This is a genomic window from Chryseobacterium sp. OSA05B, from assembly GCF_019970065.1.
Taxonomy (GTDB): Bacteria; Bacteroidota; Bacteroidia; order Flavobacteriales; family Weeksellaceae; genus Chryseobacterium.
The window spans coordinates 1,498,236-1,555,906 of record NZ_JAHXYH010000001.1; the positions used below are offsets into that span (position 1 = coordinate 1,498,236).

Annotated in this window: 53 protein-coding genes (2 of these 53 cut by a window edge); 38 read left to right on the forward strand and 15 right to left on the reverse strand. The window is 37.4% G+C overall.

Annotated elements, in window-relative coordinates; all coding sequences use genetic code 11:
• The 3 genes in view from LC419_RS06765 to LC419_RS06775 are tightly spaced (at most 23 nt apart) and all read left to right on the forward strand, a layout consistent with a single transcriptional unit that may run on beyond the window.
• Positions 1–17, forward strand: the 3' portion of a protein-coding gene (locus LC419_RS06765) for an acyltransferase (protein ID WP_223606629.1). The gene continues 961 nt to the left of window position 1, outside the view; only the last 17 of its 978 coding nucleotides appear in the window; its start codon lies off the left edge, out of view; it ends in the stop codon at positions 15–17.
• Positions 18–40: 23 nt separating this feature from the next.
• A complete protein-coding gene (locus LC419_RS06770) occupies positions 41–796 on the forward strand; it encodes a glycosyltransferase (protein ID WP_223606630.1) in 756 nt (251 codons plus the stop codon).
• On the forward strand, positions 796–1,422 hold the full coding sequence (locus LC419_RS06775) for a deoxyuridine 5'-triphosphate nucleotidohydrolase (RefSeq protein ID WP_223606631.1): 627 nt from the start codon (positions 796–798) through the stop codon (positions 1,420–1,422). Before LC419_RS06770 ends, LC419_RS06775 begins: the two co-directional genes overlap by 1 nt.
• A gap of 309 nt (positions 1,423–1,731) precedes the next feature.
• Here LC419_RS06775 and LC419_RS06780 read toward each other — a convergent pair whose 3' ends face one another.
• The 7 genes from LC419_RS06780 to LC419_RS06810 form a co-directional block, all read right to left on the reverse strand.
• Positions 1,732–2,961: a 3-deoxy-D-manno-octulosonic acid transferase gene (locus LC419_RS06780; RefSeq protein WP_223606632.1), complete on the reverse strand. Its 1,230-nt coding sequence runs from the start codon at positions 2,959–2,961 to the stop codon at positions 1,732–1,734.
• A 5-nt stretch (positions 2,962–2,966) separates the two neighbouring features.
• Positions 2,967–3,311, reverse strand: a complete 345-nt coding sequence (locus tag LC419_RS06785; protein ID WP_223606633.1) for a cupin domain-containing protein — start codon at positions 3,309–3,311, stop codon at positions 2,967–2,969.
• Positions 3,308–3,775 (reverse strand): DUF1648 domain-containing protein, encoded by a 468-nt coding sequence (locus LC419_RS06790; RefSeq protein WP_223606634.1) that lies wholly within the window; start codon positions 3,773–3,775, stop codon positions 3,308–3,310. The genes LC419_RS06785 and LC419_RS06790 overlap by 4 nt, the downstream gene beginning before the upstream one ends.
• Positions 3,776–3,792: 17 nt before the next feature.
• Positions 3,793–4,509, reverse strand: coding sequence for a C40 family peptidase (locus LC419_RS06795; RefSeq protein WP_034723263.1), 717 nt, complete (start codon positions 4,507–4,509; stop codon positions 3,793–3,795).
• A gap of 83 nt (positions 4,510–4,592) precedes the next feature.
• A complete protein-coding gene (locus LC419_RS06800; RefSeq protein ID WP_223606635.1) occupies positions 4,593–5,240 on the reverse strand; it encodes an O-methyltransferase in 648 nt (215 codons plus the stop codon).
• Positions 5,241–5,358: 118 nt separating this feature from the next.
• The gene (locus tag LC419_RS06805; protein ID WP_223606636.1) at positions 5,359–5,511 is read right to left on the reverse strand and encodes a hypothetical protein; all 153 of its coding nucleotides are present in this window, start codon (positions 5,509–5,511) and stop codon (positions 5,359–5,361) included.
• Between the two features lie 565 nt (positions 5,512–6,076).
• Positions 6,077–6,910, reverse strand: a complete 834-nt coding sequence (locus LC419_RS06810) for an OmpA family protein (RefSeq protein ID WP_223606637.1) — start codon at positions 6,908–6,910, stop codon at positions 6,077–6,079.
• Between the two features lie 89 nt (positions 6,911–6,999).
• Between LC419_RS06810 and tilS the strand changes: the two genes are divergently transcribed.
• The 6 genes from tilS (at position 7,000) to LC419_RS06840 (ending at position 14,589) form a co-directional block, all read left to right on the forward strand.
• Positions 7,000–8,319, forward strand: a complete 1,320-nt coding sequence (tilS, locus tag LC419_RS06815; protein ID WP_223606638.1) for a tRNA lysidine(34) synthetase TilS — start codon at positions 7,000–7,002, stop codon at positions 8,317–8,319.
• Positions 8,316–10,382 carry a protein-disulfide reductase DsbD gene (locus LC419_RS06820; protein ID WP_223606639.1) on the forward strand — a complete coding sequence of 689 codons (2,067 nt, stop codon included), beginning with the start codon at positions 8,316–8,318 and terminating at the stop codon, positions 10,380–10,382. The genes tilS and LC419_RS06820 overlap by 4 nt, the downstream gene beginning before the upstream one ends.
• A 153-nt stretch (positions 10,383–10,535) precedes the next feature.
• Entirely contained in the window at positions 10,536–12,086 is a 1,551-nt protein-coding gene (locus LC419_RS06825; protein WP_223606640.1) for a T9SS type A sorting domain-containing protein, read from the forward strand.
• A 196-nt stretch (positions 12,087–12,282) separates the two neighbouring features.
• Positions 12,283–12,807, forward strand: a complete 525-nt coding sequence (locus LC419_RS06830; RefSeq protein ID WP_223606641.1) for a biopolymer transporter ExbD — start codon at positions 12,283–12,285, stop codon at positions 12,805–12,807.
• A gap of 112 nt (positions 12,808–12,919) precedes the next feature.
• The gene (locus LC419_RS06835) at positions 12,920–13,702 is read left to right on the forward strand and encodes an alpha/beta fold hydrolase (RefSeq protein ID WP_223606642.1); all 783 of its coding nucleotides are present in this window, start codon (positions 12,920–12,922) and stop codon (positions 13,700–13,702) included.
• A gap of 74 nt (positions 13,703–13,776) precedes the next feature.
• Positions 13,777–14,589 carry a patatin-like phospholipase family protein gene (locus tag LC419_RS06840; protein WP_223606643.1) on the forward strand — a complete coding sequence of 271 codons (813 nt, stop codon included), beginning with the start codon at positions 13,777–13,779 and terminating at the stop codon, positions 14,587–14,589.
• Between the two features lie 19 nt (positions 14,590–14,608).
• Here the strand turns inward: LC419_RS06840 and LC419_RS06845 are convergent, their stop codons facing one another.
• Together LC419_RS06845 and LC419_RS06850 are read right to left on the reverse strand one after the other, a co-directional pair.
• Positions 14,609–16,198: a choice-of-anchor J domain-containing protein gene (locus tag LC419_RS06845; protein WP_223606644.1), complete on the reverse strand. Its 1,590-nt coding sequence runs from the start codon at positions 16,196–16,198 to the stop codon at positions 14,609–14,611.
• Between the two features lie 90 nt (positions 16,199–16,288).
• Positions 16,289–17,287, reverse strand: a complete 999-nt coding sequence (locus tag LC419_RS06850) for a bifunctional oligoribonuclease/PAP phosphatase NrnA (protein ID WP_223606645.1) — start codon at positions 17,285–17,287, stop codon at positions 16,289–16,291.
• 233 nt (positions 17,288–17,520) lie between these two features.
• Here LC419_RS06850 and rpmH point away from each other — a divergent pair, with 233 nt between their 5' ends.
• Both rpmH and LC419_RS06860 read left to right on the forward strand, forming a co-directional pair.
• Positions 17,521–17,679, forward strand: coding sequence for a 50S ribosomal protein L34 (gene rpmH, locus LC419_RS06855; RefSeq protein WP_034701860.1), 159 nt, complete (start codon positions 17,521–17,523; stop codon positions 17,677–17,679).
• A 154-nt stretch (positions 17,680–17,833) separates the two neighbouring features.
• On the forward strand, positions 17,834–18,544 hold the full coding sequence (locus LC419_RS06860; RefSeq protein ID WP_223606646.1) for a cell division ATP-binding protein FtsE: 711 nt from the start codon (positions 17,834–17,836) through the stop codon (positions 18,542–18,544).
• 59 nt (positions 18,545–18,603) lie between these two features.
• Here the strand turns inward: LC419_RS06860 and LC419_RS06865 are convergent, their stop codons facing one another.
• From LC419_RS06865 to LC419_RS06875, 3 genes are read right to left on the reverse strand one after another with little or no spacing between them, the layout of a single operon-like run.
• Complete coding sequence (locus LC419_RS06865) at positions 18,604–19,305, reverse strand: methyltransferase (protein WP_223606647.1); 702 nt, start codon at positions 19,303–19,305, stop codon at positions 18,604–18,606.
• Complete coding sequence (locus tag LC419_RS06870; protein WP_223606648.1) at positions 19,305–20,759, reverse strand: HAMP domain-containing sensor histidine kinase; 1,455 nt, start codon at positions 20,757–20,759, stop codon at positions 19,305–19,307. Before LC419_RS06870 ends, LC419_RS06865 begins: the two co-directional genes overlap by 1 nt.
• 1 nt (position 20,760) lies before the next feature.
• The gene (locus tag LC419_RS06875) at positions 20,761–21,345 is read right to left on the reverse strand and encodes a riboflavin synthase (RefSeq protein WP_223606649.1); all 585 of its coding nucleotides are present in this window, start codon (positions 21,343–21,345) and stop codon (positions 20,761–20,763) included.
• 48 nt (positions 21,346–21,393) lie between these two features.
• Between LC419_RS06875 and pdxA the strand changes: the two genes are divergently transcribed.
• The 8 genes from pdxA (at position 21,394) to LC419_RS06915 (ending at position 29,544) form a co-directional block, all read left to right on the forward strand.
• The gene (pdxA, locus tag LC419_RS06880; RefSeq protein ID WP_223606650.1) at positions 21,394–22,485 is read left to right on the forward strand and encodes a 4-hydroxythreonine-4-phosphate dehydrogenase PdxA; all 1,092 of its coding nucleotides are present in this window, start codon (positions 21,394–21,396) and stop codon (positions 22,483–22,485) included.
• An 84-nt stretch (positions 22,486–22,569) separates the two neighbouring features.
• Positions 22,570–23,100 (forward strand): DUF177 domain-containing protein, encoded by a 531-nt coding sequence (locus LC419_RS06885; RefSeq protein WP_223606651.1) that lies wholly within the window; start codon positions 22,570–22,572, stop codon positions 23,098–23,100.
• Between the two features lie 67 nt (positions 23,101–23,167).
• Complete coding sequence (gene rpmF / locus LC419_RS06890; RefSeq protein WP_007843326.1) at positions 23,168–23,371, forward strand: 50S ribosomal protein L32; 204 nt, start codon at positions 23,168–23,170, stop codon at positions 23,369–23,371.
• A 127-nt stretch (positions 23,372–23,498) separates the two neighbouring features.
• Positions 23,499–23,978, forward strand: a complete 480-nt coding sequence (accB, locus tag LC419_RS06895) for an acetyl-CoA carboxylase biotin carboxyl carrier protein (protein WP_223606652.1) — start codon at positions 23,499–23,501, stop codon at positions 23,976–23,978.
• 99 nt (positions 23,979–24,077) lie between these two features.
• Positions 24,078–25,433 carry an acetyl-CoA carboxylase biotin carboxylase subunit gene (gene accC, locus LC419_RS06900; RefSeq protein WP_034723232.1) on the forward strand — a complete coding sequence of 452 codons (1,356 nt, stop codon included), beginning with the start codon at positions 24,078–24,080 and terminating at the stop codon, positions 25,431–25,433.
• 331 nt (positions 25,434–25,764) lie between these two features.
• The gene (tssD, locus tag LC419_RS06905; RefSeq protein WP_090025711.1) at positions 25,765–26,172 is read left to right on the forward strand and encodes a type VI secretion system tube protein TssD; all 408 of its coding nucleotides are present in this window, start codon (positions 25,765–25,767) and stop codon (positions 26,170–26,172) included.
• A gap of 170 nt (positions 26,173–26,342) precedes the next feature.
• Positions 26,343–28,259, forward strand: a complete 1,917-nt coding sequence (locus LC419_RS06910) for a type VI secretion system Vgr family protein (RefSeq protein ID WP_223606653.1) — start codon at positions 26,343–26,345, stop codon at positions 28,257–28,259.
• Between the two features lies 1 nt (position 28,260).
• Positions 28,261–29,544, forward strand: coding sequence for a hypothetical protein (locus LC419_RS06915; protein WP_223606654.1), 1,284 nt, complete (start codon positions 28,261–28,263; stop codon positions 29,542–29,544).
• 46 nt (positions 29,545–29,590) lie between these two features.
• Here the strand turns inward: LC419_RS06915 and LC419_RS06920 are convergent, their stop codons facing one another.
• Positions 29,591–29,800, reverse strand: coding sequence for a hypothetical protein (locus LC419_RS06920; RefSeq protein ID WP_223606655.1), 210 nt, complete (start codon positions 29,798–29,800; stop codon positions 29,591–29,593).
• Positions 29,801–29,919: 119 nt separating this feature from the next.
• Here LC419_RS06920 and LC419_RS06925 point away from each other — a divergent pair, with 119 nt between their 5' ends.
• From LC419_RS06925 to LC419_RS06960, 8 genes are all read left to right on the forward strand, one after another.
• On the forward strand, positions 29,920–30,108 hold the full coding sequence (locus LC419_RS06925) for a hypothetical protein (RefSeq protein ID WP_223606656.1): 189 nt from the start codon (positions 29,920–29,922) through the stop codon (positions 30,106–30,108).
• A 67-nt stretch (positions 30,109–30,175) separates the two neighbouring features.
• Positions 30,176–30,967 (forward strand): hypothetical protein, encoded by a 792-nt coding sequence (locus LC419_RS06930; RefSeq protein ID WP_223606657.1) that lies wholly within the window; start codon positions 30,176–30,178, stop codon positions 30,965–30,967.
• Between the two features lie 17 nt (positions 30,968–30,984).
• Entirely contained in the window at positions 30,985–35,223 is a 4,239-nt protein-coding gene (locus LC419_RS06935) for a PAAR-like protein (protein ID WP_223606658.1), read from the forward strand.
• A gap of 13 nt (positions 35,224–35,236) precedes the next feature.
• A complete protein-coding gene (locus LC419_RS06940) occupies positions 35,237–36,481 on the forward strand; it encodes a hypothetical protein (RefSeq protein WP_223606659.1) in 1,245 nt (414 codons plus the stop codon).
• Positions 36,482–36,622: 141 nt separating this feature from the next.
• Positions 36,623–37,447 (forward strand): hypothetical protein, encoded by an 825-nt coding sequence (locus LC419_RS06945; protein ID WP_223606660.1) that lies wholly within the window; start codon positions 36,623–36,625, stop codon positions 37,445–37,447.
• A 223-nt stretch (positions 37,448–37,670) separates the two neighbouring features.
• Complete coding sequence (gene rocD, locus LC419_RS06950) at positions 37,671–38,918, forward strand: ornithine--oxo-acid transaminase (protein ID WP_223606661.1); 1,248 nt, start codon at positions 37,671–37,673, stop codon at positions 38,916–38,918.
• Positions 38,918–39,673, forward strand: a complete 756-nt coding sequence (locus tag LC419_RS06955; protein ID WP_223606662.1) for a glycosyltransferase family 2 protein — start codon at positions 38,918–38,920, stop codon at positions 39,671–39,673. The genes rocD and LC419_RS06955 overlap by 1 nt, the downstream gene beginning before the upstream one ends.
• A 397-nt stretch (positions 39,674–40,070) precedes the next feature.
• Positions 40,071–40,814 (forward strand): polysaccharide deacetylase family protein, encoded by a 744-nt coding sequence (locus LC419_RS06960; RefSeq protein WP_223606663.1) that lies wholly within the window; start codon positions 40,071–40,073, stop codon positions 40,812–40,814.
• On the opposite strand, the gene LC419_RS06965 is transcribed toward LC419_RS06960, so the two are convergent.
• Positions 40,811–41,890 carry a glycosyltransferase family 1 protein gene (locus tag LC419_RS06965; protein ID WP_223606664.1) on the reverse strand — a complete coding sequence of 360 codons (1,080 nt, stop codon included), beginning with the start codon at positions 41,888–41,890 and terminating at the stop codon, positions 40,811–40,813. The genes LC419_RS06960 and LC419_RS06965 overlap by 4 nt on opposite strands.
• A gap of 59 nt (positions 41,891–41,949) precedes the next feature.
• Between LC419_RS06965 and LC419_RS06970 the strand changes: the two genes are divergently transcribed.
• The 9 genes from LC419_RS06970 (at position 41,950) to LC419_RS07010 (ending at position 53,791) form a co-directional block, all read left to right on the forward strand.
• Positions 41,950–42,927: a glycosyltransferase gene (locus tag LC419_RS06970; protein WP_223606665.1), complete on the forward strand. Its 978-nt coding sequence runs from the start codon at positions 41,950–41,952 to the stop codon at positions 42,925–42,927.
• A complete protein-coding gene (locus LC419_RS06975; protein ID WP_223606666.1) occupies positions 42,924–44,111 on the forward strand; it encodes a glycosyltransferase family 4 protein in 1,188 nt (395 codons plus the stop codon). The genes LC419_RS06970 and LC419_RS06975 overlap by 4 nt, the downstream gene beginning before the upstream one ends.
• 66 nt (positions 44,112–44,177) lie before the next feature.
• Positions 44,178–45,425 (forward strand): DUF563 domain-containing protein, encoded by a 1,248-nt coding sequence (locus tag LC419_RS06980; RefSeq protein WP_223606667.1) that lies wholly within the window; start codon positions 44,178–44,180, stop codon positions 45,423–45,425.
• 263 nt (positions 45,426–45,688) lie between these two features.
• Positions 45,689–46,459 carry a choice-of-anchor J domain-containing protein gene (locus tag LC419_RS06985; RefSeq protein ID WP_223606668.1) on the forward strand — a complete coding sequence of 257 codons (771 nt, stop codon included), beginning with the start codon at positions 45,689–45,691 and terminating at the stop codon, positions 46,457–46,459.
• A 2-nt stretch (positions 46,460–46,461) separates the two neighbouring features.
• Entirely contained in the window at positions 46,462–48,402 is a 1,941-nt protein-coding gene (locus tag LC419_RS06990) for a hypothetical protein (RefSeq protein WP_223606669.1), read from the forward strand.
• Between the two features lie 257 nt (positions 48,403–48,659).
• Entirely contained in the window at positions 48,660–49,847 is a 1,188-nt protein-coding gene (locus LC419_RS06995; protein ID WP_223606670.1) for a hypothetical protein, read from the forward strand.
• 85 nt (positions 49,848–49,932) lie between these two features.
• Complete coding sequence (locus LC419_RS07000) at positions 49,933–50,841, forward strand: glycosyltransferase (RefSeq protein ID WP_223606671.1); 909 nt, start codon at positions 49,933–49,935, stop codon at positions 50,839–50,841.
• Positions 50,842–51,061: 220 nt separating this feature from the next.
• Positions 51,062–52,786 (forward strand): glutamate--tRNA ligase, encoded by a 1,725-nt coding sequence (gltX, locus tag LC419_RS07005; RefSeq protein WP_223606672.1) that lies wholly within the window; start codon positions 51,062–51,064, stop codon positions 52,784–52,786.
• A 48-nt stretch (positions 52,787–52,834) separates the two neighbouring features.
• Complete coding sequence (locus LC419_RS07010) at positions 52,835–53,791, forward strand: acetyl-CoA carboxylase carboxyltransferase subunit alpha (RefSeq protein WP_034723213.1); 957 nt, start codon at positions 52,835–52,837, stop codon at positions 53,789–53,791.
• Positions 53,792–53,858: 67 nt separating this feature from the next.
• Here the strand turns inward: LC419_RS07010 and LC419_RS07015 are convergent, their stop codons facing one another.
• Positions 53,859–54,599: a DUF6759 domain-containing protein gene (locus tag LC419_RS07015; RefSeq protein ID WP_223606673.1), complete on the reverse strand. Its 741-nt coding sequence runs from the start codon at positions 54,597–54,599 to the stop codon at positions 53,859–53,861.
• Positions 54,600–54,742: 143 nt separating this feature from the next.
• Here LC419_RS07015 and tsf point away from each other — a divergent pair, with 143 nt between their 5' ends.
• Both tsf and LC419_RS07025 read left to right on the forward strand, forming a co-directional pair.
• Positions 54,743–55,570, forward strand: coding sequence for a translation elongation factor Ts (tsf, locus tag LC419_RS07020; protein ID WP_223606674.1), 828 nt, complete (start codon positions 54,743–54,745; stop codon positions 55,568–55,570).
• Between the two features lie 192 nt (positions 55,571–55,762).
• Positions 55,763–57,671, forward strand: the 5' portion of a protein-coding gene (locus LC419_RS07025) for a T9SS type B sorting domain-containing protein (protein ID WP_223606675.1). Its footprint extends 1,442 nt past the window's final position; 1,909 of the gene's 3,351 nt are visible here — the first part of the coding sequence; the start codon lies at positions 55,763–55,765; the stop codon falls past the right edge of the window.

A 57,671-nucleotide genomic window follows, 5' to 3' on the forward strand; every position in this document is an offset into this window, starting at 1 on the left:
AGAAAAAATTTTTATAATTTTACCCTCATTAAATTCACAAATGAAAGACCTTGTTTCCATCATCACTCCCTGTTACAATTCTGCTGAATTCATCGAAGAAACGATACAGTCTGTTTTAAACCAAACCTATGAAAACTGGGAATGGCTGATTACAGATGATCTTTCCAAAGACAATACCGTAGACCTTATAAGAAAATACAATGATCCGAGGATAAAGTTGCAGGTTCTTGAGAAAAACGGTGGTGCAGGAAATGCAAGGAACAATAGCCTGGAAAGAGCCACAGGACGATATATCGCCTTTTTGGATTCCGATGATTTCTGGTATCCCGAATATCTGGAAACCATGACCGATTATATGCAGGAAAACAATGCAGAACTGGTTTACTGTAACTATTCAAGATGTAATGAGCAGCTGCAGCCTGTTTTAAAGGACTTTTTAGCAGATACAGTAGTCACTTTCTCCAATCTTCTGAAAACATGCAGACTGGCGCCGGTTTCTACAATGTACGATACCAAAAGAGTCGGGAAATTTTTATTTCCGGTAAAAAGCAAAAGGGAAGATCACGTAATGTGGCTGAACCTTTTAAAAGTAATTCCGGAAGGAATGCCCATCAATAAGACTCTGGCGAAATACAGAATGCGTGAGAACAGTGTTTCCCGAAAGAAAAAAAACATCATCAAAGATCAGTATCTGGTCTATAAAGACTTTATGGGGTTTTCTACTGTAAAATCTCTTTATTACACGGCTAATTGGGCAGTGAACGGATTTCTGAAATATTCTAAAATATTCAATTAATGGAGTACTCAAAAGAGTTTAAAGCAGCTTTGAGTGCTTTTTCAAATGTAGAAAAAGACCGTCTTATTTTCAGATTGCTGAAAAAGGATAAACTTTTGTCTAAAAAACTGTATTTCGAACTGATCGATCAGGAAACGACGGATGACAAGAGAAATGCTATGGAAGAAAATGTAGCAGAGCAGGTTCTTCTCGCATCAAAGTATGTGGGAAATGCAAAATATTTCCTGACTATCATCCGAAAACTGAGTGCAGAAATAACGGAACACATCAAAATAACAACGGATAAATTCGGGGAGGTTTCCCTGAATATTTTGCTGGTGAACAGAATTCTGGATTCTAACAGCGACTTCAGCAGACAGCGCTTTGACAATGTTTACAAGCTCTATATTTACATTATCAATAAAGTATTCAAAGCTTTGGTTTTAACGAAAAAACTGGATGAAGATTACTGGATGGAAATCGATGAACTTCTGAGAGACACTCACCAAAAAATTTCTGAGAATCATTATCTGCAGAAACTCTGTATCAATAATGGTTTAGACCTCAGCTGGCTTGAATCTGACCGTATTCCTGAGGATATAGAACAGATTATGAAGGACACGAAAAGTCAGGGGTTTTTGAGATAAAGATTTTAGATGCTAGATTTCAGATATCAGACATGAGACTTTTCTTAGATTAAAATGTCAATGGTGAGTTTTAGGTGGCAGATATTAGGCAGCAGGTTGTAGGGATTTTGCTGGAGGTTGAAATTTTGGTCTTTTGATTTTAGTCAAGAATCAAGATTTCAGATAAAGGACGATAATTCATTAGCTTAATGACTAGCAACCAGTAACTGACAACCAAAATTCATCCTCAAACTCTCCGAATCTCAAACCCGAGCTCCGCATCCCGAAACTCTAAAATACTCTGACCCTAAAACTCTCCTACTCTAAAACTTAAGATATTTTCTGAAGAATAAGTTGAGTCGCATCAGGCTTGCCATCAACGAACTTCCGGGCATTGTCTGACATTCCCTTTAGCTCTTCCTCATTATTGAAGAGAAACAAAACAAAATCTGCCGCCGCATATTCCTCGGCAAAAGATTTCCCGCCTTCTGCTGTGATCAGGTCATCTGCTTCAGGATTTTTCCTGTAATGATTTCCAAAGATCACAGGTACACCGAATGTTGCCGCTTCCAGGATATTGTGCAGCCCCGAATCATGAAAACCACCGCCTACAACAGCCACATCTGCATAGGAATATAATTTTGATAACAGACCGATGCTGTCGATGATTAAAACCGGATATTCAGAAACCGGAAGCTCAGCATTATTTATTGCGCTGTAGAGTAATGCATCAGGGAAAATATTTCTTAAATGTTCCACTCTTTTCAGATCATGAGGAGCAATGATTAATTTTAAATCTGCATTCATTTTAGAAATTGTGGCTGCAATTTTTTCCTCTGCCTGCCAGGAACTCCCGAAAACTATCGCCTGACGATCTCCCAGAAATTCTGAAATAAAATCCACATGATTCTCACGTATTCTCAGCTGTTTTACCCTGTCGAATCTCGTATCTCCCGTCACCGAAGAATTACTGAGACCTATACTTTTAGCCAATGCAAAAGAAAATTCTGTTTGGTGAAAAAACCAGTCTACATTTTTCTTGAGCTGCTTGACAAACCATTTCCCGTAGGAAGTAAAAAAAGCCTGTCTTTCATAGAACAAAGCGGAGATCACATAGATCTTAGCGCCATGCTGTTTCAGCTCAGCCAGAAGATGATACCAATAATCGTATTTAACAGTGAAAAATATTTCGGGATCAAATTGAGATATAAATTCTTTTATGGCACTTTTTTTATCGAAGGGAAGGTAGCAGATCACATCCGCGATATGTTTCTTTTTTACCACATTTTCATAGCCTGAAGGAGAAAAGAAGGACACAAGGATTTTATGGGCTGGAAATTTCTCTTTCAGTTTTTCCAAAACCGGCAGTCCCTGCTCGTATTCACCGAGACTGGCAGCATGCATCCAGATCACCTTATCTGATGGTGAAAATGCTGCTTTTACCTTATTTAAAGACTGTTTTCTTCCTTCAACTCCTTTTTTAGTTTTATCATTAAACAAAGAAAAAGCTTTCATTCCGAAAATGAGAAGACTGACAAATATGTTGTATAGGAAAGACATCTTAGTTATTTTTCAATTTCAATTCGGTCGTTATGGGTAGACGGGCTGGAAATGACAAGAAATTCCAGATCATCCTGAGATTCATTGGAAATATAGTGTTTTGATTGAGGCTGAACGGAAATACTTTCTCCCGCCTTGACAGAAAACTTTTCATCATTAATATCAAATACCGCTTCCCCTTTTAAAATATAAAAAACCTGTTCTGCCAGTTCGTGGAAATGCATTTTCTCAGATGTTCCGACGGGCATTTTTTCCTGTTTTACGGAAAGATTTAGGGAATCATTGAGAACCCAGCTGTCACAGCCGTTTCCCCAGATATAATGCGCTGAATGAGTTTTAGAATGTATCATTTGAATATCGCTACAAAAGTAAAAACCAACATCAAACTTCCGATCACTGATAAAATAGCTGTAGATAACGGAACTCTAGGTTTAACATTTTCATCAAAGGCATACCGGAACATATAATCCTGTCCATTCATAAAGATCAGCATCACCAATACAAACAGCCATCTTAGAAAAATTTCCATAATCAGGAACTGAGCATATTTATTCTTATCCGTAATATCGACTGGAAAATTGGCCGTTTCCGGATGTCTTAATGCATAGGCAAAAAAACAAAATAAAGCCGTCCCAATAACCGGAGTAAAAAAAGAATATATTTTGCTACCGAAGTTATCTGCTTTTCCGTCAAAATCGAAATGGACGGGAATTTTTTCAGGAAGAGTTTTGTAATGTTTAAGCGTAAACCACCAGAAAAAAACTACCAATCCGAAATTAAAAATATCAAAGGCTGTAAAAATAAGATTCTCCATTCCGACCGTATTTAAGGCTAGAGCATGTTTTTAATCACTCTCAGCTTATGCGTATGTTTATTCATTTCTTTGTTAAAGATCCCTGTGGAATCCAGAATATCTATCCTTACTTTTCCTGAGGCATGAATAATCCTTTGGTTATCCAGCATAATCCCTACGTGAATAATTTTCCCTTCAGGATTCTCAAAAAATGCTAAATCACCCGGCTGACTCTCTTCAACAAAAGTTAAAGGTACACCAACTTCTGCCTGCTGATAAGTGTCTCTCGGTAATTTTATATCATGAATTTTATAGACCAGCTGTGTAAAACCGGAACAGTCTACCGCAAAAAAACTTTTGCCGCCCCAAAGATAAGGTACATTAAGGAATTCCTTGGCTGCCAAAGCAATACTTTCACGGAGATCATGACTTCTTCTTGAAGCCACTACCGGAAATTCTACTTCAGACCCCATTGAAAGAAGGGTTTTCCCATCTTTCATCAGTACTGAAGAAAAATCCTCAGTCACCACGGTCACTTTTCTTTTGGCTAAATCCTCGTCTGTTACAGATCTCAGCTGCTTGGTATCCATCCATCCTTCATACCCGTCATAATGCATCTTTATTTTGGTCCAGTTTTTATTCACTTCCAAAATATCAGCACTTTCTCCAAACAATATTTCCGTAACAATTTCCGCTTTGTCAGAACCTTCTGCGCGGACCGGTGCTACTGTAACGTTACAAATTCCTTTATTCATAATTTTTTAGATGATAGATTTCAGACAACAGATTTCAGATTTACTGAAACTTGTCTGATATCTGTTGTCTTGTATCTTGTGTCTTATTTCCTTCTCAGAAAATTCACTCCATCACGCAAAGGTAAAATAAGATTTTCAAAATCGTCATCTTTTGCGATCAAATCATTCAGTTCTTTGATGATCCGGGTGGATCTCTGTTTTGGATTTTCTTCCAGTACTTTACCGTACCACAAAACATTATCAAACATCACTACAGAACCTGATTTTGTTCTGGGCTTGATCAATCTGAAATATTCTGCATAATTCTCTTTGTCGGCATCTATAAAGATAAGATCAAAAATCTGATCGGTTTCTTTTAAAAACTCTTTAGCGTCCTGAAGTTTAAAATCAATCTGTCCTGCAAATTCACTTTCTTCAAAATATTTTTTGGGAAGATAAGCCAGATCCTCATTAACGTCCAGCGTGGTTATTTTCCCGTCTTTGGCCAGCCCTGCTGTCAGACAAAGAGTAGCATATCCTGTAAAAGTTCCTATTTCCAATACATTTTTAGGCTGAATCATTTGAGAAATAATTGTTAGAAGCCTTCCCTGCTGATACCCTGATATCATATGCGGTTGCGTGGTTTTCTGGTAGGTCTCTCTTCTCAGTTTTCTCAGAATTTCAGGCTCTGAGGAAGCATGTGTTTCCAGATACCGGTCCATTTCAGGATTCTTTTCTTCAAAAAAGCTCATAAAATTTTAATTTAAACAAATTTAATCATTTTAAAATTCACTATTTCTATTCAGCATTTCATAAGAAAGGAGAGAAATTAATTTCCCTCCTTTTTTTTCAAATATACTTGCTTCTCTATTACAAGGCTATACAATACTCACCTGGTGTACCGCATACCCAACCCGGGCAACAGTCTCTGGTTACACGGCAAATGATCTGTGGATTACAATTTCTCACAGCACCCTGAACATTTTTCATTTGTCCTCTTGAAAGTTTTTTTAGATTTTTCATATTTTTTAGTTTAGTATTAATTTCCTACTCTTTAAGATTTTCGGACACCTCTATTATTTCTCTTTATGGAGATTTAAATATAAACATTCTTTTAAAATAAATAATAGAATTAATAAAAACTAGTTTTCATTTATCACATTAACAAAAGATACCAAATCCATATTATTTGAATGAAAATGCGCATTAACGGCTGTTTTTCCCATGCAAAGGAAAATACCGATTAGCTGACAAATTCATGACTCCGGGAAAACCACGGTACAAAATACCGGGAAAATACGGATATGTTTGTGTTCAACATAGTTATACATTTGCAGAGAACAAGGGGTAAAAACACTAAGAAAAAAAGGAAATGAATGCAGGGGGAAAACTAAATAACACTGAGAATCAGAAGACCGCAGGGCCACTAGGCAAGGCGGATTCTTCGTCTAAAAAAACTAAGACGCAAATATCCAATTCATTTTTTCAACGAATTATTTCACTATTGAAAAAAGAAGAATTAATTTGATTAAAAAAATAAATCCCGAATGGCTTCGGGATTTATTTTTTTGGGTATGTTGGGTTTCAATTACTTTTTAGGAGTAATATCCATTAATTTCATAAACTCATCCAGCTTAGGCATGATGATGATTTCCGTTCTTCTGTTTTCCGCTCTTCCGGAAACACTCATATTCGTTGCTTTAGGATTGTATTCAGAACGTCCACCCGCTGTGATTCTTGAAGGATCTACACCGAACTGTGTCTGAAGAACCTTCGCAATCGCTGTACCTCTCAATGCAGAAAGATCCCAGTTATCTCTCGGTAGGTTAGGAGAGCTCAAAGGTGCATTATCTGTGTTCCCTTCAATCAGGACAGAATATTTATCATAATCATTGATCACTTTAGCTACTTTGCCCAATACTTCCTGAGCTGTAGGCTGAATATTATAATCTCCAGTCTTATAAAGCATTTTATCAGAAAGTGAGATCATTACCACTCCCTTCAATACTTTCACCTGTACATCATCATCCGCTACATTATCAAGAGATCTTTTAAGCTTGTTAGACAATGCCATATTCAGACTGTCGTTTTTCGCATTGTTTGAGATCAGCTGTTTGATGTAAGAGTTGGAAGCATTGATTTCTCCCACCAGCTTATCAATATTAGCTGAGCTTTTGCCCGTATTTGAAAGACATGCATCCAAAGATGATTTTAAAGCATCATGCTGGCTCTTTAAAAGATTATTTTCCCCTGACAATGCAGAATTCTGAGACTTTAAATCCTGAATTTCTCTTTGTCTTTCGCCAATATTTTCAATACACTGCTTGTAGTTTGAACTTAAAGCATCGTATTGTTTTTGGGAGACACATGAGGTTAATCCCAACGCCATTGCAGAAACTGCTAAAATTTTAAAAATCTTCATACGTATCATTTTTAGACGAATCAAAGTTAGGAAAATTCAATTGAACTATATGCATTATCTTTGTAGGAACGAAATTCTCAACAAACGTTTTGGAAAAAATCAGTTTTAAAAATCAGCTTGAAAACCTTGTCCGGAACCCGGAAAATCACCACTATCTTCTGGCTGTGAGCGGAGGTGCCGATTCTATGGTTCTGGCCTCTCTTTTTCAGGGTTTAGGGCTTGTTTACCAAATTGCCCATGTCAATTATAAACTCCGTGGTGAGGATTCGGAGAGGGATCAGAAAACGGTTCAGGATTTTTGTGAGAAAAATCATATTCAGTTTCATCTGTATGAAGTTTCGGAAAAAGATAAAAAACCGGAAAATTCCATTCAGCTTTGGGCCCGGGATCTCCGTTATCGTTTTTTCAGGGAAATTCAGGATCAGGAAGAACTGGAGTTTCTGGTGACCGCCCATCATCTGAACGACCAGCTTGAAACTTTTATCATCAATCTTTCGAAAGCTTCAGGAATCGACGGACTGAGTGGAATTCCAGCAGACAGCAATCATACGCTCCGTCCGCTCCTTAATTTTTCAAAAAAAGAAATCTATGAATATGCCGAGGAAAACGGGATTGATTTCCGGGAAGATCTCTCCAATAAAAAAAGTGATTATTTAAGGAACAAAATCAGAAACGAGATCGTTCCCAGGCTTTTAGAAACCAATGATCATTTTCTGGAAAACTTCAAAAGAAGTTCTGATTACTTAAATCAAACCAAAAATTTTGTTCAAAAGCAGATTGAAGCGATAGAAAATAGCATTTCGACCTTTAACTTAAAAGAAAAAATTATATCAAAAGAAAAGCTTAATAGCGAAAGTGATTTTGTAAAGTTTGAGATTCTAAAAAAATACGGCTTTAAAAAGGAAGAAGAGATTAAAAAAATCTTCTCAGCTCAGAGTGGAAGCACTTTTTTTTCTAACGATTATGTATTGATTATCAACAGAAATGAATTAATTTTATCCGGAAAATCTGATCAGAAAGAGAACAAAGAAGAAATTATCCTGATGGAAAATCCGGGTATTTCCGAAAGCCGGAGCGATATCAATATTGAAAGTAAGATTGAAAACATTGAAGGAATCAATAATAGTTTTGAATGGGATTTTGATGCCGAAAAACTTCAATTCCCACTGTGTTTGAGAAAACAGCAGGACGGTGATGAGTTTTATCCTGTCGGTTTTTCAGGAAAAAAGAAAGTTTCTAAATTTTTTAGGGACGAAAAATTATCTATTTTAGCGAGGCAAAAAATCTGGATCCTGTGCGACGGCAACAATTCCGTACTCGGAATCATACCATTAAGACAGGACAGACGATATGCAATGGACGGGGAAACGAAAAGTATTCTCAAAATTTTTAATGAAAAGAAAAAATGAAATTTAGAAACTGGTTTTTAGTAGTGCTGCTCTTTTTAGCCGCAGGAATTAATGCACAGATCAAGAATCCTGTAAAATTCAAGTTCACCATCAACGATTTGGGGAACAACCAATATGAAGCTGTACTGAATGCTACGATGGAAAGCGGCTGGCATATTTATTCCAAAGACCTTCCTGAAGATACGGGAATCCCTACTGAATATAAAGTTTCGGGGAAAAATATTGAACTGATCGGAAAGTTTACGGAAGTCGGCAAAAAGCATGAGGAATTTTCAGAAGCTTTTGGCGGAAAGATTATTTTCTATTCCAATTCAGCGGGTTTCAAACAGAAATTCAAATTAAAAGATCCCACAAAACCGGGCGATGTGACTTCTGAAATTACCTATCAGACGTGTGATGACCGAGTATGTTTGGCGCCCAACACTTTAGAATTCAATCAAAAAGTAACCCCGAAAGGAGCTACTGAAGAACCTGTAGAGGAAAAAACCGAAGCCACAAAAGATTCAGCGAAAACGATAGAAACTGTGACTACAGCTCCTGCGAAAGGGGAAGTAACCGTCACCCAAACTTCACAATTGGATCCGAAGCAGCTAAAAATAGCGACCATTGATTTCCAGAAACCTTTAACGGATTGTGGAACTGCCTCTACTAAAGTTGACGAAAACTATTGGACTTATTTATTCTTAGGATTTGCAGGAGGTTTAATTGCCTTACTGACACCATGTGTTTTCCCGATGATTCCGCTTACAGTTTCTTTCTTTACAAAAGGAAGCAGCAACAAAGCCAAAGGAAAAAGAGACGCTGTGATCTATGGATTTTTCATTCTTTTGATCTTCGTCTTATTAAGTGTTCCTTTCCACCTGATCGATGGGATCGCAGGAAATATTTTCAATGAAATTTCTACAAGTGTCTGGCTGAATATCGCCTTCTTTATCATATTCATCTTCTTTGCAGGAAGCTTCTTCGGATACTATGATATCACGCTACCAAGCTCTATTGCGAACAAATCTTCAAAAGCTGAAGAGGCTGGCGGACTAATTGGTATTTTCTTTATGGCTTTAACGCTGGTTATCGTTTCTTTCTCATGTACCGGTCCTATTCTGGGTGGTTTATTAGGAAGTGCGGTAACAGGATCTTCCAATGTTCCGATGCTTCTTACCTTTGCTTTGGCAGGGTTTGGACTGGCATGGGCTATCGTTTTCGGATTGCTGGCTTTATTCCCGCAAGCTTTAAAGAGTCTTCCAAAATCGGGAGGATGGATGAATACGGTGAAGGTGGTTCTTGGATTTGTAGAACTGGCTTTAGCTTTAAAATTCTTATCTAAAGCGGATCTGGTATCTAAAACATTCCTTTTAAAAAGAGAACTTTTCATTGCTATATGGATCGTTATTGCACTTGGACTGGCTTTATATTTATTCGGAATTATAAGATTCCCGCATGATGATAAAAAACCTAAAATTTCTATCACAAGAAAGATATTGGGAGCATTGGGAATCGGTTTTGTGATTTATCTGATCCAGGGATTAATTCCTGCTGAACGTCCAAAACTTCAAATGCTAAGTGGTATTTTACCTCCGCTAAACGTAAGCTATTTCCATGATGAAAAAGACGGTATCCTGGGAATGCACCCTGAACATGATTTCTTTAAAGCCATTGAACTTGCTAAAAAGGAAAACAAACCAATCCTCATCGACTTTACCGGCTACGGCTGTGAAAACTGTAGGAAGATGGAAGAATTCGTATGGAGCGAACCGGATATCTTACCGATCCTTCAGAATGATGTGGTACTCGCCTCTTTATATGTAGACGACAAGGAAGAACTTCCAGAAGATCAGAAAACCAAAATCGATCTTGGTGACGGACAGATCAAAAAGGTAAAAACAATTGGTGACCGATGGAGCTTATTCCAGCAGGTGAATTTCAACAACAATTCCCAGCCGCATTACGTTCTGATCACACCGGACGGAAAAGTGATCAACACTCCGGTTTCCGGATATATGCCGAAAGAAGATTTTAAAAAATTCTTAGAGTGCGGAGTTAATTATTATAAAACAGCAAAGTAAGATTACTTTACCTATCATAAAGCCTTATCAATTTATTTTGGTAAGGCTTTTTTCTTACACTTATTAGAAGAATATCTACACTTACTAATTGATTTGAGACCACTTTCTTTTTTTTATTAAATTACACCCTGAGTCATTCAAGTACAATTACATATGAAATATTTTAAATTTACTTTTTTATTTTTTCTTTCCTTTTACTCTATTTTATCAGCACAAACTGCACCTGCAATACAATGGCAGAAATCATTGGGAGGAAGCAATGGAGATCAAGCAAAATCTGTCCAGCAAACTTCTGATGGAGGCTATATCGTTGCCGGGGGGTCCTATTCTACCGACGGAGATGTGACAGGAAATCATGGAAATTCTGATTACTGGATTGTAAAACTGGATGCCTCAGGAGCTATACAATGGCAGAAATCACTGGGTGGGAGTCTTTTTGATGAAGCATATTCCATTCACCAGACCTCTGACGGCGGGTACATTATTGCGGGAGAGTCTCTTTCCAACGACGGAGATGTGACAGGAAATCATGGAAATTCTGATTACTGGATCGTAAAATTAGATGCCTCAGGAACTCTGCAATGGCAAAAATCATTGGGTGGAAGTAATCAGGATGTGGCCAATAGTGTCCGGCAAACTTCTGACGGAGGATATATCGTTGCCGGGGAGTCTTATTCTAATAACGGAGATGTGACAGGAAATCATGGAATTTCCGACTACTGGATCGTAAAATTAGATGCCTCAGGAAACATACAATGGCAGAAATCACTGGGTGGAACTTCTTATGAGAGGGCCAATTCAATCCAACAGACCTCTGACGGAGGATACATTATTGCAGGAGCAGCCAGCTCTACTAATGGAGATATTAGTATAAATTACGGAAACGAAGATTTTTGGATCGTAAAGTTAGATGCCTCAGGAGCTATGCAATGGCAGAAATCATTGCTGGGTAATCTCGCCGATTCTGCACAATCTATCCAACAAACATCAGAGGGAGAATATATTGTTGCCGGCTTGTCTAATTCTGTCAACTCTGAAATTCCGACAGTTTTCGGAATATCTAATTATTGTGTGGCAAAACTAGATGTTAACGGAAATCCATTATGGCAAAGATATTTTGGGGGCAGCGGTGAAGATCATCCCTTTTCTACCCAACAAACTTCTGACGGAGGATATATCGTCGCCGGGTCAACTGGTTCATTAGACGGGCATGTTATAGGAAATCATGGAAGTTTCGATTGCTGGATCTTAAAATTAGATGCCTCAGGAAACATCCAATGGCAGAAATCATTGGGTGGAAGTGAATTTGATGAAGCCTATTCCATTAAACAGACCGCTGATGGCGGATATATAATCGCAGGTATGATTTTTTCTGCAGACGGAAACATTACGGGCTACCAAGGAAGCCGTGATGCCTGGATCGTCAAATTAAGTTCCAACCAATTAAACACTGGAGAAACTCAATTTATTAATAAGCCCATTATTTATCCTAATCCGGCAAAAGATATTATTTATCTGGATCATCTTCCCGCAGAAACGGTTGTACATATTACCGATATGTCCGGGAAAAATGTATTGAGCCAAAAATATAGTGAGAAAAAGATCAGCATTCCTGCATCTCAACTCACGAATGGTGTATATCTTATTCAGCTTCAGTATCAAGGGAAAATTATTGTATCGGATAAGTTGATCATCAATAAATAATAAACAAACCCTTAAACTATCATAAAAAATTATTGATTTAAATATCCATTAACCATTTTAATGTTAAATTATAATTGATTTTTAATTTTTTATATCATTTAATAAATTTAGGTACAGACTTTGCATCGATTCCTCCGAATCACGATGAATTCTAGACCCTTCATCAAGTACCGTTTAACATTTAAAATTATGAATTATGGCTGAAGTAATTGCACAAGAAAAGCAGGGTGGCAAACAAAAGAAAAAATTAATCCGGGTGGATATGACCCCAATGGTAGATCTGGGATTCCTCCTGATCACCTTCTTTATGTTCACTACCAATTTTACAAAACCCAATGTAATGGATCTGGGGCTACCAGCAAAGGACCCCAATCCCTCCGCTATTAATGATGAAGTAATCAAAGACAAAAACCAGGTTACCTTTATTCTTGGGAAAGACAACAGGGTATTTTACCACCAGAGTAATGCGATAGATTTAAATTCCGGAAATTTGAAAGAAACAGATTTCAGTGGAGTAAAAATCTCTAAAATCATTTCCGAAGCGTACAAAAACGCTCCAAAACCGGAAAATTTCACAGTGATCGTAAAACCAACAGATGAAGCCAACTATAAAAACTTCGTAGACATTCTCGATAATATCGCGATCTCTAAAAAAGAAAGATACGGCATCACTGATATAAAGCCCTGGGAGAAGAAAGTATATACTGAATTAACCCAATAAGACAGAAGAGCATTTTTTAAATGCTCTTTTTTTATTTACATTTGAAGATACAACTGATTTCAGACTGACATCGTTTGCTGAAATATTTTTAACTGTTATAAAATTTAAGATCATGCTGAATTTTGAAAGAAAAGGAAACGGAAAAGAAACTTTGGTGCTGCTTCACGGCTTTATGGAAAACCTTTCTATCTGGAGTGATATGGAACCTCATCTTTCCGATCAATTTTCATTGCTGAAAATAGACCTCCCCGGTCATGGCCAGTCTGATATTCTGGCAGAAGTTCACACCATGGAACTGATGGCTGATGAAGTGAAAAAAGTTTTAGATCATGAAAAGCTAAGCAAAGTACATTTGTTAGGGCATTCCATGGGCGGCTATACCTCACTTGCATTTGCAGAAAAATATCCTGAGACTCTCAAAAGCCTTACCCTATTCTTCTCAACGTATTTCGCCGATGATGATGAGAAAAAAAAGCAGCGGATCAAAAGTTACAGAATCATCAAAGACGCTTTTACCCATTATGCCAAAGCCGGCATTCCCAACCTTTTCAATTCCAATGAAAAAGATATTCTGGAAGGTAAAATTGAAATTGCTCTTGCCACAGCCCTTTCTACCAATAATATGGGTGCTCTTGCCTGTGTAAAAGGCATGGTGGAAAGAACAGACAAAAAGCATATCGTGGAAAATCTTGAAGTTAAAATTCTGGTTTTAGCCGGAAAACATGACAATGCGGTGAAAACAGATATGATGATTAAACATCTCCCGGACAGAACCAATATAAAGTCCTACGTTCTGGACTGCGGACACAACGGACACTGGGAAAAACCGGGTATCTGTGCAGAGATTATCAACACGGAACTTCTTCACAATCTTCCCAAAAAGCTGGTGCTGTAGAAAACCCTTCAAATACAGGTCTTAGCCCCTGCATATCAAATTTTCTTGTATCTTAGTAGGGATTAATTATCTCAATGGGTTTATTCTCGTTCAAAAAAAAGAAACCGCCGGTCATCGGCCTAACGCTTTCCGGAGGAGGAATGCGCGGAATCGCCCATATCGCAGTACTGAAAGCACTGGAAGAATACAATCTGAAGCCACATATTATTTCAGGAACCAGCGCCGGCTCTATTGTCGGGGCTTTTTACTCTTTTGGAAAATCACCGGATGAGATGATGGACATTGTCAGAAACACTACCTTCTTTTCCAGATCTTATCTGAAGCTCTCTAAAAATGGCATTTTCAGCTCAAATTTCATTTTAAAACTTTTTAATGATCATTTTCCCGAGAATGACTTTAAAATCTTAAAAATCCCGGTTTACGTTACAGCTACCGAGATGACCCATGGTATTGTGGACTTCTTTTCGGAAGGAGAACTTTTTGGACCTTTACTGGCTTCGTCAAGTGTTCCATTTATTTTGCCACCTGTACGAATAGGAGAAAAAATATATGTGGATGGCGGCGTTCTCGACAATCTTCCTATTGAACCGATTATTGACAAATGTGATTTTTTAATTGCTTCCCACGTCAATTCCATAAGCTATGACGAACTGAAAAATATGAGCCTGATGAAAGAATTCGACAGGATCCTCCATCTAGCCATCGCCAAATCGGTGTACTCCAAAGCTAAATCCTGTGATATTTTTTTAGACCCTCCTAAAATGACAAAGTTCAGCCTGTTCAGCAAGAAAAATCTGGACATCATGTTTCAGGAGGTTTATGAATACACCTGCAAAGAGCTGGAAGAAAAAGGATATAAAAAAGGCTCCCAAATTGAGAGCCTCTAATATCTGATTATTAAAAAAGTTATTCTTTTATTACTTTAAAGGTCTGTTCAGAATCTGCTGTTTTCACTTTTACAACATACATTCCTGAATTCAGATCATTTGTAGGAACTACAGAAACATTGTCCTTCACAGTTTTCACAAGTCTTCCTTCAGCAGAATAGAACGATACTTCCGTTACTTTTCTGTCCGCCGCTGAAATATTCAACACATCTTTCATTGGATTAGGATATACTGATAATTTAGCTTTAGCATTTGTTTCATTCACTGCTAATGATCCGGCAGGAACGATGGTGATGCTGTAATCTTCAGCCTGTCCGTAAGCCGCTGTTCCTGAAGTTGCAGCAAGCGTTGTACCGGAAGAATAACATGGGCTTAAATAAGCTGTTGATCCATAGGTCTTTTTCACTCTCATTCTTGTTTTTCCTAATGTAGCTGTTGCAGGAACTACGATATTTCCGGTTGCAGTTTTCGTATCTACACCCGTAGAATTAACAAGTGATACGATAGTTGCTGCTGTTCCGAAAAATACTTCTCCTGTATCCACGAAATCACCATCCTGATTCCAGTCTACGTAGACAATAAATCGGTTAGAATTATTTCCATCCGTATTTCCTTTGAAAGTGATAGGATACGTTCCACCCTGTTCCACTGATACATTTTTATTGATAAAGTTTTCATGGGTTGGGCTGGTTAACAGCTCTGAAGAAGTGTTCGTCATATTTCTTAACTGCACAGAAGTAATAGGCTCTACACCATCAGTAAACAATAGGTTTCCGAAGCAGTAAGGTGCAAATGAATCTCCGGTTGTGAAACTGGAAGTCTGACATCCTACCGCAACACCTGCAGCGTTCTTAGCAACCACCTTCCAATAGTAAGTAGCATTTCCTTGCAATGTTGTGAAATCAGCAAATAAATAATTGCTGGCCACCAGAGTCGTAGGATTCGGGTTCGTATCCAGATACAAGTCATAACTGTCAACTTTCGCTCCTCCGGTTGGTGCAGTCCAGGTTAATGTGACAGCATTTGGATTTACGCCTGTTGCCCCATTAGCTGGCGCAGTTAAAGCAGTAACACAATTAGGAGCTACGGTAGGTGCCGTATCGCTGCTTATATTATCAAACAATAATCTAAACATATCTGGCGAAGTAGCCTGAAAGCCTACATACACCGTTTGTCCTACATAAGCGGAAAGATCTATAGAAAAGAAGGTCCATTTATTAGGAGCCGGTGCCACAGGCGTAAGTACCGTTGTAAAGGCAGCTGCAGTAGCTGTGGTCGTAGATAATTTAACCGCGTAACTTTCCACGTAATTAGGATCCTGATTCTTCACAAAATAGGTAATCCTGTCGTTAACACCAGCTACTACGGTTATAGCAGGAGTTACTAAATAATCATCATGAGCAGTAGCACTGTAGTTAATCTGTGCTGCATTCGGTAATGAATACACACTTCGCGGAGCACCGGGACCAAAAATAAATCCATTGGCGTCTCCTCCGTTTATTACACTCCATCCCGCAGGAGTGGTAGTACCTGCATCAAAGTTTTGAGAAAATTGCGCACTGGCCAGAACTGGCAACGCAAACAAAAACGTAAGTAATTTTGTTTTCATAAAATAATTTGGTTTTTCATTAATTCACTGCCTAAAGTACAATAAACCAATAAATAAAACAAACTATTCAGTAAAAATTTATGAAATTAATTAATAGTTTTCAATAAAACGTTTAAAATCTTCAATCGTACTTTCAAGTGAGCCGGAAGATTTTCCACCTGCCGCATTGATATGTCCACCTCCATTAAAGTACTTTCTGGAGAACTGATTGACATCTACATCATCTTTACTTCTGAAAGAAATTTTGATAAAGTCATCGTAAAGATCTTCCATAAAGAAAGCAGCCATTTTCACGCCGGCAATACTCAGTCCGTAATTCACGAAACCTTCAGTATCTCCTTTCTGGAAACCATATTCCTTAAGTTCGTTTCTGGTCAGAGACAATACGGCAACCTTACCATCATTCACCACTTCTATTCTTCCCAGTACGAGAGCTAGAAGATGAAGACGGGAAACGGTATTCGTATCCCATGTATTTGAAGTGATCACAGAAGGATCAGCCCCTTTTTCAATTAAATTAGCGATAATTCTATGGGTGGTCGCACTCGTGGAACGGAAGCGGAACCCACCGGTATCAGTCATAATCCCGGTATAAAGACATTCTGCCATATCCTGATCAACCAATGTTTCATCCCCCATAGCTTCAATAAAATGATAGATCATCTGTGAAGTAGCAGGAATTACAGTATCAGAATAAACAAAATCAAACTCCTCAGGCTGCTGGTGATGATCGATAAGAATTTTTTTAGCTCTTGCCTTTGTCAGCCATTCTCCTAGAATACCGATTCTTGAAGGGGCATTGAAATCAAGACAGAAGATAACATCAGCACCGCTGATCAGTTCAAATGCATATTTTCTTTTGTATTCACCGATAATCACCTTTTTGGATTCTGGCATCCACTTCAGAAATTTTGGAAAATCATTCGGCACAATCACTTCAGCAGGAATTCCTTTTGCTCTTAAATAATGCTTCAGTCCCAAACTGGAGCCTATTGCATCTCCGTCCGGATTGTAATGAGTAAGGATAACTATCTTGCTTTCAGGCGTAAGTAATGCGTTGATATCTAAAAGTTCTGTTGGTGTAAACATCGTGTGCTTATTTTTCTTTAAATTTGAGTTTTCAAAGATAGAGCTTTTAAATAAATCATCTCAATGTAATTTCTGTACCCGGATTTCATTTCTCTCGCGGTTTATGAATGGAGGGGGCAAAAATATTTCAAATAATTTCTAAAAAAAGATGAGTAAAATTTGTAACTTTTAAAAATTTCTATATCTTTGCAACCTGAAAATTAATAGATTAATTACGATTTAAATATATAGTAATGAGTAAAAGAACATTCCAGCCATCAGAAAGAAAGAAAAGAAACAAACACGGTTTCAGAGAAAGAATGTCTACGCCAAACGGGAGAAGAGTATTGGCAGCAAGAAGAGCTAAAGGCAGAAAGAGTTTAACTGTTAGTGCTGCGCGCGCTAAGAGATAATATCTCGAATATCATATACAGATCATGCTTGAAAAGAAGTTTTTCAGGCATTTTTTGTTGTTAAAATTTCCTAAAGTTTAGGTTTTTTAAGCTTCTTTTTTCTATTTTTAAGATCTGAAAAAATATTTTAGAAATAGCACCATAAAATTGAATTATGCCGCATACAAATATCTCCGGAGATAATATTATAAGCTTACAGAACGCAAAGATTGCGCAAAAAAACTTCACTGTTCTTTCTGATGTTAATCTTAACATTAAAAAAGGCAGATTCTGCTACCTTATCGGAAAGACAGGTTCCGGAAAAAGCTCACTATTAAAGACGCTTTACGGACACATTCCTTTGGCATCCGGACATGGTGCTGTGGTTGGCTTTGAGCTTGCCAAATTAAGACCTTCGGACATTCCCAACCTGAGAAGAAAGCTAGGAATTGTATTCCAGGATTTCCAGTTGCTTTCGGATAGAACTGTTGAAAAAAACCTAAAATTCGTCCTTGAAGCTACAGGATGGAATGATAAAGTAAAAATGGAAGACCGCATCAACGAAGTTTTAGGAAGCGTTAATATGAAGAGCAAAAAGCACAAAATGCCTCATGAGCTTTCAGGTGGTGAGCAACAGCGTGTGGCCATTGCCAGAGCCTTACTCAATCATCCTGACTTAATCCTCGCCGATGAGCCTACAGGAAACCTTGACCCCGAAACATCCAATGAAATCATGACCCTTCTGAAGCAGGTAGCCCTTGAAAACGGAGCTGCTGTAGTAATGGCCACCCATGACTACCATATGATCCAAAACTTCCCTGGAGAAGCGATCAGATGTGAAGATGGAAAAGTTTCTGTACTGGATACAGCTGAGTTATTTGAGTAAGAAGAAAGAGATTTAGATAAAAACTAAGCAGTCACCATCTAACTTCTAATCTCTAATTTCTAACCTCTATTTTTAAAGACATGAAACTCCTTTGTGAGTTCAAGATATGAGTCCGAGTATTGTCTCGGACTTTTTTCTATCACAAAATCAGACTCTTCAACAGGCCTTTCTGCAAACAAAAACTCAAGAACTAATCTTTTCGTTTTGGAATTTTCTATCCCTTTGATATTGACTTTGCGTTTTAGAAACAAACGATTTTCCGAAGCCGTTTCGATAAAACCATTACCAGCTTCAGCAGGAATAATAACCGACAAAATCCCATGATCAGCCAAAATTTTTACAGAAGCCACAATAAGCTGCTGGAAATTTAATTCTACGGTCTGGCGGGCAATTTTATCTTTATCAGATTCGGATTCTTCAAAATAGGGAGGGTTTGAAATAATAAGATCAAATTTCTTTTCTGTTTCAAAAGCCTTAAGATCCTGATGAATATTTTTCAGCCTATCATGAAAGGGAGAATGTTCAAAATTCGTCCTCGTGAGTGAAACGGCCTCCTCATTAATATCCAGACCTAGAAAAGATGCCTGACTGTTCCTTTGCGCAAGCATTAAAGAAATCAGGCCGGTTCCGGTTCCTATTTCCAAAACCTCCGAAGCATTTTGCACATCAGCCAGAGCACCCAACAATACCCCATCCGTTCCTACCCGGAAGACGTTTTTTGACTGTTGAATTTCGAAATGTTTAAAGGTAAAAGGCTTCACTATAAATTCGTAGGCAGTGTAATGGTAAATGTAGATCCCTTCCCTACTTCAGACTTCACCGCGATCTCCCCTTTGTAATCCTCGATCATCTTTCTGACCATCGAGAGACCAAGTCCCATCCCGCTGTTTTTAGAAGTAAAATTAGGCTCAAATATCCTTTCATACATATTATCAGGAATTCCTACCCCGTTGTCCTGCACAGAGATCATTACCCTTCTCTGATGCTGTTCCACATCCACATTGATGATGAGCTTACGTTCATCACTCTGAGCCTGCTTGGCATTGGTTACAAGATTGGTGATGATTCTGGAAAGATAGATCCTATCCATATTGATCATGATATTCCCTTTATTGGAATGCATAAAGATACTGTCATCATTGAAAACGCGCAGAATATCTTCCACTTCCGTATTCAGATTAATGACTTCATTATTTTTTTCAGGAAGCTTGGCAAATTCTGAGAAAGCAGAAGCTACCGTAGCAATCAGATCGATCTGATCCACCATTGTTTTGCTCATCTGCTTTACCCTTTCTCTGATATTCGGATCTTCCGGATCGAATTTTCTTTCAAAGTTCTGGATAGTAAGTTTCATAGGCGTAAGAGGATTTTTCACCTCATGCGCCACCTGCTTTGCCATTTCTCTCCAGGCTTCTTCAGATGCTTTGAAACGCAATCTTTCTTTCTGGTCCTGAATCTGCAGAATCATTCTGTTATAAGCTCTTGCCAAGGCATTAAGCTCATCATTTTTATAATATCTGATAGGACGCATTTCATTTTCAAATAATGTAATACGCGTGATCATATCAGAAAATTTAGTAATATTTTTCGCTAAACTGTTTGAGGTTACCCAGCTTATCCAAATACTGAATAAAATAAGAAAGATATCTACCAATAAAATGTATTTGATATACTGGTGAAGAACATCCAGATAAGCAGATTCATTGTGATACAAAGGAATATACACAATTCCAATAGGCTCCAGTTCATTGTTTTTCAAGAGGAGATAAGACGAGGTGCGTCCTGCATCTTTTTTCTTATCATATCCTTTGATATCCACCCTTGAATCGGTGGACAGAATTTTATTGACGATATTGATAGGAATCGTTTTCTGATCAATCAGGCTTTCGTCTTTATTGGATAAAAGATAATTCCCTTTCAGATCATAGATGACAATATCGTGCTGGTTGATGTCTGCTATCTCGAAAATTTTATTCCCCAATACCATAGGCAGATCTTCCGTTTCTACAAGAGTCCGGCTTACGGCATAATCAAGGTATCTCATCACTGCATTGGTCTTCTCCTGCATATCAATATTACTTTGCTGCAGAGAATTATTCCTTAAGACAAAATAGGGAACGAGCGATGTAGCGACAACACTTAAAAAACAAACGAGGAGGAATCCGAAAAACACCCGGTTCCTTAAACTGTATCCTTTGTATTTACTTATCGGCATCCTACTTTTTAATTAACCTAGCAATATACTTACCAATGATGTCAAATTCTAAATTAACCTGATCTCCGATTTTAAGATGCTGCATATTGGTAAACTCCCAGGTGTATGGAATGATAGCCACAGAAAACTGAGTATCTTCACTTTTTGCCACTGTAAGACTGATTCCGTTTACCGTAATAGAACCTTGCGGAACCGTTACAAAACTGCTGTTATCTTCATATTTAATAGTAATAAAATAACTTCCGTCTTTATTTTCGATTCCTGCTACTTCACCGGTATTGTCAACGTGGCCCTGTACAATATGTCCGTCCAGTCTTCCATCCATCTTCATGCATCGCTCAAGATTCACGACTGTACCTACGTCCCATTTTCCAAGATTGGTCTTTTCCAATGTTTCATTGATTGCTGTTACCACATATTGATCCTCTTTAATCTCAACAACTGTCAGGCAACACCCGTTATGAGCCAGACTCTGGTCTATTTTCAATTCGCTGGTAAAAGGACATGTTAGGGTGAAATCTATGTTGCTTCCTTTTTCTTCAATCTTTTCAATAACGCCAACTGCTTCAATAATTCCTGTGAACATATTATTTTTTGCTAAATTTGTAAATTATAATCTTCAAAGATAATCAAAATGAGCCCAAAAAACCATAAAGTACGAGTAGGAATTTCAATAGGTGATTTTAACGGCATCGGTCCGGAGATCATCATGAAGTCCCTGACAGACAAAACCATTACGGATTTTTTCACTCCGGTGATTTTTGGCTCGGGAAAGTTATTTACCTTCCAGAAAAATATTTTCAAGCTGAATCTGAATTTCAACTACGTAAATGAAGCATCGCAGGCTCAGCCTGGAAAACTCAATATGGTGAACCTGACCAAGGATAATGTGAATGTAGAATTAGGTGTTCCTACTGAAGAATCCACCAAAATGGCTATCGAATCTTTAGAACTGGCGACGGAAGCTCTAATGAAAGGCGACATCGATGTCCTTGTCACAGCGCCTATCAACAAAGATGAAATGGTGAAAATGGGCTTTAAGCATGCCGGACACACAGGCTATTTTGAAGAAAAATTCAGTAAAAAAGGACTGATGTTCTTAGTTACGGAAGATCTGAAAGTAGCGGTATCCACACACCACATTCCCATTGCCAGCGTAGCAGAAAATATTTCCAAAGAAAAAATAAAAAAACAGATCAGAGCCCTGAATCAGACATTGATCGAGGATTTCTGCATCCAGAAACCAAAAATTGCAGTGTTGGGGTTAAATCCACATGCAGGAGACGGAGGCGTAATCGGAAAAGAGGAGATCGAAATTATAGAGCCGGCCATCAAAGAACTTTCTGACAACGGAATACTGGCTTTCGGACCTTATCCTGCAGACAGCTTCTTTCAGCCGAATAAGTACAGAAATTTCGATGCGGTTTTAGCCATGTACCACGATCAGGGACTGGCACCCTTCAAAACTTTAGCCTACGAAGAAGGTGTGAATTACACGGCCGGACTTCCGTTTATCAGGACCTCTCCGGACCACGGAGTGGCCTATGATATTGCAGGAAAAAACATCGCAGATGAGCAAAGTTTTACAGAAGCCATCTTCACTGCGATTAAAATATTTAAGAACAGAAGCGAATATAACGATCTGATGACCAATCGTATGCAGCCAAGAAAAATGGCGGTAGACAACGGAGTGGATGAAGATCTGCCTGATGAAAATGAAGGATAATTCGTTAAAACAAATTTTAAATTAATTTGTTATGGATTTTATTTGTTATTATAAAAAAATTGCATATTTTTGCACACTCATTTTATGGACAAGTTAAGAAACTATGACGTAAGCTTTTCCGGACTCAAAAACGGGAAGCACGTGTTCAAATTTGAGATAGATAAATCGTTCTTTCAATTATTTGACACTGAACAGGAATTTACAAATCCTAAAATCGTAGCTGATGTTTTCCTTGAAAAGCACACTACATTTTTAGAATTTGAGATCAAAGTACAAGGGACAGTAGAACTCATTTGTGATCTCACAAATGATGAATTCGACTATCCTATTGAAAACGAGATTGGAATTTTGGTACATTTTGGTGAAGAATATGACGACAGCAATGAAGATGTCATTACTATTCCAGCCTCAGATCATGCCTTTAATGTGGCTCAGTTGATCTACGAAAATGTACAGCTTTCTATACCGATGAAAAAAATTTCACCGAATGTAAGCGATGAAGATCTTGAAATCCTAAACAGGTTCAGTCCGAAAGATATTGAGGAACCCGAAGAGGAAAAACAGGAAAGCGACCCGAGATGGGACGCGCTGAGAAGATTAAAAGACAATAATTAAATAAAAATAATTTAAATATGATGAGATGATGAATCTCATCGCTCATCAATTAAAAAAGTTATTCAAAATGGCACATCCTAAGAGAAGACAGTCGTCCACAAGAAGAGATAAGAGAAGAACTCATTATAAAGCAGTAGTTCCTCAATTAGCGAAAGATGCAACAACTGGTGAACTTCACCTTTACCACAGAGCTCACTGGCATGAAGGAAAACTTTACTACAGAGGTAAAGTAGTATTGGAAAAAGAAGTAGCAACTACAGAAGAAAACTAAGAGTCGCTTTTCACTGAAAAAGCCTCATTTTAATACAAAAACCGCCCGATTTTGATAAAATTGGGCGGTTTTTTGTTGTTTTTTATGTTTTTTTGGTATCTTTGAGCCAAAATCAAATATCAAATTTATGGACATTAAAGACATACAGAATCTTATCAAGTTTGTATCTAAGGCTGAAGTTTCAGAAGTTAAGTACAAAACTAAAGATTTCGAGATCACTATTAAAACTCCATTAGCCGGTAGCGATGCGGTTTACGCACAGCCAGCAGTATACCACACAGCTCCTCAGGCAGCAGCTCCTGCTCAGGTAGCAGCTCCTGCAGCAGCACCAGCTGAAAAAGCGGAAGCGGCTTCTGACGACAGCAAATATGTGGCTATCAAGTCTCCAATGATTGGTACTTTCTACAGAAAGCCATCTCCGGATAAAGATGTATTCGTAAACGTAGGCGACGAAGTTTCTGCAGGAAAAGTAGTTTGTGTAATCGAAGCAATGAAGTTATTTAACCAGATCGATTCTGAGATCAGCGGAAAAATCGTGAAGATTTTGGTAGATGATGCTACTCCGGTAGAATACGATCAGCCTTTATTCTTAGTAGATCCATCTTAATTTCGAGGTTAGATGTTAGACATTAGATGTTAGACTTAATTCTGCATTCAAAATAACATTATCTAATTTTCAAATTATCTAATTTTCAAATTGAAGAAGATGTTCAAAAAAATATTAATAGCCAATCGTGGCGAAATTGCAATGCGTATCTTACGTACGTGCAAAGAAATGGGGATCAAAACCGTTGCGGTATACTCTACAGCAGACAAAGACAGTCTTCATGTAAGATTTGCTGATGAAGCCGTATGTATCGGTCCTCCAATGAGCAAAGACTCATACCTTAAAATCCCTAACATTATCGCAGCAGCGGAAATTACCAATGCTGACGCTATCCACCCGGGTTATGGATTCCTTTCTGAAAATGCTAATTTCTCAGGAATCTGCCAGAAAAACAACATCAAGTTCATTGGTGCTTCTCCTGAGCAGATCGAAAAAATGGGTGATAAAGCAAACGCCAAAGCGACGATGAAAGCTGCAGGAGTACCATGTGTACCTGGTTCTGACGGTTTGATCGAATCTTACGAGCATGCTGTAAAAGTAGCTGAAGAAACCGGATATCCTGTAATGATCAAAGCTACCGCAGGTGGTGGTGGAAAAGGGATGAGAGCTGTATGGAAAGCTGAAGACCTTAAAGATCACTGGGAATCTGCTATTCAGGAAGCTGTGGCTGCCTTCGGAAACGGAGGAATGTACATGGAGAAACTGATTGAAGAGCCTAGACACATTGAGATTCAGGTAGCTGGTGACCAGTATGGAAAAGCATGTCACCTTTCTGAAAGAGACTGTTCTGTACAGAGAAGAAACCAGAAACTGACTGAAGAAACACCATCTCCTTTCATGACAGACGAACTTCGTGAGCAAATGGGTGCTGCGGCTGTAAAAGCTGCTGAATTCATTGGATATGAAGGTGTAGGTACTATCGAATTCCTTGTAGACAAGCACAGAAATTTCTATTTCATGGAAATGAATACAAGAATCCAGGTAGAACACCCTATTACTGAGCAGGTAATTGATTATGACCTGATCAGAGAGCAGATCCTTCTTGCTGCGGGAACTCCTATTTCAGGAATCAATTATTACCCGAAACTACACTCTATCGAATGTAGAATCAATGCAGAAGATCCTTACGCAGACTTCAGACCATCTCCGGGGAAAATTACAGGATTAAACATTCCTGGCGGACACGGAATCAGAGTAGATACTCACGTTTATTCAGGATATACTATTCCATCCAACTATGACTCAATGATTGCTAAGCTTATCACTACGGCTCAAACCCGTGAGGAAGCTATTGCTAAAATGAGACGTGCACTGGAAGAATTCTATATTGAGGGTGTGAAGACTACCATTCCTTTCCACAGACAACTGATGGATAATGAAGATTATCTTGCAGGAAACTATACGACAAAATTCATGGAAGATTTTGTAATGGATAGAAAATATGATAATCACTAAGATTATTTTATATATAAATTTAAACTGCCTCATTTCGGGGCAGTTTTTTTATTCCCGATATTTAGAAATTTTAATTTCTTTCAGATATTCACAACCAATCATACCGAGGCTCCTTCAATCTCCCTGCTCATCGGAAGTTCATAAATCCTTAACATTAAAACCCATAAACAACTGATTCTCAAGAATCAATTTACCTAACACTTGTTAGTCGAAGAATTACGACACTTTTTAAAATTTCCTGAAAAACTTTTTTGTGATAATATAATTACTTCTATTTTTGGTGACATAACACAACAAACCACACAATATTAACAATTAAAATTTACTTATCATGGCAGAAAGAAATTCAAGAGGAATTTTAAAATTCAACGGCGGTGAAGGACAGAAGTTATTAAAACTTAACTACAGTGTATCCCGCTCTACAGACGTTTCCGGAAGAGTAGCATCAGATCCTTCCAATGCATTGATCAAAATCACAGTAGAAGCTACTGAAAAATCTGACATCCTTGAAAGCCTTCTTAACGGAAAGTACAAGCCTACAACCGGAGAAGTAACATTCAACAAATCTCACGAAGAAGGAACACTGACTACTTTGAAATGGGAGAACGGATATGTAATTCAGCACGAAGTAGACTTCGATGCAGTAGATGACAACAGTATGTACATCAGCTTTGTAATCAGCGCAGAACAAATCGACCTTGGAACTTCTTCTTACAGAGGAGAATGGCCTTCATCTTAAGAATGTAATTCCTACATCAAAAAAACAGCAGACAGAATGGTACACCCGGCGTGAGGGATGCTGTTCTGTCTTTTTTGACTGTACTTGCTACTTTGTAACTAAAAATGAAGGTACAGATGATTTAGGATTATATTTTCCAGCTTTAAGTTTATACCAAAACAATACTAATCATGGAAGAAAGCAGCAATTTTTCATTCCGTCCCGATCAATACAAGGCTCCTGGTAATGCAGATAAAATTTCTGTAAACCAAATTCCGGGAATCAACCGTGTGGTAAAACTGGATATTGTGATTGAAGGAAAATCTGTCAATCATTTTAAACATTTCCGTTTACAGCAGAGTGCAAGGCGGCATCATCACTTCGAACTTATCCTTGCTCATGATTCTTTGGGCTCCACACAGAACCACAATCTCGAAGAAGCCCGCCAGTTCCTGGGAAAAAGAATCACCGTAGTCTTTAAATACAAAGATTACGAAAATGAAAGTCCTGAAAGAACTTTTGTGGGCGTTATCACCAAGGCAGCATTCAGTCAGGAAAAAATGAGTCTCGGCAATATTGTTCTGAAAGGGCAAAGCCCTACTATCCTGATGGATTCAGCACCTCATACCCAAAGTTTCGGAGGTACACAGGCCGTTAATACGGGAATCATTGCAGACAAGGTCATCAAAGAAGCTTTAGGTTCTTCAAAATTCGATTTCCGGGTTGACACTCAGAATAAAAGTTATATCAATTACAGCTCCCAGTACAACGAAACCCATTACAATTTTCTTGCAAGAACTGCGGAAGCCTACGGTGAACAGTTTTACTATGATGGTGAAGTCCTCCATTTCGGAAAACTTCCGCCTTCCGAAAAACCTGTTCGTCTCATTTACGGCAGCAACGTAAGTGATGTTCAGGTAGAACTGAAAGCCGTGCACACCAAACCTGAATTTTTTGGATATAACAGCAGCAGCCACACCAAAATGGCCGGCTCTGAAAATAATATCAGGCACCAGGGAGAAATTCCGGCCAAAGCCTATGAATTAAATAACAACATCTTCAAAACCCGCTCCCTCTCCCCTGCTCCGGTGAATGCCAATATGTTTATGGATGTGGACGATTCACAGAAAAGTGCAGCAGGAAGTGCAGCGGTAGAAGTTTTTACGGTTTCAGGAAATACAACAGTTCCGTTTCTGTATCCCGGATGTACCGCCGATATTGAAATGCGTAAACCGGATACAAGCCAGACTTCCTATTTTACGAGATTAACCGTTACCGAAGTCTTTCATGAAGTGAATGCCAGAGGATATTACACCGGAAGTTTTGAAGCAGTGGCGGAAGGAACAGGCTTTATGCCTAAACCGGATTTTATCACCCCCAGCGCAGAACCACAGGTAGCCACTGTAATTTCTAATACAGATCCTATGAATCAGGGACGTATTCAGGTACAGTTTGACTGGCAGCGAAATCCCGACACGACTCATTTTATCAGAATGATGAGTCCTGACGCAGGAGGAACGGATGCCATCACACAAAACAGAGGTTTCGTAGCTATTCCGGAAGTTGGAGACCAGGTCATGGTAGGTTTTGAGTACCATCATCCTGATTTTCCTTTTGCAATGGGTGGAATGTTCCATGGTCAGGTCGCTTTAGGAGGCGGATTGAACAATCACATTAAATCGATTCAAACCAGAAGCGGAAATAAAATAATTTTTAATGACCAGGAAGGCAGTATTTTTATAGAGGATCCGAGTGGCAATACCTATTTAATGGATGGCAAGGGAAATATTACGGTGAATGCTCCAAAGAATATGACTTTCACCGCCGGAGAAAATGTACAAATCAATGCCGGACGCAATATCATCGCTTCCGCACAAAGAAACGTCAATATCATGGCTGGTGAAGACATCACTGAAACCGCAAACGATGATTACAATCTTACAGCAAGCAATATTATTGAAACGGCAGAGGCTGGCAGAAGTTCCAGAGCAAAAAATATCACGGAAAACATGGAAGCCGGATCCTACATCAGTACGAAAGATGCTATCAATGTAGAAAGTGCAAAAGAAGTCAATATCAACAGTGGCAAACAAGTAAAAATGCAATAGTATGGCTGGCGAAGGCGGAAATATCATACGGAATGTCTTTGGCAAATCTTACAAAGAAGCAGAACATATCATGAAAGATGCTTCCAAAGGTGCATTGGATTTTAAATCACCTCAGGAAAATACCTTTTATGGTAAAAAAGGTGGTAAGAAACTGGATGAGTATAAAGCTAAAAAAGACATTTTACCTCTCAGAGTTTTAGCTGTAAAATGTTATGAGGATTTTGAATGTAAAAAAGAAGTCACCATAATAGAAAAAGATAAAAGATATTTTTATAAAGTAACCCAGTATAACAGAACTCCCAATAAATCTGACCTGAAAAATCTAAAATGGGGCATTCAATATGATAATGGGACTATATCAAATGCCCTTCAGGTAACCGGAGAGGAAAAAATTTCTCACTTTGTATCTAAAAAGGATACCACCACTACAAAAGTAAGAGTATATGCTTTTTTTAAAGCACCAAATAAAAATGCCAGTGTTGAGGTATATCTTCAGCATTTGAGACTTGTAATTACTGATAAAACAATTGGATATTCAATTATCAGAATTTTTGACATCGCTAATAAAGGGATAGGAACTACAAATCCGGCATGCATTGTCAATGTTTACAGTGCAGAGCTAATATTGATGAAGCCGAATGAACAAAAGAAATTATATTCATTCGGGGTAACTAGAGACGGATGGCAAAAAATAGATGAAATTGACAAGGATACTTACTATTTTATAAACAGAGCCTTTGAGCCAAAGGATTCAGCTGATAATGTGTATAATTCTATCGATTATATTTATCCAAACCAAATAAAAGGCTGGATACAATTTCCTGCTTTTAAACTTTCCCAAAATAATAGCTTGAAACTCGCCGCAGAACCTATCGAAAGGAATACAAAATTGGATGGCAAAACTCCAATACCTGAAAAAAGGGACGATATAAATTTTGCAAAGGATGTGATGATTCATATTGGAGGCCATTATTTAAGAGGCGGCACTGTATATATGGCACAACCTGGTGGAGTAAAAGTTGGAGTAGACTGGCTTGGCGGATCTCTGGGATGCTTTGGCTTTGTAGAAAGTGTTGATATTAAATCAAGTATTGCTTTGGCACAAAAAGCTCATGACGATGATGACTTTGATGACTCTATGTCTGATAAAGAGTGGTATAAAACGGTAGAAACCATTAATACCTATAGAAAACAATATGGTTCCGACTTACTCATCCAAGTAGTTAAAAGAACAAATGCAAAAAAGAGTACCACCTATAAAAAAGAAGATATACTTTGGGAATAAGATTAACAAATAAACAGTTTAAGCTCTTGATAATAGAGTTCCAGGATCAGCCTGTTGAAAGCAAGATATTTATTAAAGTAATGAATATCCTTGCAATTTTATGCCTTATTTTTTTAATTACAGGAGTTATAAGTGTCGTGATTACGGCAATATTTACAGGATGTTTTACATCGGATACTGATAATAATTTAGATTGTCTAAGTAATAGAGAAATTGCCTTTCTTTTTGGGAAAATTTTGTTGATTTTCTTTATCATGAATTTTTTCTTAAGTGTAATTATTCTTCTATTTAAAGCTTCTGAAAAGAATTCTGGTGAATGATCCTGATTAGAGGAGCAATCAATGTACGAATACAGTATTAATGAATAGATTAATTATGAAAAAAATATTAATCATTGCAGGTACAGCAGCAGGCCTATTCTTTTCAGTTTGGGATTCTATGGTGAGTTATGCAGATACTGCTCCTCCGGATAACCCAATAGGAATTGAAATTACTTCCTGGACGTTCTTTAAAGAGAACACTTATATATATGTTCATCGGAGGCATAATAGGATGGGTGATTAGTTTGTTTATCAATACTTTTTCTAAAAAAGATAAAAGCAGAGTTTAATAGAATATAAAAACAGCCAGCATGCAAGAAAACCGGGTAAAACCTTTTCAGAAATATTCAGGGACACATGTTTATCATGTGGAAAACTCGCTTGAATTACAGTTTGGAGAAAAAAAAGGCTTCCATTCTTCCTGCAAACTCAATATACAGGAAACGGAAAATGAAGACCAAACCAAAAACTGGCTGATAGAAAAAATAGAGGACGCTCCCCTCCCATCTGAAAACATCTTTATGGAAATTCTCCAGGAGCTGGAACAAAGTTCTTATCCTGTTGAAGTAAAAGTGGATGAAAAAGGTGTTTTTCTCAGTGCTTCGGACCATCAGAAAATGGTAGAAAGCTGGAAACAGAAAACAGCAGGAATTCAGGAGAAATACCAGAATTCAGACGTGTTCAGAAATCAATACCTGAATGCTCTGGAAGATGAATCACTTTTTTACAGGAACAAACTGAAAGAACCGTTCTGGAACCTTCTCTTCTTTGCACCATCTTATGTAGATAACGGTGAAAAAACACACGAAAAATTTACGTGGAATATCAAAGGAATCGGAGATGTGGAATGCGAAGGAACCATATTAGCCGCACAGAGAGATTATGGTTTTGATGCTTTTTTCACCTCAGAAATCAGCATCCCAACTGATATAAAAGAAGAAATCAACAAAAAATACCAACCCAGAGTAGAGCAGTATAAAGCAACGCTCACCATTCAAATGGAATACAACTCCCCGAAAAGACAGTATTCAAAAAAGAAAGCTGACTTCATCCTTTCGGACGGAGAAAAGATATTATACCGGGAAATAAGCAGTATTATATAACTTTATGAACACATAACATGGCAGATAAAGGATTTATTATTGTAGAAGGCGCTACTGCGTACTGCAGCAGTTCCGTAGCCAATAACTCCAAAGGGACTGCCGTTCCGATGGAAGTAAAAAGCCAGAAAAAAAAACTCGGCAAAAACAAATATTTCGCCCAAAGCAAGCCTATAGCCACCTACCTTGATGATAAAGCAGAAAGCTTCGGCGGCGGTAACGGGTTCGGCAACTGTAAAGGCTCGGATGGGAAGCCTTATCCGTGCAAAGCAAAATGCAGCCTCAAGTATAAAGATTATTATGAGAATGTAGAATTCAATAAAAGCATGAAAATACTGCTAGATGTTTCTACAGCTACCTGCCCGGGATATGGCGTTCCGGGAACTGTTTCCTTTGCCACCACCGGACAGTCTAACAATGTTTCACAGATCGATGTAAAAGAAGCAGATGAATTCTCAGTAGCCAACACATCGCCGCAATGGCAAACAGCTGGTACTTCTTCTACGACAACATCCGTGAATTCCATTTCAATGACGCTTCCGCAATCTGCGGCTAAACCTACCGGAACTTATTATTATTTACAGCTCCCTAAAAATCCTCTGACTTCCTTTTTAAACCCTTTTTCGCCGGATAATATTACATTGAATGCTCAATTTAAAGGCGATGCTACAAAAATTATATGGGCGATTTTCAAAGGTGAAGACACCAAAGACAAAGTGAAAACGTTTATCGGTCTGGGAAGTGTTTTCAATCAGTCATTAAGCAAAACTTTTGACAGTCTTCCGGAAGGAAAATACAGAATAGAAGCCTACGGAAAAAAAGCAGGCGATAAGAACTGTGCAATCATTATTGAAGTCGTAAAAGATTTTGTCAAAAAAATTGTAACTCCGGGAACTTCTACCCTGGTCAATATTCCTATTCCCGTCTCTGTAGAATATAAACTGAGCACCAACGCTGATCAGTTGAAAATTCTGAACGGAACAAGTTTTCTGCCTTTCGCTCAGATCGCTCACTGGAGGATAAAACAAGGAACAACCGTATTGTATAACAGCCATTCAGGGACGGCTTCACCCCATCTTGTGGGCGTAGCAAGAGCCGGAGGACAAACGCTTCTTAGCTTTAAAAATGCGGGGAAATATACCATAGAAGCATTTACAGATCCCAATGATCCCAAACCGGAAACCATAGAAATAAAAATTGAAAATACATTAGGCGTAATGGGTGTCAGCGGAGAACCTGGATTACTTCGTTCCGGAGATGTGCTTAAAATCCAGGCTTCCAAATTCAATGTAGCTTATCTCCCTGCTGCGGGGAAAACGGTTCACTGGTACCTGAAAAAAGAAGGATCAGGAAGAATTACCGCATTCGAAAGCTCGCCTTCATTCAAAACTGCAATCATTAATAAAAGAGCTGATGCGTTCCTCAGTCAGGATGCTCAACTTTCAAGCGGCGATTATCTGGGAAAATATACCGTTGAAGCTTATGCTAATCCTCTTGGAGCGGGAAAACAACCTGCTTTTACAGGATCAGATACTTTTCATTTTGAGATTATCCAAAATGTGATTGACAAATTTACTTTACCCGCCGGAAATATTCCCAAAGGCACTAAAGTAAAATATACAGCTACCGCAAGAATTGCAACTCTAGCCGGAAATGAAGCCATAAAAATAGAAGTTCCGCAGAATGTTACCGACAATGGTGACGGAACTCTTACGTTCAATGAGCTGGGTGAATTTACCCTTTCCGCTTATTTAACCGGCGATCATACTGACAATAAAAAGATTGAAACCAAAATAAAAGTTTCACAACCCGCTATAAAAAGAGCACTCTGGGCCTATGGAACAGGTGTAAAACGTACAGAAACCGGGTTTGGGGAAGACACCTATGGCTTCGTGGAAATTGATGGCCTGCAGAATCAAACCCTGAAAGTAAAAATATGGGTTAAAGGCGAAGGCGACGATTTCTACAAGCAGAAAGAGAAATTTATGCTGGAAGAGAAAAGTGTAACCCTTAACAGTGAAGGCAAAGCTTCTTTCATAATCAACACCACTGAAGATTATAAGAAAAAACTTGATACTGCGATTCCTAAAACAGCAGAAAACCCTACTCCAAAATACCGTCTCGTATTTACCATCGAACTTCAGGCAAGCACTTCAACCGACGTTGTACTGCCGGCCACTATTTCAATAGAAGGGACAAAGCCTGTGGTGATAGATGCTACCACAACGTATCTTGAAGTTCTGGACTCCAATGAAGAACTGGTCATTACATCAGAACAGAAAATTGTGTCTATCATGTTCTCCACTGAAAACGGAAAAGACATCCAGCGCGAACAGACTTTCTACGGAAAAACCCATAAAATCTGGGTACATACCGTGAATATGACCGAAGAAATTCTGAAAATAGATGTTTTCAAGGAAGTTCCCAAAGAAGGCCTTAACGAAAAAGACCACATTATCTACACCCACGAAAGCAAAGAGACCTATAAAGAAGAAAAAACAGGCAAAGACGGTCTGGTAGAAGTTTCTTTCACCGCAAAGGAAGAATGGAAAAACCCGCCAAAGAATTTCGATTATTATATTGCCCAGGTCTCAAGACAGCTGAAAGATCCGGCTGATCCCAATAAAAAAATCTGGAAAGCAGAAAAGCTTCAGGTAACCATCAATGACAGTCTTCCCGCTAATCTGGTACGTACGGAAGACATGGAAAAACTTGGCATTAGAGCTAAAAAACAGGACGGAACTCCATTTACACAAGAGGAAATGCTCGAACTCCGAAAACAGTTTATATTTTATGAAGCCGGCTGCCTAAAGGTATCTCAAAAAGAGACTCCGGAGGCTATTGATAATGATGTGAAGCCGGTGGTGGTGGAAATGGCGGAGGTGAAAAGACAAGGAGAAAACGGATGTCCCCGATGTAAAGCTGAAATCACAGTTGAGATTCTTAAAAAAGTATATAAGAATGCAAAAAATGAAGATTTACAGGAATTAGCATTATCTTTAAACAAATATAGAAATGTTTTTGAATTGAATACCTGTGCAAGAAAGGCCCACTTTTTTGCGCAATCTCTGCAAGAAGCTGGTACCAGTTTAAAAGGAGGACTTCACGGAGAAAGTCTGGATTATCCTGCAGAAGAACTTCCAAAGCATTTCAAGAATTTTAGGGAAAACCCTGAATTAGGTAAACAAAGCCCACCAAATGATTTGGCATACGAGTATGGGCGAAGTTCAAAAAACGGGTATACAGCCAACGAAAAGAAAATTGCCGAAATTGCATATGCGGGACGATTAGGCAATGAATCAGTAGAAGATACCTGGAACTTTAGAGGAAGAGGCTTACTTCAGATAACAGGAAAAGGAAACTATAAAAATGTTCAGGCAAAAATAGATTTAAAAGCTTCTGATTCTGGGGTGAAGATTTCAGAGGGAGTAGATCGGGATTATACTCCAAACGAAGCGGCAGTCACTGGTATGGCTGATTGGTATAAAGATTCAATGTATTTAAAAGCTGATAATACAGGTAAATCCGCTGATGATGTTGTAGTAGATTCTATTATTGATATTTTAAATAGTCTTACTCCTTCAAGGCCGCAGAGAAAAATCTGGTATCGTGGAGGAAAACTGCAAAACTGGGAAGTAAAACCGAATGAATCTATGAAAGCTGTATTTCAGGTAGCAGATTGCAGTAAAGATTCTTCTCTCAACCTTACAGGTGATGCTCCTTGGTTTAAAGTGGCATGGAAAGAATATGAAAAGTATAAGGGATTAAAAGAAATAGACAGCCCTTTAAAAGAAAAAATAACAGAATACTTCGATGTTTCTTCAGCTGCAGGATTAGGATATGATTACAGCAATCCGTGGTGTGGTGCGTTTCTGGCTTGGTGCTTTGATCAAACTCAGGATTTCAAAAGAATAAATACACCGAAAAGTGCCGCTGCTTTTGGATGGAAGGCCACCGCATGGGATAATGGAGAAAATTGCGAAGCTTTTGTTGGAGCTTTGATTGTTTTTGATTTTTCACATGTTGCTTTAATTGCCGGTGAAAATATGGATGGAACAAGATATGTTTATTTAGGTGGTAATCAAGGAAATGGAGAGTCAACAGCTGGCCATCAAAAGATCATCTTAGGATCTGTCGATAAAAAAAGCAGTTCAATTATAGCGATTACTAAACCTAAAAAATATACTATTTCAGAAGACGATAAAAAACTTCCGAAATACGACATCAGTGCAGAGAATTCGAAGGAGAGTTCCAGATAAAAAAAGATAACTTATGAGTGTAAAAACTAAAATCAAGCTTGCTTCTTTTTTTTTGATAATCATCAGCAATTTGAGTTGCCAGGAAAAAAAGCATATAACTGAGAATCATCAAAAAACAATAGGTATGAGTGACAATGTAATTCAAGCAGTTTTAAAAAAACAACTGGAAGAGGGTGCAACTATCTCTATTGATCAAGCAGGAGCAGAACTTCCAAAAACTCCTTTCACATTAGAAGAACTGAATGCATCAGCACAGACTGTAGATGATATTTTAAAATCTAATGGATTTCAGGAATTAAAAGAAGAAGATTTCAATAAAAAAATTAAGAATATATTCGGAAGAATAATAGATACCAAATCTGATACTAAGTTTTTATATTTAAATTTTTTGGATCAATGTGACAGAGAGTTTGTCATGTATAAAAACAACGGTGTAGATTATGCCGGCCTTTATATTGATAAGCCTCGAAAAATCATCACAGAATTTTATTATCTCCCCGAAATTCTGGACTATCAAAAAGAATTTTCTGCCTTGAATGAAATTGAGACAAAAAAAATAATCCGCCATTCAAGTAATCAAAATATGGAAATCGAAATCCCACATTGGAAAGATGTTCCGGATCTTAAAGAGCAACGAAAAAAAAATAATCAGACTATAATCGCCCGAAATATGTATTTATTAAATGATAATAAAACATATATCACTTGGCTTACTGCTCATGATAAAAAATTTATAAAAATGTTAGTGAAAAATTTTGGTTATGATCAAGAACCAAAATTTAATGAGATGCTTATTAATGATTATATTTCAGCCAATGATCAATCTAAAATAGGAGAACTTATTTTTTCAAAAAATTGCAAAAAAGAACTGGAAATTCATGAAGGTATTCTAAAAAGCATTGTTTCCATTTATAAAACGAACTCTAATCCAAAAGACTTGTACGGATTATTAGAATTTTGCAGGAAGCTGCTTAAGAGTGAAGAATTCAATGATTATTCGGAGAAGGAAAAGGTTAAAATGATCGCCTATATAGCCAACACATACGATATTTTATTTAAACAAAACCATAGAATTCAAAATGGCTGGGACTCGAGATGGAATATTCTTGGTGAGTGTTTCGAAGGAAGCTCACAACATACAATAAAATGGTCACAACTAAAAGATGAAATGGTTAAAAACAACTATTATAATCTTCCGAATCTAAAAGACTTGATCAGCTATGCAGAAGGTTTTGACAGTGTTGGCGCACCTGATTAATGCAACATATTAAGGCATAATCAAAACGGTTGTGCTTTATTTATAAAGCGACACATAAAGATGAAAACTATTTTTCTCATACCATCTTCAGAATTAAAAAATTATATACCGGTCAATTTCAGAATGGTTAAAGCATTCTGCATGTTTACTTTTTTCTTATTGGGTCCCAGCTTCTTATTTTCACAAGAGCTGGATCAGGTCATAGTAAAGCAAAATCTGCTCTTTCGAAATCCTCTTACCACAAAGGATTATGGATTACATGGAAATGTAAAAAAATTGGAGAAAAGAACTTCTTTTGCAGACCCAAAAATAAGCACAGTATATGAAACACTCTTCTTTTCCGGCACAGGCCTGCTTACGAAGAAAGCATATTACAGCGAAGGAGAAAAGGAGCCCAATCTAATATATTATTATCATTACAATAATAACAGGCTTGACAGCATAACTAACACTCACCACATAGAAAAGGAAGTTTTTAATTATGATGACCGTAACCGTCTTATTAAAAAAATTACCTACGGAAAATACGACGAAACCAAAGATGAAATAGATGAAGCAGAATCTTTTCACTATAATTCTGAAAATTATATCATTAAATCGGTAAAAGATTCTGCAAACCTTGTTATGGAATCTAAATACAACAAAAAAAAACAGATCATACAGATCAAAAGTTACTATACCAATAATCCTGAAAATATGGCTGTGACAGAATATCAATTCCAAACGTTATATGATAAGCCCGATGTTGTGATCACTAAAAGAAATGAAAAAACTCAAAATACCACTATCTACAAATGTGACATAAAAGGAAACCATATCGAAACAATAACCATCTCTCAGAATAAAACGGCAAATAAAATACAAAATAGTATGATCTATGATCAACACTCTAACATCACATCCAATATCATCTCTGATAAGGGTAATAAAATAAGTGAAACAGTGCAGAAAATAGAATACTATTAATATTCTGTCATTAGCAGGAATTGTATGGAAAAAACAATCTAAAAAATTAATACTGGCATTCCGGAAAGATATAAAACCTGCCTTGTCTGATTTGTGAAAGGAATTTTTTCTAAAACAGCTTAATCCAGCCCTAAAATACACTTTAATTACTGGCGTGTACCGTATTACGTTTTTGTTCATGCATCTCATTAATAATGCTTAAATTTGTCGAAAACCAAAACATATGTCAACAGCAGCAACAGCAAAAAACTCACAGTATTTTATTGACCTTGAAGACAAACATGGAGCGCATAACTATCACCCTCTTCCAGTGGTTCTTGACCGCGGAGAAGGCGTTTTTGTATGGGATGTGGAAGGTAAAAAATATTATGATTTTCTTTCAGCATATTCTGCTGTGAACCAAGGACATTCTCACCCGAAAATTGTAGCTGCTTTAGTAGAACAGGCTCAGAAACTGGCCCTGACTTCAAGAGCATTTTACAATTCAAATTTAGGAGAGTACGAGCAGAAGATCACTTCTCTTTTCGGATTCGATAAGGTTCTTCCTATGAATTCCGGAGCTGAAGCCGTAGAAACTGCCGTAAAATTAGCCAGAAAATGGAGCTACGAAGTAAAAGGTATTGCAGAAAACGCAGCCAAGATCATCGTTTGCGAAAATAATTTCCACGGAAGAACCACCACTATTGTTTCATTCTCCAATGATCCGGATGCCAATCAGAACTATGGCCCTTTCACACCCGGATTTATTAAGATTCCATATAATGATACTGCAGCATTAGAAGAAGTATTAAACAGAGAAGCAGGAAATATCGCCGCATTTTTAGTGGAGCCTATTCAGGGTGAAGCCGGTGTGTATGTTCCGGACGAAGGTTTCCTGAAAAATGCTTCTGAGCTGTGTAAAAAACATAATGTACTGTTCATTGCTGACGAAGTTCAGACCGGTATTGCAAGAACAGGACAACTGATCGCTTGCCACCACGAAAATGTACAGCCTGATATTCTGATCTTAGGGAAAGCCCTTTCCGGAGGAATGTACCCTGTATCGGCAGTATTGGCAAATGATACGATCATGAATGTGATCAAGCCGGGACAGCACGGTTCTACATTCGGAGGAAACCCTATCGCATGTGCTGTGGCAGTAGCCGCTTTAGATGTGGTTGCCGACGAAAAACTGTCAGAAAGAGCAGAGCAACTGGGTCAGCTTTTCCGATCTGAGATCAAAAAAATCATTGAAAGAAACAGTCTTATTACCAAAGTGAGAGGAAAAGGCCTTTTAAATGCGATTCTGATCAACGATACTCCGGATAGCTCTACAGCATGGAATCTATGCTTACAGTTAAAAGAAAACGGTCTTCTGGCAAAACCTACCCATGGAAACATCATCAGGTTGGCACCACCTTTGGTGATTACAGAAGAGCAGCTTTTAGACTGCGTCAGAATTATTGAAAAAACTATCACAGAATTTCGTTAATGAAGTTATCCGTCTGTTATATTGTTCTAAATGGAGAAAGAATCATCGAGCAAAGTATCAGTAGCATCTACGAGATAGCTGATGAGATTATTGTTGTTGATTCTTTTTCCACAGACAAGACCGAAGAAATCTGTACCGGGTTTCCGAAAGTAAAATTTATCAGAAAAAAATTTCTCGGCTTCGGCTGTCAGAAAAACTATACCCTGTCTGAAGCTTCAGGAGAATGGATTCTGTTCCTGGATTCCGACGAAGTTCCGGACGAAACAGCTGTTAATGCTATTAAGGAAATTTTAAAAAGCTCCAATCCTCCTTATAAAGTCTATGAGATCCACTTCAACAATATTCTGCTGAAGAAAACCATTAAATATGGTGGTTGGGGTAATGTTTGGAGAGAAAGATTTTTCAAAAAAGGTCACGGAAAATATACGGATGATCTGGTGCATGAATGTTTTGTCACTCAGGATAAAAAAGGAAAACTGCCCGGAAATATCAACCATTACACCTATAAAAGTATTGCCCATCATATTGAGAAAATCAATAATTACACACAGCTGATGGCAGAGAAAAAAGTCTTGAACGGAAAGTCAGTATCTCTTTTTAAGATCATCTTTTCTCCCTTTTATGATTTTACGAAAACCTATTTTTTAAAACTGGGTTTTCTGGATGGGGTTGCCGGATTTTACATCTCTATTACCGGGGCGTTTTATACGTTCCTGAAATATATAAAGATCAACGAAATCTACAAGTTCAAATAATATCCTTTTAATTAAAATAAAAAACAGCCGGCTGCAATTGATAAGCAGCCGGCTGTTTCTTTATTCCACTGTATTCTGTACAGTTTTAAAAACGCAACCGGTTATACATAGTCGGATGCCCTCTGTTGATCCTTTACTGCCTTTATTCAGTCCTGATTCTTTTTAAATTTGGTTCAGCCAGTCAGCGTTTTAAAGTTAATTTTAATGTATTTTTAAGCTCACGCATCTAATAATTAATTAAATTTGAAAATTGTAACAGATGTCTGTTTATGTAGACTCATTACTATTTAAGGAATAAGTTAGTCAGTAAATAAAAACAATAGAATTATATGGATCGCAGGTAATTTTTATAGGTATAAATTCCATAAAACATGCGATTTTCAAAATTCATATAACCATGCTCAGATTTGTTAAAAGGACACTTGGATTTTCAAAAGAAGAAAGTGTCCGCATCCTTATGTATCATAAAGTTCTTCCGGAAAAAGAAATTTCCGGAAAAGATTGCCTGACCGTATCGGCAGAAAATCTGGAAGAACAATTCCAATACATTAAAAATCATTACAATACCCTGTTCTTTAATGATCTTAGCACTAGCAGCCAGCTGAAACATAAACTTATCCTCACTTTTGATGATGGCTACCTCAACAACCTTCAGTATCTGGTTCCTTTATTGGAAAAATACAGGTTGAAAGCGACCATTTTCATTCCCACAGGGCTTATTCATAAAGATCTGACGGACAAAAAGCGTGAAATGATGACGTTTGACGAGATCAGGTCACTCAATCCTGAATACGTAGAGATTGCACTGCACAGTCATGCCCACAGGAATTACTCACAAATCTCTCTGCAGGAAGCCGCTGATGACCTTAACGAAAACATCCGGACTCTGGAGGAGAAAAAAATTCCTTTTACCAAGGTACTCGCCTATCCTTATGGTAAGTTTCCTAAAAAGGGCGAACAAAAAAAGGCATTCTTTTCCATCCTTGAAAAAGCCGGTATTACCTCAGCAGTTCGTATTGGAAACAATATTGCCTATTTTCCTTGGAAGAATAAATTTGAGATCAAAAGAATCGATATCAAAGGGGGTGACAGCTTCGAAATTTTTAAATGGAAATTGAGACTGGGAAAAATCAAGCTTTAATTCAACAGTTCAGCGTAAAGTTTTTCATAGGCACCGGCCATCTCCAGATATCCGAATTTCAGTGCCCTTTCTTTTAATTGTGAAGCATATTGATCTGTTTTAGATCCATAAGTCTGCATTCCGTGAGCATAAACATGCTGCATATGTTCCGCTGAAAAGTCATCAAAATAAAAAGCCAGATCACCACCTATTTCAGGAAGACTCGTCAATTTGCTTAAAAACACAGGTTTTCCAAAATACATAGCTTCTACGGGTGGAATACCAAAACCTTCCGCCATAGACGGATGACAATAGGATTCACAGTGCTGCAGAAGAAAATATTTATCGTTGTTATCTATATTTTCAAGGATGTGTACCCTGTTTTCCAATCCCAGCGTTTTTATTTTTTCTAAAAACTTCTCTTTATAGGCAGATTTTGCTGAAGAAGTTACCAATACAAGTTCCCGGTCATTTTTTGAAATAAGATCCAGAAGAACTTCCTGATTTTTTTTTGGGAAAAGCACTCCAATGTTTAAAATATATTTTTTCCCGATAAAGCTGTACTTATTTTCAGAAGTGAACGCTGTGGCTTCAGGGAAAATCAGTCCGTTGTAGATCACTTCTACTTTTACATTATTTTTTAGTGTAAAAAGTTTTCTGTTTTTAAGAAAGTCTTCTTTTACAAATTCTGAGATACAAACCACGGCATCTGCATTTCCTATGTTTTTCTGAACAAGTCGGGTACTTTTTGCTATTTTTTGTTCAGAACTGTTATCGTGCAGAAAATTGAGATCATGGAGTGTCACTACTTTTTTCTGACCGCTTTTTATGGTATGAAAATAGTCAGAAAGCTGGTGAGTTGTATGAATAAGTGAAAAAGATCCCGTGCTAAAAGAAATTTTCTTTTGCCAGAACTTCCAGTTAATTATTTTAAAGTTTTTTTTTGTCTGCGGAATATTTTTTTTGGGGCCGTAAAAAGTATACTCGAAATCAGAGGCTTTCTCGTCCAGACCCTTTATTAATGAAACACATACGTTAGCAATTCCCGACTTCGGATACTTCAATCTTTCAGCATCAATTAAAATTTTATGTGTCATTATAGCTAAGCTTTGCATCAAAAATATAAATTTAAATATGAAATTTTTATTTTTGCAGTATGAAAATTTGTTTAATCAGCTTCGATTTCTGGCATTATGATGAACACATAGTGGAAAAACTGAGTGATAGAGGCATTCAGGCATGCCATATCAACATTGGAGCCTTTACCCATAAAAATACTGGTGAGCGTATAAAAAACACTTTCAGTAAAATTTTTCTGGGCAAAAACCCGAAATATTACAAAAGACAAAGTTTCATACTTGAATCTCTGGAAAAAATTGGAAAACAGGATCAGATCCTGGTCATCAATCCTGAAGCTATTGATGAAAGCATCCATCAGAAGATCAGAGAATATGCAGACCGTAACATTGCCTACCTGTACGACAGCATGGCCAGAAACCCCGCGACACATCTTCTGCATTACTTCGATACCATATTTTCCTTTGATGACAATGATGTGAAAAATTTCGGATTCGAAAAAATCACCAATTATAATTATCTCGATCATGTTCCGGCCTCGAAGCAACGTCCGAAATTAGATCTCTTCTATATTACGTCTTATGACCAGAAAAGACTTTCTGCTTTAAATCTGCTGATCAACAGGCTCTGCCCGATGAAAATAAAATTTGAAGTGTATATCGCAGGCAAGAAAGGATGGAAAAATAAGCTGAATCAAATCATTGACAAAAAAAATATTGACATTTTAAAATTCGGAAGAAAAAAAATACCGCACCACGCCCTTCCGACTTATTATAAGAATACGAAAGTCATCCTGGATCTGATGCGTGCCGACCAGACCGGACTCAGCTTCAGGATATTTGAAGCCATGGCTCTTGAGAAAAAAGTCATCACTGACAATCCAACCATTAAAACGTACGATTTTTATAATCCCCATAATATTCTGGTGCTGGATAAGAATTTCCGCAATGTAAAAAAAGAATTTTTCAATACGCCATACGAAAAACTGCCTGAAGAAGTTTATTATAAGTATACACTAGACCATTGGGTAAACACTGTATTTAAACTGAATTCATGAAAGAAATAAAAAATGTACTTATTGTAACCCGGGAATATAAATCTTCCCGCACTCCCAAAGTAGGTGGTACAGGCGTTTTTTATAAAAATTTATGTGCAGAACTGGTAAAGAGAGGAATCTCGGTACATGTTTTCCTGATCTCCAAGTATGCATTTGATATAGAGGAAGAGGGTGTAAAGATTCATTCTGTCAAAGATATTTTCAAAGCAAATCCTATTCTTGAGCTCGTAAGGTCTTTTACAGGAAAAATAAAGGCTCTTGAACAGATTCATTTTAAAACTTATTTATCTGAGAAAAAAATAATAGCCGACAAAATAAGTACCTGGATCAAAAAAAACAATCTTCATTTCGATATTGCAGAAACGCATGATTTTGATGGTCTGGCGCTTTCTATTCCCGAAGAACTTCCGTATGTGATCAGATGCCACGGCTCGTGGTCTGTTCTGGAGAAATATTTCGGATATAAAAAAGTTCATAAGGGAAGAATTTTCTGTGAAAAAGCAGCTTTTAAAAAATCTAAAAACATAATTACGATCTCAAAATACAATGAGACGATCAATAAAAGCCTGTTCGGGATCAAAAATCCAAAACTGATCTACAACGGCATTGATGAAAAATTCTATAAACCCCAGGAAAATGTGGAAATTATTCCTAAGTCTGTTTTCTTTTTAGGAAATGTCTCCTTTGAAAAAGGGGCGGAAACGCTGATCAGTGCTTTCGTTGAACTAAAAAAAAATCACCCGGAAGCATCGCTTCATTTTATCGGCAATCCAAATCATTATCCTACGTATATCAAAGAGAATATCCACGATCCGGAGATTCAAAAATCAGTTCATTTTTATGGCAATAAACCGGGAACGGAAATTGTACAGCTCATCAGCAACGCAGAGGTGGCCTGCTTCCCCTCCAAAGGTGAAAATTTTAGCTTATCTTTGCTGGAAGTAATGGCGATGCAGAAACCCATTGTATGTTCTTCTATAGACTCGTTTAAAGAGATCATACAAGAGTCTGTAAACGGCCTTGTTGCTGAGGAAGACACCTTCCATGAAAAGATAAGTCTCATTTTTGAAGATGATGATCTGAGAAACAGGATATCACTGAATGCCCGGAAATTAATAGAATCCAAATTCGGCATTGATATAATGGTTGATGAGACCATACGTTACTATCAGGAAATCATATAGAGAATAAGTTTTCTATATCTCCGGAAATAACAACCGAAATTCTTAGGTCATCCCAAGTTTAAGAGTATGAATGCAAAGGAACAAATTGAAAATTTAGAACAACAGCTTAAAGCACTTAGAAAAAAATATTATATCAAGTCTTTTTTCAGAAGAGCCAAAAGACTCGTAACTGATTTTTTGACGCTGGATTCTATACCCTCTGAGTATTGTGTGGAAAGAATCAGGATCACCGAAAAACAGGAGGCAGAACTTTTTCTTCCTAAAACTTTTGATGCTCCCCAGGTTTCTGTAAAAACACCTAAGAATGCCATAGAAATTTTTGCGCTTCAGGATGTACTCTGTATTCCTAATTCCACGTACTTTTTAAACCTGAAAAAAGATAAAATCTTTTACGAAAGATGGCATGATGACGACAGGATCACCTACGTATACAATACCAATAATCTGTTGCAGCATTCTATGACCCTTGCGAAAGTAAGAAATCATAAGAATGTATATTATGACGAGGAAGCCATTTTCCTGGGCGGAACTTTCACATTCAACTATTATCATTTTCTGGTAGACATTCTGTCTAAAGTTGAGTTTTTCCAGTATATTCCTGATGCCAGGAATAAGCTGATCATTATAGATCAGGATGTACAGAAGGTTGAAAATCTGAAAGATCTTCTGATGTTTTTTCTCAAGGATTATAAAATTATATTCCTCAGCCACGAAAAGAATTATTACCAGTTTAAAAAGCTGTGGCATATCACCAGTACCAATTATGCGGTCCCGAATATTATGCCGGGCGTAAAATATGAAGCCGGATTTGCCAAGTTATCCAAATCTTCTCTGCAGTATCTCAGACAAACAGCCTTTGATAATTTAGACCTAAGTAAAGTCCGCATCGAACCTGTTAAAAAAATATTCATTTCAAGGAGATCTCAGTATAGAAAATATAACGATGAGGAGATTTTTGAAACGGCAAAAAAATATGGGTTTGAAGAAGTTTTCTTTGAAGACCTCAACATTCACGAACAAATCTACATGGTCAATAACGCTGATTATATCATAGGACCAAGCGGAGCAGCCTGGACCAATGTTTTATTTGCAAAACCCGGAGCCAAAGGCCTCAGCTGGTTCAGTTCGGTATGGGGAGATTTTGCCATTTTCTCTACATTGGCCAAAGAAGTGAATTTTGATCTTAATTTTTATATTTATCCGCAGGATTACGAAGGATTCCATGAAGACTACAGGTTGGATCCTGAGATTTTTGATCAATATCTAAAGCAGTTATTCAACTTACCTTCTACGGAAATTCAGAGTTATTCGTAATCTGTTACCTGACAAATAACTCACCTTTAGTAAACCTGTTAAAACAGAAAGCAGATTTAAATAAATTCAAACGTATTAGTTTAGACATCAATTATTTGAAGGGAAAATAAATATATCCTTTTATTTGAATTAATCTTAATTTGTTTTCCCGTTGTATTCAAAAATAATGTAAATTTCCCGGGTCAAAAAGAGATCTCTAAACAAGGTCATTTTTGACTTGTTTTTGTTTATAAATCAGTCTGTTATCTAAAAAAAACACACGCATGAAAGTGATTTTTACAGGTCTTTTATTATTCAGCTCCTTTTTTTACGGGCAGTTTTCTGATAATTTTAATAATCATGACCTTTCAAAAGCTCCGGAAGAATGGGCTGTTTTAAGAGGGACAAATGACGCTGGGGATGATTTTAATAACTGGCAGTTAGAGAGTCTGAATAAAGATGGATCTGAAAAATGCTTCTTTGTAAGATATGAGAATTCAGGTGAACTCAATGAAGACTGGCTGATTAGTCCCAAAATAGATTTAACCGGTTATGAGGGAAATTTTCTCACATTTTTGCAACACAACTCATTTGTTGGCAATTCCACAAAATACGAAATCAAAATATCCACAGATTCACAACTCGATCGTGATCAGTTTCAAACTGTCGCTTCTTATACCGATGCATCATTCGGCAAAAATTTCAGTCTGAAAAGAATCAACATTTCGAAATTTGACAAGAAGAAAATCTATATTGCATTTGTAAAGAAAGATGATGATGGCAATAACTGGTTTATAGATAATGTATCGGTTAAAGGAAAACCGGTATCTGAAGATAGCAAACCATTATTTTACCCTAACCCAACTTCAGGAGAACTTAATACAGAAAAAACCGTTACATCTCTCCAGGTATTCAGTATGGATAACAGGCTTTTAAAAACCTACTCGGATATTAACTCCATTAACATCTCCGATCTGCCGGCTGGAATATACCTCCTGAAAGGAACCTATGAAAATAAAGAAGTTTTTGAACAGAAAATTGTAAAAGAGAATTAACGATGTCCAGAACTAAAGTACAGATCTTTGCAGGCTTTATTACCCTGTTTTTACTTCAGAATTTCACCTTTGGACAAAACTATTTAGTGGGATTTTCAAAAGAATCTATCAATCCAAATGCTACTATATTATCATCTCCCCTTGCAGGCTTCGGTGATCCCAAACAGGGAAGATTCAGCATCAGCTTTCAGGAAACAGGCATAGCGCAAAATGCTGTAGCCATGTGTTCTTCTGATACAAAATTCTATATGGCGACAAGTGACAACCAGCTTTGGCAGGCTGATATCAACGCCAGTACACCCAATTGGGTTTCGATAGGAACTGCTTATTATGTAACCGCATTGGCCTATGGAAACGGCAAGCTGTACGGCACAGATAAATACAATAAGCTGTGGACCAAAAAAGCAGATGAAAATGACAGTCCATGGACTAATATTGGATTTGCCTATGAAGTCACCGGGCTTACTTTTCTCAATGATAAACTGTACGGAACCAAGAAAAACAATACGCTTTGGGTAAGAGATACAAGCCCATTTAATGTGCCCTGGAAAAATATAGGAAAAGCCAATTCTGTACGTTCATTAACCAATGATGGAACGAACTTGATTGCTTTATCTAAATATGACAATGATTTATGGACAAGAAGTACTTCATCATTTAACGAAAGCTGGTCAAAAATAGGAACTCCTAACCGCACTACTTACGGTACCTATTTATCCAATATTACCTATACCAACAATAAATTATACGCAACTTCCAACAAGAACAAACTCTACTATGCTCAGCATAGCCAAGCACCAATCTATGCATATGCATCTTATTTTGAAAAAAATTCGAAAAAAGCACTCATTATTACGCTGGATTTATGTGGTATAAATTATTCTTTTTCACGTAAGATAAAGTCTGAAATAAAAAATGCATTTAATATCGATGAAAATACAATTTTAATTAACTGTTCCCATACCCACTATGCACCGGTAGCTCAAAACTATTCCTGCATGCAGGATTTTTACCACAATCCTGATCCCAAATATCTTGATATCGTAAAAAATTCTGTTTTAGTGGCTACCCAAAATGCAATTAACAATAAAACAGAAAGTAATTTAAGCTTTGTAAAAGGCAAAACCAATATAGGATACAACAGAGCAGACATTTCTAAAGACCTAGATAACAATATTACTATGGTGATGGCAAAACAGAGCAATACAAATGCTTTGAACGGTGTGATTATGAGTGCAAGTACCCACCCTGTGTGGCATAGTCAGGCACGTGATTTTGTTACTATTTCATCAAATTATGTAGGCGCTACAAGAGATAAACTCGGTATATTAAAGAATATTAACAATGTACAGCTGATGCAGGGATGTGCAGGTGATATTAATCCTTACAAAACAGATACTCCGGATCAAACGGCTACTAAACTGACTCAGGATTTCAGTAATTTATTTTCTTTATCTTCATCAGATGTGACCGGGGAAATTACTGTTAAATTCGACTCAATTGCCGTACCTCTCAATAATTTCACCTTCAATAAGGCGGTAAGTATAAAAAAAGCCAACACAGGAAAATACGACCAAACCTCCGAAAGAAACGTAAGATGGGCCAATAAAATTATTCATCAGTATACGTCCGGCACACTTGCTAAATCAGCAATGGTTTATATTCAAATTTTAAAAATTGGTGACTGGAATATTATCGCCCTGAGCCGGGAAGCCGTTTCTCAATATGCAATTGATTTATACAGCCATTTTAATCCTATGAAATTAACGGTATTGGGATATTCCAATGATGTATCCAGTTATCTTCCCGTAAAGTGGCACATCAAAAAAGCTGTTCCTAACTATGAGGGATATGAAAGTTTTTTTATTTACGGGCAAAGCGGGGTCCCTGTAGATAATGTGGAAGACCTTATATTAGCAAAAATATACACCATGATGCAGTAATAGCCAGAAAAGATCAAAGCCTAAAAGGCTGTTATTTTTATGAGACCCCGAAATCTTTCATGAATATTACCCATCAAATTATAAAATTTTCGCCAGAGAACCTGAGCAATTATTCAATATACAATCCGGTTTCAAAGGATCAATCATATTTTTTCATTTACTTTAGAAAATATTTCAAACCAGGTAGAAATACTGAAGTAAAATGAAATGTTTTTATTAACAAAACATGAAAAAATCACGATAATAGTAATAATTCTATGACGACGAATAAAGATAAGGGGATTCACTATATTAACGGTTGTATACTATTTTTTATAATTGCATATATTATTTATGGATTTCTCAATCAGAAACAGATAAAAAAAGAAAATGGGTTTGGATGGGATGGAGTCTATTATAATGCAGCACATCAAACATTCTCGAATAAAGAAAATGAAGTTTACAAAAGTAATGAGTATAATAATACATATTATGAATTGTACAGCAATGCAGATCCGTTTAATAAAAGAATAGGAGTTCCACAACTGACCTCAAAATTACCTTTTGATTCTGTTTTTAGTTTTAAATTAATCAATCTTATTGCATTTTTCTTAGGGCTCGTTATCTTATGCTATAAGTGGAGTAAAAAAAACTTAACCATCGCATTAGTTTTTATTTTTTCGATAATAGTAACTCCACAAATGCCATTTAGACTTACTCTTTTCTATCCGTTTTCTGTGGATGGAGTTCAGTTTCTGTTTATTGCTATAATGATTTTTTTTTATGAAAAGCCACTATATGTGATATTGGCCAGTATATTCTTCATGCCTTTCAAAGAAAGTACTGTTCCCATCTGCTGTATTTATTTAGGAACCCGATTTTTAATGAGAAGAAAACTTAAATATCTCCTTTACACGATTCCTGTTCTACTTCTTTTTTGGATGTATCTAAAATTAGGTTCAAAGATATTTGGTTTTGACAGCGATAGTAATGGACTGGCTATCATTAAATATTTTTTCATCCAGTTTTATGGTACTATTACAAATACAGTTAAGCTTGTTGCCTGCTTTTTCATCGTATTTTCTTTATTCTTATTTATAAAGAGAAAATTTTCAGAACAAACCTTATTTTTCATTTTTCTTATTGCACTTCTTTCAGTTTCCGGATCTGATATTACCAGAATATTCTGCGTAGCACTTCCTTTTCTTTTTGATGAACTGATCAATAATGACAAGAGAAAGAACGTTTTTCTTTACTTAATAATATTAATTATCTCTCTCCCTTATAAATTTATATTTACAATTCTTGAATTTCATGATAATAACAAAATCGGTGAAGGTTTTTTTATCACGAATTTAGAATATCAGGAAGTTAATAAAAGTATTATTTTTTTAGTTTATTTTGCAGTCTGTAATTTAATCCTGTTCTTTTATTTAAGAAACTCAAAACTAAAATGGTTACAGTAGGATAATAACTCCCGAATTCATCAGACTTATTATTCTCGTTTATTTACAACAATTAAAAATGCTTTCCACAGGAAATTAATAAACAATGAATACCCCACCACTAGTAAGCCTCATCATCATCACCATGAACCATGAAAAGTTCATCGAACAGGCATGCATGTCTGCCATTTCGCAGACTTATCCCAATTATGAAATTATTCTGCTGGATAACGCTTCGAAGGATAAGACCTTTGAAAACGCAGAACGCGTGCTTTCCCAATTTGGGCAGCATTATAAAATGATCAGGAATACCGAAAGTTTTGGTGTGGCAAAAAATATCAATATCGCCGTTTCCGAGGCTTCGGGAGAATATGTTTCCCTGCTTTCCGGAGATGACTGGTATACGGAAGACAGTCTGGCAGAGAAGGTAGCTTACATTCAGGAAAATCCGGTAGACTTTATCCTTTCGGACGGATATAAATACTATCAGTCTGAAGATACCACAACAGATGCCTACACGCCGAAAGAGAAAAAACAGGTCATAGACAGTCTCCACAATTTTTTCCATGAAAATGTTTCCGAAAACAAAACTTCCAATGTAGGAACGTTCGTAAAAACAGAACTGCTTATAAAATATCCATTTGATGAAAGCATCAATACGGAAGACTGGGACATGAATCTGAGACTGACTTCTAAAGGATATAAAATTGGATTTATAGACAAAAAACTCTTCTACTACAGAATTCTTTCCACCAGTCTTTCAAGAAACTGGAAGCTGATGAAAGATTCTTATGAGAAAGTGTCCCATAAATACATCGATTATATCAAAGCTGATCAGGAGCTTTATAAAAAATACAGACTTAAGCTCATCCATTTCAAGTACGAGATCCTTTTATCGGAAACGCATTCAGAATCTGAAAAAGAAAAACTGCGAACAGAATGGAAAAAAGAAAAGTATAAGGTTAAATATAAAAACCCGGTCTTGTTCTTTAAACTTTTGATGCTTAAAAAATAGATGAAGAGATGGAAGTCTGAAGCAGGAAGTTATTCAAGCCCAAATCAGATTTTTATTCATTCTTGAAACTCATATCATTAAATTTTAGGGTTACTGTTAAAAATTATCGTTCAATAATAGCTTCAAGCCTTCCGTTTAAAGCTTCCAGCCCTATTATCCTAATTTTCATAACCCGAACTCAGGTAATTTTAAGTAAATTTGCTCCAAAATTTTAATTGAAATGGAGAAAGTAAGAGTTCGTTTTGCTCCAAGTCCTACCGGACCTTTGCATTTGGGAGGCGTAAGAACCGCATTATATGATTATCTTTTTGCTAAAAACAAAGGTGGTGAATTTGTCCTTCGAATAGAAGATACAGATACAGCAAGATATGTAGAAGGAGCTGAAGAGTACATCGAGGAAGCTTTAGAATGGTGCGGCATCATTCCTGATGAAAGTCCCAAGAAAGGAGGAAAATTTGCGCCTTACAGACAGTCTGAAAGAAGAGATATCTACGACAGATATACAGAGCAGATCCTGAAAACAGACTACGCCTACATCGCTTTTGATACCCCTGAAGAGCTTGATGCCGTTCGTGCAGAGTTCGAAGCGAAAGGAGATGTTTTCTCTTATGACAACAAAACCAGAAACCGACTGAGAAACAGTCTTGCCCTTTCTGAAGAAGAAGTTCAGAAATTACTGGATGAGAAGACCCCTTATGTGGTACGATTCAAAATGCCAATTGACAGAACTTTAAATCTTGAAGACATTATCCGTGGACATTCTTCAGTAAACACCAATACTTTGGACGATAAAGTTTTGGTGAAGAACGATGGAATGCCTACTTATCATTTCGCCAACATCATCGATGACCACGAAATGGAAATTTCTCACGTGATCCGTGGTGAAGAATGGCTGCCTTCTTTAGGTTTACATACTCTACTGTACGAAGCAATGGGTTGGGAAGCGCCTCAGTTTGCCCACCTTTCACTGATTTTAAAACCTGACGTTTCAACGTTAATCAATAAAGAGAATATTGATAGTATTACAAAATCTTTCACGGAAGAATTTGTAGCCAAAAACAATGAGTTTTCTTTTGAAGAATCTGCAGCACTTATTAAATCTTTCTTTTCTGAGGTAAAAAGCCCAAGATTCAAATCTATGTTAGGTGAGAATGAAAAAGACAATTCATTAACCGCTTCTGTAAAACAATTTTTAAAGAAAGGACTTTCCGGAAAATTAAGCAAAAGAGATGGTGATAAATTCGGATTCCCTGTATTTCCATTAAACTTCACAGATCCTAAAACAGGAAATGTATCTAAAGGGTACAGAGAAAGCGGGTATCTTCCAGAAGCATTCATCAATATGGTTTCTTTATTGGGCTGGTCTCCTGCCGACGATAAAGAAGTTTTATCTCTTGATGAAATGGCAAAAGAATTTGATTTAAATAAAGTTCATAAGGCCGGCGCAAGGTTCAGCAAAGAAAAATCAGAATGGTTCAATCACCAGTATATCCAATTAAAATCTGACGAAGAATTGCTTCAGATTTTAAAAAGCTCAGATTTAAATATAAACATGGAAGATGAAAAGCTCCTAAAGATCATCGGTTTGATGAAAGAAAGAGCTACCTTCCCGAATGATATCTACGAAAACGGAAAATTTTTCTTCGAGGCGCCTGCTTCTTATGATGAGAAAGCATCGAAAAAGGCATGGAATGAAGAGACGTCTGCCATTTTAGGAGAATTCGCGGAAAACCTTGGTACCATTGAATATACCTCAGAAAACATCAAGCAGGCTATTCACGATTTCGCGGAAAACAAAGGCCTGGGGATGGGAAAAGTGATGATGCCACTCCGTTTAGCCTTAGTTGGAGAACTGAAAGGCCCGGACGTTCCGGATATCATGGAACTTATTGGAAAAGAGGAAAGTATCTCCCGAATAAACAATGCTATCAATAATTTTAAATAGTTTTTCATAATTTTTCATAAATTTGAAAGATTTAATTTACTTCAAGAAATGGAATATTTAAGTTTCGAACTTCCTATAAAAGATCTAATGGATCAACTTCAGACTTGTTCTTTAGTAGGAGAAGAAAGTGGTGTTGATGTAAAATTAGCATGCAGCCAGATTGAGGATAAGATTTTGGAAAAGAAAAAAGAAATCTACCAAAACCTCACGCCTTGGCAGAGAGTACAACTATCCCGCCATCCGGATCGTCCTTATACAATCGACTATATCAACGGAATGGTAGATAAAGGAAGTTTTCTGGAACTTCACGGAGACAGAAATTTCGCAGATGACCCTGCAATGATCGGCGGTTTGGCGACATTGGACGGTCAGAGAGTAATGATCATCGGAACCCAGAAAGGGAGAACAACCAAAGAAAGACAGTACAGAAGATTCGGAATGCCGAATCCGGAAGGATACAGAAAAGCTTTGCGACTGATGAAGCTTGCTGAGAAATTCAATATTCCTGTAGTCACTTTAGTAGACACACCTGGAGCTTATCCTGGACTGGAAGCTGAGGAAAGAGGACAGGGTGAAGCGATCGCCAGAAACATTTTTGAAATGGTTCAGCTTAAAACTCCTATTTTCACTTATATCATTGGTGAAGGAGCAAGTGGTGGAGCTTTGGGAATAGGCGTAGGGAACAAAGTATACATGCTAGAAAATACATGGTATACTGTAATTGCTCCTGAAAGCTGTTCTTCTATCTTATGGAGAAACTGGGATCACAAGGAAGATGCAGCCAATGCATTGAACCTAACCCCGAAAGATGCTTTAAGAGAAAAATTCATTGACGGTATTATTGAAGAACCACTTGGAGGTGCTCAGTATGATCCGGAAACAGCTTATCTGAATCTGAAAAATTCAATTTTACAGAATATCAAAGCTTTTTCAAAATTCTCAGGACAGGAACTTGAAACCCAAAGGCAGGAGAAATTCATTGCGATGGGACAATTTAAAGGATAAAAAATTAAAAACGGTTAAGAAATATATTTCTTAACCGTTTTTGTTTATAGTTTTCTTCTTATGGGTATTATTCAGCTACATTCAGGGCAATCTCAATATCTTTATCGATCTTTTTCAGAGAAGAGTACTTAGCATCACACACCATGGTCGTCAGTACGTATTCCCCCTTATCGATCAGGATGAAATTCTCTCCTCTGGCAGGAACAGTCAGATTATAATATTTTTTGCCACTTATTTTTACAATCAGATTACAGCTCGATCTGTTTTTGATATTGATGTAAGCATCATTTTTACTGATGTCATTATTAAAAAGATGGGTAAGCATGGCAGCTGTTCTTTTGTTTTCCTCACTGGGTTCCGCTTTGCTACTCATTTTTCCGGTACTCTTCGCAGATCCTACAGAAGCGTAGTTGACCATTCTTTCGGGTTTTGTAGCCGTACTAGTTGTAGTTGTAGGGGTGGCTGTATTGGCTGCCATTGTTTTTCCGTTGTTCAGTTCGTTATTCTTAACGATTTTTTCAATTTTCTCCTTGCTGATTGGTTTAATCGTAGGTTTAGCTTCAGGAGAATTATCTGCCATGATCATTTCGATCAGTTTTCTTTTAAAGTAATCTGATTTGGCATGTCCCGGGTTTTGTTTCAGGAAACCGGCGATCACTCTCGCCTCTTTTGAAGCTTCCGCATCCTGTTCTGTATAGATGATCACTGTTTCTTTTTCTACCACAGCTTTGGATTTCGATTTTTTCTTTTTTTGGGAAAAACCTAATGCAAAAATGCAGAGAAATATCAATAGAAAGATTTTTTTCATTAATCAAGTCTTTAAAATAGTATTAAATATATCAATAACGTGAAAAGTCATTTTTTAGTTTATCATTAAAATCATTATCTTTGCCCTGCTCTAAAATTAAGCTAAAAATTAATACTAATCTTAAATAAAAAATAATAGATATTATGTCTTATACACCAGTTGCTGCAGACGTAGCGAAATTAAGAAACCAAACAGGTGCAGGTATGATGGACTGCAAGAAAGCTCTAGTTGAAGCAGAAGGAGACTTCGAAAAAGCAGTAGATATCCTTAGAAAAAAAGGACAGAAAGTAGCTGCAAACAGAGCTGACAGAGAATCTTCTGAAGGTGCGGTAATCGCTAGAGTAAACGAGGATAACACTTTAGGTGTTGTAATCTCTCTAAACTGCGAGACTGACTTCGTTGCAAAAAATGAGGCTTTCATCGAGCTTGCTTACGAATTAGCGGAAATGGCTATCTTCGCTGCTACCAAAGAAGAACTTTTAGCTACAGATTTCCACGGACTTACTGTTGCTGAAAAACTAATCGAGCAAACAGGAGTTATCGGTGAGAAAATCGAGATCGGTGCATTCGAAAGAATCGAAGGACCGTTCCTTGGAGCTTATATCCACGCTGGAAACAAAATTGCTGCTATCACTGCCCTTTCTGCAAAAGTAGACGGAGCTGACGAAGCTGCTAAATCTGTTTCTATGCAGGTTGCTGCAATGAACCCTATCGCTTTGGATGAAACAAGAGTTTCTCAGGAGACAATCGACAAAGAATTAGAGATCGAAAGAGAACTTCTTATAAAAGAAGGTAAGCCTGAAAACATTATCGACAACATCCTTAAAGGTAAGATGCAGAAATTCTACAAAGACAACACATTGGTACACCAGTCTTTCATTAAAGACGGAAGTATCTCTGTTGCTGACTATGTAAAATCTGTAAACGCAGACCTTAAAGTAACAGGATTTGTAAGAATTAGCTTAGCTTAATCTCTTTCAAAGAAAAATACGGATCCCGGTGAATATTCACCGGGATTTTTTATGGAATCATGCGCCGTTGTTAACCTAATATGAAGCTAATCTTAAATATTCAACAACTTAACCGTAAGTGTCTATTTGTGAAATATTTTAAGCTATAAATAGATTATTAATGTTTAAATTTGCTGCCCCTTATAATAAAGCATGAAAAAATTTCTACTAGCTATTTGTACTTTTCTTTGTTTAATCGTTAATGCGCAGTTGGATACCGAGCACTGGTTTGCTCCCATGTCTGCCAGCTCTCTTCAGGGAACACCCCAATGTTATTTATATCTGTCAACCAATGAAACGGTCCCGTTCTCCGTACAGGTTTCCAATAATAACGTAGTATTTTCTACCGTACAGGTGAGTAAAGGAAATCCTGTACAGTTGACCGTTCCCAGCAATTATATGATTGCTTCCACTCCCAATAACTTATTCACTCAGAACTCAATGGGGCTGCATGTAAAAGGCAATAAAAAATTCTTTGCCAACTTCAGGTTTTCAGTTCCCAGCCAGGCAGAAATCATTACTTCGAAAGGATTGGCAGGTATCGGAAAAACTTTTTTCATAGGAACAGCACCTACTACCTCCCCAAAAGATTATGTAAACTCCACTCTGGGAGTCACAGCTACGGAAGATAACACCACAGTAACTTTATCCGGATATAATTCTGATGTTGTTTTCTCTGATGGCAGTATAATGCCAACCAGAACATTTACTATTAATAAAGGAAAATCCTATGTCATTGATGTCATAAGTGATATGGGGGGAGCCAGTAACAGAAAAGGACTATTAGGAGCAAAACTTGTTGCTAATAAGCCTGTATCTGTAACGAACGGAAACTTCAACGGTCTTTATACCACCCAGAACAACAGCAACGTGGATATTCTGATGGATCAGGCAGTTCCTGTGGATAGATTGGGGAAAGATTTTGTGATGGTAAAAGGAAACGGTCCTGCGAGTGTAGGGATGGAAAAAGCAATGATCATTGCTACAGAAAACAACACTACTCTTATCGTAAACGGAAACCCTGTACCGGGCGTTAATCTTAATGCAGGAGGATATTACATGATTGAAGGCACCAGCTATCTCAATCAGGGTAACGGACATTACAATATGAATATTTCCGCGAGCAAAAACGTCTACGTCTATCAGCTTCTGGCCGGAGCTTCCGGAAGTACGGTATATCAGACCGGAGGTATGAATTTCATCCCGCCGTTAAGCTGCTTCTTACCTAAAGAGATCAATGAAATAGGTTTTATTAATAGAATTGGAGGAACTTATTACGATACAAAACTTAATATCATCACGCAGGCAGGTGCGGCTGTAACGCTGAACGGCAATCCTGTTGCTGCGGCCACAGGTCCTTATCCGGTAACCGGAAATCCTGGATGGGTCACTTATTCCGTAATGAATGTTTCCGGAAATGTTACCATCAATTCCACAAAACCTGTCACGGCAGGAATTGCTGCAGGAAGCGGTGCTGTAGGATATGGAGGATATTTCGCGGGATTCTCTTCAGTCCCGGCCATTACAAAAACAGGGGACTGCTATGCAGGAATACGTCTTGAAGTGGACAACAGCTATGATGCGTACCAATGGTATTTCAATGGTGTTTTAATTCCAGGAGCCACTTCTTATTTTATTAATCCTGAATTATACGGAGCGGGAACTTATACTTGTTTTATCACCAAAAACAACTGTGAATCAAGAATGACTTCCGAATACGAATATACATTATGCCCACCGATATCTACAACCACTTATAATATAGGATCATGTAATACAAAAGTGATCACGCCAGTTTTTACCACATCGGCGCAGGCCATCGTTCCTTCCCATACGAGCATTATTGCCCAGCCAACCAATGGTACCGCCACAGTGAATGCTATGACAGGACAGATCAATTACACACCCAACCCAGGACTTACGGCAGATGCTACAGATTCTTTCATTTATTATATTGACGGAAACGGAAACCCCGCAGATTTTGAGTATTTCAAAGTAGTGGTGAATATTGATGTTCTTCAGACTCAGAATGCGGCTTTGTCTTCCTGCGCTAATAACAACG

Coding starts and splice junctions, on each gene's coding strand:
- rpmH (WP_034701860.1), top strand. CDS start 17,521: ATGAGTAAAAGAACATTCCAGCCATCAGAAAGAAAGAAAAGAAACAAA.
- rocD (WP_223606661.1), top strand. CDS start 37,671: ATGTCAACAGCAGCAACAGCAAAAAACTCACAGTATTTTATTGACCTT.
- LC419_RS06970 (WP_223606665.1), top strand. CDS start 41,950: ATGAAAATTTGTTTAATCAGCTTCGATTTCTGGCATTATGATGAACAC.
- accC (WP_034723232.1), top strand. CDS start 24,078: ATGTTCAAAAAAATATTAATAGCCAATCGTGGCGAAATTGCAATGCGT.
- pdxA (WP_223606650.1), top strand. CDS start 21,394: ATGAGCCCAAAAAACCATAAAGTACGAGTAGGAATTTCAATAGGTGAT.
- LC419_RS06780 (WP_223606632.1), bottom strand. CDS start 2,961: ATGTCTTTCCTATACAACATATTTGTCAGTCTTCTCATTTTCGGAATG.
- gltX (WP_223606672.1), top strand. CDS start 51,062: ATGGAGAAAGTAAGAGTTCGTTTTGCTCCAAGTCCTACCGGACCTTTG.
- LC419_RS06885 (WP_223606651.1), top strand. CDS start 22,570: ATGGACAAGTTAAGAAACTATGACGTAAGCTTTTCCGGACTCAAAAAC.
- LC419_RS06810 (WP_223606637.1), bottom strand. CDS start 6,910: ATGAAGATTTTTAAAATTTTAGCAGTTTCTGCAATGGCGTTGGGATTA.
- LC419_RS06875 (WP_223606649.1), bottom strand. CDS start 21,345: ATGTTCACAGGAATTATTGAAGCAGTTGGCGTTATTGAAAAGATTGAA.
- LC419_RS06850 (WP_223606645.1), bottom strand. CDS start 17,287: ATGTTTACACCAACAGAACTTTTAGATATCAACGCATTACTTACGCCT.
- LC419_RS06955 (WP_223606662.1), top strand. CDS start 38,918: ATGAAGTTATCCGTCTGTTATATTGTTCTAAATGGAGAAAGAATCATC.
- LC419_RS06965 (WP_223606664.1), bottom strand. CDS start 41,890: ATGACACATAAAATTTTAATTGATGCTGAAAGATTGAAGTATCCGAAG.
- LC419_RS07015 (WP_223606673.1), bottom strand. CDS start 54,599: ATGAAAAAAATCTTTCTATTGATATTTCTCTGCATTTTTGCATTAGGT.
- LC419_RS06820 (WP_223606639.1), top strand. CDS start 8,316: ATGAAATTTAGAAACTGGTTTTTAGTAGTGCTGCTCTTTTTAGCCGCA.
- LC419_RS06825 (WP_223606640.1), top strand. CDS start 10,536: ATGAAATATTTTAAATTTACTTTTTTATTTTTTCTTTCCTTTTACTCT.
- LC419_RS06785 (WP_223606633.1), bottom strand. CDS start 3,311: ATGATACATTCTAAAACTCATTCAGCGCATTATATCTGGGGAAACGGC.
- LC419_RS06840 (WP_223606643.1), top strand. CDS start 13,777: ATGGGTTTATTCTCGTTCAAAAAAAAGAAACCGCCGGTCATCGGCCTA.
- LC419_RS06975 (WP_223606666.1), top strand. CDS start 42,924: ATGAAAGAAATAAAAAATGTACTTATTGTAACCCGGGAATATAAATCT.
- LC419_RS06775 (WP_223606631.1), top strand. CDS start 796: ATGGAGTACTCAAAAGAGTTTAAAGCAGCTTTGAGTGCTTTTTCAAAT.
- accB (WP_223606652.1), top strand. CDS start 23,499: ATGGACATTAAAGACATACAGAATCTTATCAAGTTTGTATCTAAGGCT.
- LC419_RS06860 (WP_223606646.1), top strand. CDS start 17,834: ATGCCGCATACAAATATCTCCGGAGATAATATTATAAGCTTACAGAAC.
- LC419_RS06960 (WP_223606663.1), top strand. CDS start 40,071: ATGCTCAGATTTGTTAAAAGGACACTTGGATTTTCAAAAGAAGAAAGT.
- LC419_RS06925 (WP_223606656.1), top strand. CDS start 29,920: ATGAAAAAAATATTAATCATTGCAGGTACAGCAGCAGGCCTATTCTTT.
- LC419_RS06980 (WP_223606667.1), top strand. CDS start 44,178: ATGAATGCAAAGGAACAAATTGAAAATTTAGAACAACAGCTTAAAGCA.
- LC419_RS06830 (WP_223606641.1), top strand. CDS start 12,283: ATGGCTGAAGTAATTGCACAAGAAAAGCAGGGTGGCAAACAAAAGAAA.
- LC419_RS06770 (WP_223606630.1), top strand. CDS start 41: ATGAAAGACCTTGTTTCCATCATCACTCCCTGTTACAATTCTGCTGAA.
- LC419_RS06910 (WP_223606653.1), top strand. CDS start 26,343: ATGGAAGAAAGCAGCAATTTTTCATTCCGTCCCGATCAATACAAGGCT.
- LC419_RS06985 (WP_223606668.1), top strand. CDS start 45,689: ATGAAAGTGATTTTTACAGGTCTTTTATTATTCAGCTCCTTTTTTTAC.
- LC419_RS06845 (WP_223606644.1), bottom strand. CDS start 16,198: ATGAAAACAAAATTACTTACGTTTTTGTTTGCGTTGCCAGTTCTGGCC.
- LC419_RS06990 (WP_223606669.1), top strand. CDS start 46,462: ATGTCCAGAACTAAAGTACAGATCTTTGCAGGCTTTATTACCCTGTTT.
- LC419_RS06795 (WP_034723263.1), bottom strand. CDS start 4,509: ATGAATAAAGGAATTTGTAACGTTACAGTAGCACCGGTCCGCGCAGAA.
- rpmF (WP_007843326.1), top strand. CDS start 23,168: ATGGCACATCCTAAGAGAAGACAGTCGTCCACAAGAAGAGATAAGAGA.
- LC419_RS06995 (WP_223606670.1), top strand. CDS start 48,660: ATGACGACGAATAAAGATAAGGGGATTCACTATATTAACGGTTGTATA.
- LC419_RS06945 (WP_223606660.1), top strand. CDS start 36,623: ATGTTTACTTTTTTCTTATTGGGTCCCAGCTTCTTATTTTCACAAGAG.
- LC419_RS06805 (WP_223606636.1), bottom strand. CDS start 5,511: ATGAAAAATCTAAAAAAACTTTCAAGAGGACAAATGAAAAATGTTCAG.
- LC419_RS07010 (WP_034723213.1), top strand. CDS start 52,835: ATGGAATATTTAAGTTTCGAACTTCCTATAAAAGATCTAATGGATCAA.
- LC419_RS06800 (WP_223606635.1), bottom strand. CDS start 5,240: ATGAGCTTTTTTGAAGAAAAGAATCCTGAAATGGACCGGTATCTGGAA.
- LC419_RS06870 (WP_223606648.1), bottom strand. CDS start 20,759: ATGCCGATAAGTAAATACAAAGGATACAGTTTAAGGAACCGGGTGTTT.
- tsf (WP_223606674.1), top strand. CDS start 54,743: ATGTCTTATACACCAGTTGCTGCAGACGTAGCGAAATTAAGAAACCAA.
- LC419_RS06920 (WP_223606655.1), bottom strand. CDS start 29,800: ATGATAAAGAAAATCAACAAAATTTTCCCAAAAAGAAAGGCAATTTCT.
- LC419_RS06930 (WP_223606657.1), top strand. CDS start 30,176: ATGCAAGAAAACCGGGTAAAACCTTTTCAGAAATATTCAGGGACACAT.
- LC419_RS07000 (WP_223606671.1), top strand. CDS start 49,933: ATGAATACCCCACCACTAGTAAGCCTCATCATCATCACCATGAACCAT.
- LC419_RS06935 (WP_223606658.1), top strand. CDS start 30,985: ATGGCAGATAAAGGATTTATTATTGTAGAAGGCGCTACTGCGTACTGC.
- tssD (WP_090025711.1), top strand. CDS start 25,765: ATGGCAGAAAGAAATTCAAGAGGAATTTTAAAATTCAACGGCGGTGAA.
- LC419_RS06940 (WP_223606659.1), top strand. CDS start 35,237: ATGAGTGTAAAAACTAAAATCAAGCTTGCTTCTTTTTTTTTGATAATC.
- LC419_RS06915 (WP_223606654.1), top strand. CDS start 28,261: ATGGCTGGCGAAGGCGGAAATATCATACGGAATGTCTTTGGCAAATCT.
- LC419_RS06790 (WP_223606634.1), bottom strand. CDS start 3,775: ATGGAGAATCTTATTTTTACAGCCTTTGATATTTTTAATTTCGGATTG.
- LC419_RS06835 (WP_223606642.1), top strand. CDS start 12,920: ATGCTGAATTTTGAAAGAAAAGGAAACGGAAAAGAAACTTTGGTGCTG.